Origin of the sequence: Pseudomonas sp. dw_358 (assembly GCF_018449655.1) — a bacterium.
GTDB lineage: Bacteria > Pseudomonadota > Gammaproteobacteria > Pseudomonadales > Pseudomonadaceae > Aquipseudomonas.
The window spans coordinates 230,687-287,515 of sequence record NZ_JAAVUX010000004.1 but is presented as its reverse complement, the minus strand read 5'-3'; the positions used below and the strand labels follow the sequence as shown (position 1 = coordinate 287,515).

53 protein-coding genes and 1 tRNA gene (2 of these 54 only partly in view) are annotated in these 56,829 nt (G+C 61.8%); 23 read left to right on the top strand and 31 right to left on the bottom strand.

The features are described 5' to 3' along the window. Window positions 1-143: the end of a transcriptional repressor LexA gene (lexA, locus tag HB675_RS08985; protein ID WP_213877820.1), read on the top strand. 469 nt of this gene lie to the left of the window's left edge; the window shows 143 of its 612 coding nt (coding positions 470-612); its start codon lies beyond the left edge, outside the window; the stop codon is at window positions 141-143. Between the two features lie 11 nt (window positions 144-154). After that, window positions 155-658, top strand: coding sequence for an SOS-induced cell division inhibitor SulA (gene sulA / locus HB675_RS08980; protein WP_213877818.1), 504 nt, complete (start codon window positions 155-157; stop codon window positions 656-658). Window positions 659-671: 13 nt separating this feature from the next. On the opposite strand, the gene HB675_RS08975 is transcribed toward sulA, so the two are convergent. The 7 genes from HB675_RS08975 to HB675_RS08945 form a co-directional block, all read right to left on the bottom strand. Next, window positions 672-914 (bottom strand): hypothetical protein, encoded by a 243-nt coding sequence (locus HB675_RS08975; RefSeq protein ID WP_213877816.1) that lies wholly within the window; start codon window positions 912-914, stop codon window positions 672-674. A gap of 66 nt (window positions 915-980) precedes the next feature. After that, complete coding sequence (locus HB675_RS08970; protein ID WP_213877815.1) at window positions 981-1,499, bottom strand: DUF6586 family protein; 519 nt, start codon at window positions 1,497-1,499, stop codon at window positions 981-983. 62 nt (window positions 1,500-1,561) lie between these two features. After that, entirely contained in the window at window positions 1,562-4,171 is a 2,610-nt protein-coding gene (topA, locus tag HB675_RS08965) for a type I DNA topoisomerase (protein ID WP_213877813.1), read from the bottom strand. Between the two features lie 97 nt (window positions 4,172-4,268). Beyond that, the gene (locus HB675_RS08960; protein WP_213877811.1) at window positions 4,269-4,520 is read right to left on the bottom strand and encodes a DUF1653 domain-containing protein; all 252 of its coding nucleotides are present in this window, start codon (window positions 4,518-4,520) and stop codon (window positions 4,269-4,271) included. A 78-nt stretch (window positions 4,521-4,598) separates the two neighbouring features. Then, window positions 4,599-5,774 (bottom strand): acetyl-CoA C-acyltransferase FadA, encoded by a 1,176-nt coding sequence (gene fadA, locus HB675_RS08955; RefSeq protein WP_213877809.1) that lies wholly within the window; start codon window positions 5,772-5,774, stop codon window positions 4,599-4,601. 30 nt (window positions 5,775-5,804) lie between these two features. Then, complete coding sequence (gene fadB, locus HB675_RS08950) at window positions 5,805-7,952, bottom strand: fatty acid oxidation complex subunit alpha FadB (RefSeq protein WP_213877808.1); 2,148 nt, start codon at window positions 7,950-7,952, stop codon at window positions 5,805-5,807. 448 nt (window positions 7,953-8,400) lie between these two features. Beyond that, window positions 8,401-8,838, bottom strand: coding sequence for a hypothetical protein (locus HB675_RS08945; protein WP_213877806.1), 438 nt, complete (start codon window positions 8,836-8,838; stop codon window positions 8,401-8,403). 122 nt (window positions 8,839-8,960) lie between these two features. Between HB675_RS08945 and HB675_RS08940 the strand changes: the two genes are divergently transcribed. After that, window positions 8,961-9,401, top strand: a complete 441-nt coding sequence (locus HB675_RS08940; protein WP_213877804.1) for a universal stress protein — start codon at window positions 8,961-8,963, stop codon at window positions 9,399-9,401. A 44-nt stretch (window positions 9,402-9,445) separates the two neighbouring features. Here HB675_RS08940 and HB675_RS08935 read toward each other — a convergent pair whose 3' ends face one another. Next, window positions 9,446-11,365: an ATP-binding cassette domain-containing protein gene (locus HB675_RS08935; protein WP_213877802.1), complete on the bottom strand. Its 1,920-nt coding sequence runs from the start codon at window positions 11,363-11,365 to the stop codon at window positions 9,446-9,448. Window positions 11,366-11,566: 201 nt separating this feature from the next. Here HB675_RS08935 and HB675_RS08930 point away from each other — a divergent pair, with 201 nt between their 5' ends. Then, window positions 11,567-13,495 (top strand): transglycosylase SLT domain-containing protein, encoded by a 1,929-nt coding sequence (locus HB675_RS08930; protein WP_213877800.1) that lies wholly within the window; start codon window positions 11,567-11,569, stop codon window positions 13,493-13,495. A gap of 15 nt (window positions 13,496-13,510) precedes the next feature. Here HB675_RS08930 and HB675_RS08925 read toward each other — a convergent pair whose 3' ends face one another. The 3 genes from HB675_RS08925 to yegS all read right to left on the bottom strand — a co-directional run bounded on the left by HB675_RS08925 (window position 13,511) and on the right by yegS (window position 16,452). After that, on the bottom strand, window positions 13,511-14,311 hold the full coding sequence (locus HB675_RS08925; RefSeq protein WP_213877798.1) for an MOSC domain-containing protein: 801 nt from the start codon (window positions 14,309-14,311) through the stop codon (window positions 13,511-13,513). A 197-nt stretch (window positions 14,312-14,508) separates the two neighbouring features. Continuing rightward, the gene (locus tag HB675_RS08920; RefSeq protein ID WP_213877796.1) at window positions 14,509-15,435 is read right to left on the bottom strand and encodes a chemotaxis protein CheV; all 927 of its coding nucleotides are present in this window, start codon (window positions 15,433-15,435) and stop codon (window positions 14,509-14,511) included. A 120-nt stretch (window positions 15,436-15,555) separates the two neighbouring features. Next, window positions 15,556-16,452 carry a lipid kinase YegS gene (gene yegS / locus HB675_RS08915; RefSeq protein WP_213877794.1) on the bottom strand — a complete coding sequence of 299 codons (897 nt, stop codon included), beginning with the start codon at window positions 16,450-16,452 and terminating at the stop codon, window positions 15,556-15,558. A 418-nt stretch (window positions 16,453-16,870) separates the two neighbouring features. Between yegS and HB675_RS08910 the strand changes: the two genes are divergently transcribed. After that, entirely contained in the window at window positions 16,871-18,367 is a 1,497-nt protein-coding gene (locus HB675_RS08910) for a mannose-1-phosphate guanylyltransferase/mannose-6-phosphate isomerase (RefSeq protein ID WP_213877792.1), read from the top strand. Window positions 18,368-18,421: 54 nt separating this feature from the next. On the opposite strand, the gene glp is transcribed toward HB675_RS08910, so the two are convergent. Next, complete coding sequence (gene glp / locus HB675_RS08905) at window positions 18,422-19,609, bottom strand: gephyrin-like molybdotransferase Glp (protein WP_213877920.1); 1,188 nt, start codon at window positions 19,607-19,609, stop codon at window positions 18,422-18,424. A 22-nt stretch (window positions 19,610-19,631) separates the two neighbouring features. Continuing rightward, window positions 19,632-20,171, bottom strand: coding sequence for a molybdenum cofactor biosynthesis protein B (moaB, locus tag HB675_RS08900; RefSeq protein WP_213877790.1), 540 nt, complete (start codon window positions 20,169-20,171; stop codon window positions 19,632-19,634). A 71-nt stretch (window positions 20,172-20,242) separates the two neighbouring features. Here moaB and mobA point away from each other — a divergent pair, with 71 nt between their 5' ends. The 8 genes from mobA (at window position 20,243) to HB675_RS08860 (ending at window position 26,870) form a co-directional block, all read left to right on the top strand. Next, window positions 20,243-20,845 (top strand): molybdenum cofactor guanylyltransferase MobA, encoded by a 603-nt coding sequence (mobA, locus tag HB675_RS08895; RefSeq protein WP_213877788.1) that lies wholly within the window; start codon window positions 20,243-20,245, stop codon window positions 20,843-20,845. Between the two features lie 81 nt (window positions 20,846-20,926). Next, window positions 20,927-21,166: a YgdI/YgdR family lipoprotein gene (locus HB675_RS08890; protein WP_213877787.1), complete on the top strand. Its 240-nt coding sequence runs from the start codon at window positions 20,927-20,929 to the stop codon at window positions 21,164-21,166. Between the two features lie 91 nt (window positions 21,167-21,257). Next, a tRNA-Pro gene (locus HB675_RS08885) sits at window positions 21,258-21,334 on the top strand. An 86-nt stretch (window positions 21,335-21,420) separates the two neighbouring features. After that, window positions 21,421-22,044, top strand: a complete 624-nt coding sequence (locus HB675_RS08880; RefSeq protein ID WP_213877785.1) for a chemotaxis protein CheB — start codon at window positions 21,421-21,423, stop codon at window positions 22,042-22,044. A 30-nt stretch (window positions 22,045-22,074) separates the two neighbouring features. Then, entirely contained in the window at window positions 22,075-22,893 is an 819-nt protein-coding gene (locus tag HB675_RS08875; RefSeq protein ID WP_213877783.1) for an alpha/beta hydrolase, read from the top strand. Further along, a complete protein-coding gene (locus HB675_RS08870; RefSeq protein WP_213877781.1) occupies window positions 22,883-24,070 on the top strand; it encodes a PAS domain-containing sensor histidine kinase in 1,188 nt (395 codons plus the stop codon). The genes HB675_RS08875 and HB675_RS08870 overlap by 11 nt, the downstream gene beginning before the upstream one ends. An 80-nt stretch (window positions 24,071-24,150) precedes the next feature. Beyond that, window positions 24,151-25,170, top strand: coding sequence for a transporter (locus tag HB675_RS08865; RefSeq protein WP_213877779.1), 1,020 nt, complete (start codon window positions 24,151-24,153; stop codon window positions 25,168-25,170). Between the two features lie 92 nt (window positions 25,171-25,262). Then, on the top strand, window positions 25,263-26,870 hold the full coding sequence (locus HB675_RS08860) for an inorganic phosphate transporter (protein WP_213877777.1): 1,608 nt from the start codon (window positions 25,263-25,265) through the stop codon (window positions 26,868-26,870). A 113-nt stretch (window positions 26,871-26,983) separates the two neighbouring features. Here HB675_RS08860 and HB675_RS08855 read toward each other — a convergent pair whose 3' ends face one another. The 4 genes from HB675_RS08855 to HB675_RS08840 form a co-directional block, all read right to left on the bottom strand. Further along, on the bottom strand, window positions 26,984-27,886 hold the full coding sequence (locus HB675_RS08855) for a pseudouridine synthase (RefSeq protein WP_213877775.1): 903 nt from the start codon (window positions 27,884-27,886) through the stop codon (window positions 26,984-26,986). 55 nt (window positions 27,887-27,941) lie between these two features. After that, window positions 27,942-28,256, bottom strand: coding sequence for a transcriptional regulator (locus tag HB675_RS08850; RefSeq protein WP_213877773.1), 315 nt, complete (start codon window positions 28,254-28,256; stop codon window positions 27,942-27,944). Window positions 28,257-28,324: 68 nt separating this feature from the next. After that, a complete protein-coding gene (locus tag HB675_RS08845) occupies window positions 28,325-28,576 on the bottom strand; it encodes a glutaredoxin family protein (protein ID WP_213877771.1) in 252 nt (83 codons plus the stop codon). Between the two features lie 64 nt (window positions 28,577-28,640). Further along, a complete protein-coding gene (locus HB675_RS08840) occupies window positions 28,641-29,849 on the bottom strand; it encodes an ammonium transporter (RefSeq protein WP_213877769.1) in 1,209 nt (402 codons plus the stop codon). Between the two features lie 380 nt (window positions 29,850-30,229). Between HB675_RS08840 and HB675_RS08835 the strand changes: the two genes are divergently transcribed. The 7 genes from HB675_RS08835 (at window position 30,230) to HB675_RS08805 (ending at window position 35,589) form a co-directional block, all read left to right on the top strand. Next, complete coding sequence (locus HB675_RS08835; RefSeq protein ID WP_213877767.1) at window positions 30,230-30,544, top strand: DUF883 family protein; 315 nt, start codon at window positions 30,230-30,232, stop codon at window positions 30,542-30,544. A 1-nt stretch (window position 30,545) separates the two neighbouring features. Then, window positions 30,546-30,935: a phage holin family protein gene (locus HB675_RS08830; RefSeq protein ID WP_213877765.1), complete on the top strand. Its 390-nt coding sequence runs from the start codon at window positions 30,546-30,548 to the stop codon at window positions 30,933-30,935. Next, window positions 30,932-31,318: a hypothetical protein gene (locus HB675_RS08825; protein ID WP_213877764.1), complete on the top strand. Its 387-nt coding sequence runs from the start codon at window positions 30,932-30,934 to the stop codon at window positions 31,316-31,318. The genes HB675_RS08830 and HB675_RS08825 overlap by 4 nt, the downstream gene beginning before the upstream one ends. A 117-nt stretch (window positions 31,319-31,435) precedes the next feature. After that, on the top strand, window positions 31,436-32,599 hold the full coding sequence (locus tag HB675_RS08820) for an EAL domain-containing protein (protein WP_213877763.1): 1,164 nt from the start codon (window positions 31,436-31,438) through the stop codon (window positions 32,597-32,599). Between the two features lie 57 nt (window positions 32,600-32,656). After that, the gene (locus HB675_RS08815; protein WP_213877761.1) at window positions 32,657-33,988 is read left to right on the top strand and encodes a deoxyguanosinetriphosphate triphosphohydrolase; all 1,332 of its coding nucleotides are present in this window, start codon (window positions 32,657-32,659) and stop codon (window positions 33,986-33,988) included. A 244-nt stretch (window positions 33,989-34,232) separates the two neighbouring features. Continuing rightward, a complete protein-coding gene (locus HB675_RS08810; protein ID WP_213877759.1) occupies window positions 34,233-34,859 on the top strand; it encodes a response regulator transcription factor in 627 nt (208 codons plus the stop codon). 7 nt (window positions 34,860-34,866) lie between these two features. Next, window positions 34,867-35,589 (top strand): response regulator, encoded by a 723-nt coding sequence (locus tag HB675_RS08805; protein ID WP_213877757.1) that lies wholly within the window; start codon window positions 34,867-34,869, stop codon window positions 35,587-35,589. 51 nt (window positions 35,590-35,640) lie between these two features. Here HB675_RS08805 and HB675_RS08800 read toward each other — a convergent pair whose 3' ends face one another. Next, entirely contained in the window at window positions 35,641-35,985 is a 345-nt protein-coding gene (locus tag HB675_RS08800) for a YggL family protein (protein WP_213877755.1), read from the bottom strand. 214 nt (window positions 35,986-36,199) lie between these two features. Between HB675_RS08800 and dacB the strand changes: the two genes are divergently transcribed. After that, window positions 36,200-37,660, top strand: a complete 1,461-nt coding sequence (dacB, locus tag HB675_RS08795; RefSeq protein WP_213877754.1) for a D-alanyl-D-alanine carboxypeptidase/D-alanyl-D-alanine-endopeptidase — start codon at window positions 36,200-36,202, stop codon at window positions 37,658-37,660. A 15-nt stretch (window positions 37,661-37,675) separates the two neighbouring features. Here the strand turns inward: dacB and HB675_RS08790 are convergent, their stop codons facing one another. Both HB675_RS08790 and rlmKL read right to left on the bottom strand, forming a co-directional pair. After that, window positions 37,676-40,063 (bottom strand): diguanylate cyclase, encoded by a 2,388-nt coding sequence (locus HB675_RS08790; protein ID WP_213877752.1) that lies wholly within the window; start codon window positions 40,061-40,063, stop codon window positions 37,676-37,678. A 133-nt stretch (window positions 40,064-40,196) separates the two neighbouring features. After that, window positions 40,197-42,428: a bifunctional 23S rRNA (guanine(2069)-N(7))-methyltransferase RlmK/23S rRNA (guanine(2445)-N(2))-methyltransferase RlmL gene (gene rlmKL / locus HB675_RS08785; protein WP_213877750.1), complete on the bottom strand. Its 2,232-nt coding sequence runs from the start codon at window positions 42,426-42,428 to the stop codon at window positions 40,197-40,199. Between the two features lie 525 nt (window positions 42,429-42,953). On the opposite strand from rlmKL, the gene HB675_RS08780 reads away from it, so the two are divergent. Next, the gene (locus tag HB675_RS08780; RefSeq protein WP_008368461.1) at window positions 42,954-43,169 is read left to right on the top strand and encodes a ribosome modulation factor; all 216 of its coding nucleotides are present in this window, start codon (window positions 42,954-42,956) and stop codon (window positions 43,167-43,169) included. 91 nt (window positions 43,170-43,260) lie between these two features. Here the strand turns inward: HB675_RS08780 and HB675_RS08775 are convergent, their stop codons facing one another. From HB675_RS08775 to ppsA, 9 genes are all read right to left on the bottom strand, one after another. Continuing rightward, on the bottom strand, window positions 43,261-44,286 hold the full coding sequence (locus HB675_RS08775) for a quinone-dependent dihydroorotate dehydrogenase (protein WP_213877748.1): 1,026 nt from the start codon (window positions 44,284-44,286) through the stop codon (window positions 43,261-43,263). A gap of 996 nt (window positions 44,287-45,282) precedes the next feature. After that, the gene (locus HB675_RS08770) at window positions 45,283-46,269 is read right to left on the bottom strand and encodes an OmpA family protein (protein WP_213877747.1); all 987 of its coding nucleotides are present in this window, start codon (window positions 46,267-46,269) and stop codon (window positions 45,283-45,285) included. Between the two features lie 106 nt (window positions 46,270-46,375). Then, window positions 46,376-46,966, bottom strand: coding sequence for an RNA polymerase sigma factor SigX (sigX, locus tag HB675_RS08765; RefSeq protein ID WP_213877745.1), 591 nt, complete (start codon window positions 46,964-46,966; stop codon window positions 46,376-46,378). A 93-nt stretch (window positions 46,967-47,059) separates the two neighbouring features. Beyond that, the gene (locus HB675_RS08760) at window positions 47,060-47,884 is read right to left on the bottom strand and encodes a mechanosensitive ion channel domain-containing protein (protein WP_213877743.1); all 825 of its coding nucleotides are present in this window, start codon (window positions 47,882-47,884) and stop codon (window positions 47,060-47,062) included. Window positions 47,885-47,887: 3 nt separating this feature from the next. Next, complete coding sequence (locus tag HB675_RS08755) at window positions 47,888-48,139, bottom strand: CrfX protein (protein WP_213877741.1); 252 nt, start codon at window positions 48,137-48,139, stop codon at window positions 47,888-47,890. A gap of 76 nt (window positions 48,140-48,215) precedes the next feature. Beyond that, a complete protein-coding gene (locus tag HB675_RS08750; RefSeq protein WP_213877739.1) occupies window positions 48,216-49,211 on the bottom strand; it encodes a zinc transporter ZntB in 996 nt (331 codons plus the stop codon). A 26-nt stretch (window positions 49,212-49,237) separates the two neighbouring features. Beyond that, window positions 49,238-49,729: a ribonuclease E activity regulator RraA gene (gene rraA / locus HB675_RS08745; protein ID WP_213877737.1), complete on the bottom strand. Its 492-nt coding sequence runs from the start codon at window positions 49,727-49,729 to the stop codon at window positions 49,238-49,240. Window positions 49,730-49,775: 46 nt separating this feature from the next. Continuing rightward, on the bottom strand, window positions 49,776-50,762 hold the full coding sequence (locus HB675_RS08740; protein WP_213877735.1) for an alpha/beta fold hydrolase: 987 nt from the start codon (window positions 50,760-50,762) through the stop codon (window positions 49,776-49,778). Between the two features lie 130 nt (window positions 50,763-50,892). Continuing rightward, window positions 50,893-53,268 (bottom strand): phosphoenolpyruvate synthase, encoded by a 2,376-nt coding sequence (gene ppsA / locus HB675_RS08735; protein WP_213877733.1) that lies wholly within the window; start codon window positions 53,266-53,268, stop codon window positions 50,893-50,895. A gap of 130 nt (window positions 53,269-53,398) precedes the next feature. Here ppsA and HB675_RS08730 point away from each other — a divergent pair, with 130 nt between their 5' ends. After that, complete coding sequence (locus tag HB675_RS08730) at window positions 53,399-54,217, top strand: pyruvate, water dikinase regulatory protein (protein ID WP_213877732.1); 819 nt, start codon at window positions 53,399-53,401, stop codon at window positions 54,215-54,217. 94 nt (window positions 54,218-54,311) lie between these two features. On the opposite strand, the gene prpF is transcribed toward HB675_RS08730, so the two are convergent. Further along, window positions 54,312-55,499, bottom strand: coding sequence for a 2-methylaconitate cis-trans isomerase PrpF (gene prpF, locus HB675_RS08725; protein WP_213877730.1), 1,188 nt, complete (start codon window positions 55,497-55,499; stop codon window positions 54,312-54,314). Between the two features lie 11 nt (window positions 55,500-55,510). Continuing rightward, a protein-coding gene (gene acnD, locus HB675_RS08720; protein WP_213877729.1) for a Fe/S-dependent 2-methylisocitrate dehydratase AcnD crosses the window boundary here: on the bottom strand, window positions 55,511-56,829 show its 3' portion. 1,273 nt of this gene lie beyond the right edge of the window; 1,319 of the gene's 2,592 nt are visible here — the last part of the coding sequence; its start codon lies off the right edge, out of view — the gene reads right to left on this strand; the stop codon is at window positions 55,511-55,513.

The following is a 56,829-nucleotide window of genomic DNA, read 5'->3' as shown; positions in this document are numbered from 1 at the left end:
AGGTCACCGTCAAGCGCTTCAAGCGCGAAGGCAGCAAGGTCTGGTTGCTGGCAGAGAACCCGGAATTCGCACCCATCGAAGTTGACCTCAAGGATCAGGAACTGGTCATCGAAGGCTTGAGTGTCGGCGTTATCCGTCGATAAGGAGAGGCAGCATGCATTTTCCCGCGCAACCACAGTCCCATCAGCAAGGTCAGCTGTCGCTTTTCGAAGCGTTCATGGTACAGCCCGCCATGCCCCTGTTTCAGGTGGCCGAGCCCGCAGGCAAATGGGCTCAGGCCGGCGCCAAGGGTGACGACCCGGAGTTTTTCAGCGAGATGTCGTTGCGCGGTTCTGCGGGAAGCTGCCTGAACCTGCTGGCACCCATGCTGCGCGAGTTGAGCGAAGAACAGGATGCCCGCTGGTTGACCCTGATCGCCCCGCCCTCCAGCCTGACTCAGGCGTGGCTACGGGATGCCGGGCTAAATCGAGAGCGTATCTTGCTGTTGCAGACTCGGGGTACACAAAACGCGTTGCAGCTGGCCTGCGAAGCATTGAAGTTGGGCCGCAGCCACACGGTGGTCAGTTGGGTGAACCCATTGAACGCCAGTGCTCGGCAGCAACTGACGAATGCCGCACGCCAAGGCGCGGCACAGAGTCTGAATATTCGCCTGGGCTGAGCAGCCCAAGGCGTCAGTGAAGAACCCGCGGCCCGTCTTCGTCGGGTTCGACAGACGTATCCCCTTCCGCCAGCTTGCCAGCCATCTGCACGCCGACGCTAAGCATGGCCTTGGCCACCTCCACGTGCTGACCGTGGAGGAACAGTTTGGCATCCTCGGAGAAATTGAGGGTTACCAGAGAGCCTTCGTCGTCGGCGCGGCGCAGTTCGATGCGACCGTCAGGCAACTCGACAATTTCAAGAAAGGACGTTGGCATAAGGTAATGAGTCTCCACGAAAGCCCAATATTGTAACAGCGACATCGGCGCTTTACGAAATAGTTGTCAGCACTCACTCAAGCCTTCGCGAAAACGAATGGCCAGACCTTTCAAATTCTGCCGCCAGGTTTCCAGCTCTGCCCGAGTGAGACCTTCTTCAGTCTCCGCCTCATCCAACTGAATCACTTGGATGACCGCGACGCGTACATCACCTTTGGCGACTCTCGGCGCTTGGGGTGGCAGAAACAGTGCGGCATATTCGCTAAGCAGACGCGCCAACCAGGTTTCGCGGTTATGCGCCAGTTCGATCAATTCGGCCAGCTCGGGAATAGCCAGGTCCTGCACCGCCCCCAGCAGTGACTCCGCGCTGGGATCTGCCGCGTGAGGCAAACGGTAGTAGCCAGCAATCTCGTGGCACAGACCGAGCAACGCCCCATAGAGATGAAAGAGTGCCGACTCGCGCTCGGCTTGAGCCAGGCCCGACGCGCTTACTGACTCACCACTTTCAGCCCTGCCGAGCGCCCCGAGGGCAAGACCGGCAAAATAGATCTTCTGATTGGTGCGGGTATAGCGTTCTTTTGCCATGGGAATCACCCTTGTCATGAGGCCGGCGCGGCCGCCGTAGAGACGGCGGCCCTATACTCAAGTCAACGCTTGTCTTCGACTTTCCAGGCACTGCCATCGAAGAATGCACGCCAGCCCGTCGGTTTGCCCTCGACCTCGGTCTGCACATATTGCTCTTTGGTCTTGCGGCTGTAACGAATCACTGCCGGACGGCCATCGGGGTCTTTCTTCGGCGCGTCGAAGAGGAAGTGATACTTGGGATCGATCTCATCCTTGTGCGGGACGATCTCCAGGACCAGCGGCGCACGGGTTTCACGGTTTTTCGGGAACTGGCTGGCGGCGAGAAACAGCCCGGAAGCGCCGTCACGCAGCACGTAGGTGTCGTTGACCTTCTCGCACTTGAGCTCCGGCATCTTCACTGCATCCATCTTCGGCGGTGCCGCTTCCCCGCTCTTGAGCAGCTTGCGAGTGTTCTTGCACTCGGCATTGGTGCAGCCGAAGAACTTGCCGAAACGACCGGTCTTGAGTTGCATTTCGCTGCCGCATTTGTCGCACTGCAGGCTCGGGCCTTCGTAGCCCTTGATGCGGTAAGCACCTTCTTCGATCTCGTAACCCACACAATCGGGGTTGTTGCCGCAAATGTGCAGCTTGCGCTTCTCATCAACCAGGTAGGCGTCCATGGCCGTGGTGCAGATCGGACAGCGATGCTTGCCCAGCAAGACACGGGACTCGGATTCACCTTCGTCATCCGCAGCGATTTCATCACCGGGGATCAGGTTGATGGTCTCCTTGCAGCGCTCCTTGGGCGGCAGGCTGTAACCCGAGCAGCCAAGGAAAACGCCGGTGGACGCCGTGCGGATCATCATGTGCCGGCCACATACCGGGCAGGCGATATCTGTGGGCGTTGGCTGATTGGCACGCATGCCGCTGTCGGCAGCGCCGGCCACGTCCAACTTGGTCTTGAAGTCACCGTAGAACTCGTCCAGCACGTTCTTCCAGTCACGCTCGCCCTGGGCCACGTCGTCGAGGTTCTCTTCCATGCCGGCGGTGAAGCCGTAGTCCATCAGGTTGGAGAAGCTCTCGGACAGGCGCTCGGTGACGATGTCGCCCATCTTCTCGGAATAGAAGCGGCGGTTGTGCAGGGCCACGTAGCCGCGATCCTGGATGGTCGAAATGATGGCGGCATAGGTGGACGGACGGCCAATACCGCGCTTTTCCATTTCCTTGACCAGGCTGGCTTCCGAGTAACGTGCCGGCGGTTTGGTGAAATGCTGGGTCGGGTCCAGCTGGATCAGCTTGAGCACTTCACCCTGATTCATTTCCGGCAGCACATCGTCGTCGCCTGGCTTGGCGACCTGGGGCAGAACCCGGGTGTAACCATCGAACTTGAGAATACGGCCCTTGGCGCGCAGCTCGAAGTCGCCGGCTGCCACGCTGACGGTGGTGGACAGATATTGCGCAGGCGGCATTTGGCAGGCCAGGAACTGGCGCCAGATCAGCTCGTACAGACGCTCGGCGTCGCGCTCCATGCCGGTCAATTTGCTCGGGTGGGTGTTGACATCGGAAGGACGGATGGCTTCGTGGGCCTCCTGAGCCCCTTCCTTGCTGCTGTAAACCATCGGCGCGGCTGGCAGGTACTGCTTGCCGAACTCGTTCTCGATGTACGTACGGGCCATTTCCACGGCATCGGCCGACAGGTTGGTCGAGTCGGTACGCATGTAGGTGATGTAGCCGGCTTCGTACAAGCGCTGGGCCATCATCATGGTCTTCTTCACGCCGAAGCCCAGGCGGTTGCTGCCGGCCTGCTGCAGCGTCGAGGTGATGAATGGGGCCGACGGCTTGCTGCTGGTGGGCTTGTCTTCGCGCTTGATGATGCTGTAGCTGGACGCCTTGAGCTTCTCCAGCGCCGCCATGGCGTGAGTTTCGTTCAGCGGCTTGAAGGCCTCGCCTTTTTCACGGGCCACTTCAAAGCGCACCTTGGCATTCTTGGCAGTACCCAGGTCGGCGTGAATTTCCCAGTATTCTTCGGGGTTGAAGGCACGAATCTCGCGTTCACGCTCCACCACCAGCTTCACCGCCACCGATTGCACACGGCCGGCCGACAGGCCACGGGCGATCTTCTGCCACAGCAGCGGCGAGACCATGTAACCCACCACGCGATCAAGGAAACGTCGGGCCTGCTGGGCATTGACCCGATCGATGTCCAGTTCGCCCGGCTGGGAAAAGGCTTCCTGAATGGCTTTCTTGGTGATTTCGTTGAACACCACGCGCTTGTAGCGGCTGTCGTCACCGCCGATGGCTTCGCGCAGGTGCCAGGCAATGGCTTCCCCCTCGCGATCCAAGTCGGTTGCGAGATAGATGGTGTCGGCATCCTTGGCCAGACGGCGCAATTCCTCGATGACCTTTTCCTTGCCGGGCAGGATCTCGTACTTGGCTTTCCAGCCATGTTCGGGGTCCACACCCATGCGTGCCACCAATTGCTTGGCGGCCTTTTCCTTGGGTGTCAGCACCGGACCTTCGGCGGCAGTCTTGCCGCGCTTGGCAGCCGGCTCCTTGCTCGCGCTGGCCGAACCGCTGGTGGGCAGGTCGCGGATATGGCCGATACTCGACTTCACCACGTATTGGTTGCCCAGATACTTGTTGATGGTCTTGGCCTTAGCCGGGGATTCCACAATGACCAGCGATTTGCCCATGGATCGGATAATTCCTGAATGCTTGAAAGAAAGGCGGTCGCCTCACTAGAGGGACCGCTATATATAGTGGCAAAGCTGGGAAGTCAAACGCCGAGCTTTACGAATCAACCCCTGGCCGACCGGAAAACAGGCTGGCCTCGGCCTGAACCAAAGCAAAGCGCGGGACCTGTTCGCCGTCAACCTCGACCGACTCCACGAACATGCTCAGCGGCCTCACCCACATTCCGTAATCCCCGTAGAGCGCCTGATAGAAGACCATGGCCTCCTCGGTCTCGGAATGCCGCGCAACACTGAACACGCGATACTCAGGTCCTTTGTAGTGACGATAGAGCCCTGACTGGATCTGCATGTTGCGCACCTCGAAAAAAAACATTCTGCAAAAATAAAAAACCGGGGCACCAGGCCCCGGTTTTCGTGAACGGCGCGTTTAAACGCGTTCGAACACCGTGGTAATGCCCTGACCCAGGCCGATACACATGGTCGCGACGCCCAAGGTACCGTTGTTCTGCTTCATGACATTGAGCAACGTACCGGAAATACGCGCACCGGAGCAACCAAATGGGTGACCCAGGGCGATGGCGCCGCCGTGCAGGTTAACCTTCTCGTTCATCTTGTCGAGCACTTTCAAATCCTTGAGCACCGGCAAGGCTTGCGCGGCGAAGGCTTCGTTGAGCTCGATGAAGTCGATATCGGCAATCGTCAGGCCGGCTCGCTTGAGGGCTTTCTGCGTTGCGGGCACCGGACCATAGCCCATGATCGCCGGGTCCACACCGGCCACCGCCATGGAGCGAATCACTGCCAGGGGCTGGATGCCAAGGTCCTGGGCGCGCTGCGCCGACATGACGATCATGCACGAGGCGCCATCGGTGATCTGCGAGGACGTACCCGCCGTCACAGTCCCGCCTTTGGGGTTGAAAGCAGGCTTGAGCGCAGCGAGGCTTTCCAGGGTGGTATCCGGACGAATGGTCTCGTCAAAATCGAACACCTTGAGGAATCCGTTCTCGTCATAGCCTTGGATCGGGATGATTTCATCCTTGAATTTGCCTTCCAGAGTGGCCTTGTGGGCCAATTGATGGGAACGCACGCCGAAGGCATCCTGGGCTTCACGGGTAATCCCGTGCATCTTGCCGAGCATTTCTGCCGTCAGGCCCATCATGCCCGAGGCCTTGGCGGCGTAGAGAGACAAGTGCGGGTTGGGATCGACACCGTGCATCATGCCGACGTGGCCCATGTGCTCGACGCCGCCGACCACGAACACATCACCGTTGCCGGTCATGATCGCCTGGGCGGCCGTGTGCAACGCGCTCATGGACGAGCCGCACAGGCGGCTGACGGTCTGACCGGCCGCCGTGTGGGGGATTTGCGTCATCAAAGAGGCCATGCGGGCGATGTTCCAGCCCTGCTCCAGGGTCTGGTTGACGCAGCCCCAGATCACGTCCTCGACTTCGTTGGGGTCGACCTTGACGTTGCGTTCCAGCAGCTTGCTGATCAGGTGCGCGGACATGTCTTCGGCGCGGGTGTTGCGGTGCATGCCGCCCTTGGAGCGGCCCATGGGGGTGCGACCGAAGTCGACAATCACCACGTCTCTAGGATTCAAGCTCATAAGTCGTTCACTCTCGTTCGATAGGGGCGCTTAACCAAAGAAGCTCTGACCGGTGGCGGCCATTTCACGCAGCTTCGCGGTGGGGTGGTACAGCGCACCGAGATCGGCATAGCGGTCGGCCAGGGCGACGAATTCAGCCACCCCGAGCGAGTCGATGTAACGCAAGGCGCCGCCACGGAACGGAGGGAAACCGATGCCGTAGACCAGGCCCATGTCGGCTTCGGCGGCGGTCTCGACGATTCCGTCCTCGAGGCAGCGCACGGTCTCCAGGCACAGCGGGATCATCATCCAGTTGATGATGTCCTCGTCGGTCACTTCACGTTGCTCGTAGATCACCGGCTTGAGCACTTCCAGGGCCGCAGGATCGGCGACCTTCTTCGGCTTGCCGCGCTTGTCGGTCTCGTAGGCATAGAAACCCTTGCCGTTCTTCTGCCCCAGGCGATCAGCCTCGTAGAGGGCGTCGATGGCCGAGCGGCGCTCATCCTTCATGCGGTCGGGGAAGCCTTCGGCCATCACGTCGCGACCGTGGTGCCCGGTGTCGATGCCGACCACGTCCATCAGGTAGGCCGGGCCCATGGGCCAGCCAAACTTTTCCATGACCTTGTCGATGCGCACGAAGTCCACACCGGCACTCACCAGGCGAGCAAAGCCGCCGAAGTACGGGAACAGCACACGGTTGACCAGAAAGCCCGGGCAGTCGTTGACCACAATCGGGTTCTTGCCCATCTTCTTGGCGTAAGCCACGGTGGTGGCCACGGCCACTTCACTGGATTTTTCGCCACGAATCACTTCCACCAGCGGCATCATGTGCACCGGGTTGAAGAAGTGCATCCCAACGAAGTTTTCCGGGCGCTTGAGCGCCTTGGCCAGCAGATTGATGGAAATGGTCGAGGTGTTCGACGCCAGTATCGCATCTTCACGCACCTGACCTTCTACCTCGGCGAGCACAGCCTGCTTGACCTTGGGGTTCTCGACCACCGCCTCGACGACGATGTCGACATGGCCGAAATCGCCATAGGACAGGGTCGGACGAATGGCGTTGAGTGCCTCGGCCATTTTCGCCGGGGTCAGGCGGCCCTTCTCGACGCGCTTGCCCAGCAGCTTGGAGGCTTCGGCCAGACCCTGCTCGATGCCCTTCTCGTTGATGTCCTTCATCAGGATCGGAGTGCCCTTGAGCGCCGACTGATAGGCAATGCCGCCGCCCATGATGCCGGCACCCAGCACAGCCGCCTGCTTGACCTCGCGAGCGACCTTGTCGTAAGCCTTGGCCTTGCGCTTGAGCTCCTGGTCATTGAGAAACAGACCGACAAGGCTCTCGGCGGCCGACGTCTTGGCCATCTTGACGAAACCGGCCGCCTCGACTTCGATCGCCTTGTCGCGACCAAAGTTGGCGGCCTTCTGGATGGTCTTGATTGCTTCGACCGGGGCCGGGTAATTCGGGCCCGCCTGGCCGGCGACGAAACCTTTGGCGGTCTCGAAGGCCATCATCTGCTCGATGGCATTGAGCTTGAGCTTGTCCAGTTTGGGCTGGCGCTTGGCCTTGTAATCGAACTCACCACTGATGGCGCGTTTGATCAGGTCCAGCGCGGCGGCCTGGAGTTTGTCCGGGCTGACGACAGCATCGACGGCGCCAACCTTGAGAGCGTCCTCGGCAGTATTGTCCTTGCCCGATGCAATCCACTCGATGGCATTGTCGGCACCGATGATTCGCGGCAGGCGCACGGTACCGCCGAAACCGGGGTAGATGCCCAGCTTGACCTCTGGCAGACCGATCTTGGCGGTCGTCGCCATGACCCGGTAATCCGCAGCCAGACACATCTCCAGACCGCCGCCCAGGGCGATGCCGTTGATGGCGACGACAGTGGGCACGCTCAGGTCTTCGAAATCGCTGAAGATGCGGTTGGCATGCAGGGCCCAGCCGACCAGTTCGGCGTCAGGCAGCTTGAAATTGTCGACGAACTCGGTGATGTCCGCGCCGACGATGAACACGTTCTTGCCACTGCTGACAATCACGCCCTTGATCGATGGGTCGGATTTGACAGTGTCCACAGCCTGACGCAACTCGCCTAGGGTCAGACGGTTGAACTTGTTGACGGACTCACCCTTGAGGTCGAATTTCAATTCGACGATACCGCTTTCAAGAGCCGTAACCGTGATGGCTTTACCTTCGTAAATCATCAACTGATCTCCACGATATGGAACCTGAATTCTTGTAGGAGCGTCCCGTGCTGCCAAACGCTCAATTCATACGCCCGTTTGATTTGGGTGCGGACACGATCACGGAAATTCATCCGCTTGTCAATTGCACAGGATTCAGCCAAAAAATGACTGGACAGTCACGCCTGGTGCCTGGTGCAGAAGGCCAACGTTACTCTCCGGCGAGCGCGGGGGATAGATTGCGTGACCATGATGACAAGCGCAGGGTCGGCGTGAATGCCGGCCGATAGACGCCTGCTGTTAAATTAAATTTGCGATAGCTAGCAAAGGCGCGGGATTTTAAAGAAAGTCAGGCGTATCATCTGACCCCGACTACACTGTGGTCGACAACGAATTTCCGGCCTGCCTGGCCACCCCCAGCCCGACGCTTGCTATCGGGCTTTTTAATGCCTGCTGTCTGGTACAGGGCTCAAGCCAGCGCCTTCAGGGCCCCGTCAATCGCCCGTAAATCGCTGATTTCCCCCTTCTCGCCCCAGTAGAGGGTGATCATCTGACCGTCGGCTTCAACCTTGAAGACATTGCCCGGCAAGGTGCCGAACACCGCGAGCAGGCGCTGATCCTCGCAGGGCTCGCGCCATTGATTGAGCCAGGCGCCCGGCAGGGTCTGCCAGTAACTCCAGCGGTCACTGGCGCCCAGGCGACGCGGCCGGTGGAATTGCGCACAAGGGCTTGGCGGCGCGCTGGGTAGCCAGTGCGGCCAGTCCTGGGGTGCCAATTGCATGGCCAGGCCCATTCGCCGGGCCTCCAGGCGCAGGTCCATCTTTGCGCTCTGATTGCGCGACGGCATCAGCCAGGCCAGCGGGCTTAAAACCAGCGCAAGGATTGACACCACTATCCAGACCGTCATATGAGTATGCCTACATCGCTTTGGCGAAAAAGAAAGGCTATGAAAAGAGCCGCTTACGTGAGTTGCGCACAGACGGCCTGAAATCCACCATACTGAATAATCGCAATCGTCAGGAGATTCACATGCCTTACCAACATATTCTGGTCGCCGTGGACCTCACCGAAGAATGCGACCCCGTGATCCAGCGTGCTCGCGACCTGTCGGTCAGCAATGGCGCCAAGCTGTCGCTGGTGCACATCGTCGAACCCATGGCCATGGCCTTTGGCGGCGATGTCCCGATGGATCTTTCGCAGTTGCAGCAACAGCAGTTCGACCAGGCCAAGGAGCGCCTCGAAAAGCTGATTGTGAAATACCCGGAACTGACCCGCGAGAACAGCCACCTGAGCTACGGCCAACCGCGCCAGGAAATCCATCACCTGGCCAAGGAGCAAGCCTGTGACCTGGTGGTGGTGGGCAGCCATGGTCGCCACGGCCTGGCCCTGCTACTGGGTTCGACCGCCAACGACCTGCTTCACGGTGCCCATTGCGACACCTTGGCAGTACGCCTCAAACGCGCCGAGTGACGCTCGGCGGCCACCGGCAAAATGCCCGGTGGCCGCTGAGGTGATCAGGCGTCGAGCTCAGCCCAACGCTCGACCAGAACGTCCAGCTCACGCTGCAGCACTTCAAGGCTGGCGATCACCGCAGCGGTCTCCGCCGCCGGGCGCTGGTAGAAGGCCGCATCGGCCATCTGCGCTTCAACCGCAGCGATCTTCTGCTCCTGAGCATCGATCAGCCCCGGCAAGGCTTCCAGCTCGCGTTGCAGCTTGTAGCTGAGTTTCTTCTTCGCCAGCGGCGCTTCGCCGGCAGCCGCCACCGGAGCAGGCTCGGCCTTGACCACAGCCGAGTTGAGGTCGGCCTTGCCGGACTTGCTCTCCGTCACGCCCAGCAGGCGCGGCGAACCGCCCTGACGGAGCCAGTCCTGATAGCCGCCCACGTATTCACGCACCTTGCCTTCACCTTCGAAGACCAGGGTGCTGGTGACTACGTTGTCGAGGAAGGCCCGGTCGTGGCTGACCATCAGCACGGTACCGTTGAAGGTCAGCAACACCTCCTCCAGCAACTCGAGAGTTTCCACATCGAGGTCGTTGGTCGGTTCGTCGAGCACCAGCAGGTTGGCCGGCTTGCTGAACAGCTTGGCCAGCAGTAACCGCGCACGCTCGCCCCCCGACAGTGCCTTGACCGGCGTGCGGGCACGTTGCGGGCTGAACAGGAAATCGCCCAGGTAGCTCAGCACATGACGGCTCTGGCCGTCGATGTCGATGAAGTCGCGACCTTCGGCGACATTGTCGATCACGGTCTTTTCCAGTTCAAGCTGGTGGCGCAACTGGTCGAAGTAGGCGACTTCGATCTTGGTGCCCTCTTCCACTTTGCCGCTGGTGGGCTGCAGGCCGTTGAGCATCAGCTTGAGCAGGGTGGTCTTGCCGGTGCCGTTGGCCCCCAGAAGGCCGATGCGGTCGCCGCGCTGCAGGACCATGGAGAAGTCCTTGATCAGGAACGGGCCACCCGGGTGAGCAAAACTCACATTCTCGAGCACCATCACCTGCTTGCCTGACTTGTCCGAGGTGTCCAGCTGGATGTTGGCCTTGCCGGTGCGCTCGCGACGCTCGCTTCGCTCGGTGCGCAGGGCCTTGAGGGCACGTACACGGCCTTCGTTGCGGGTGCGGCGCGCCTTGATGCCTTGGCGAATCCAGACCTCTTCCTGGGCCAGCTTCTTGTCGAACAGCGCGTTGGCAGTCTCTTCCGCCGACAGCGCCGCTTCCTTGTGCACCAGGAAGCTGGCGTAGTCGCCGTTCCAGTCGATCAGGCCGCCGCGATCCAGTTCCAGGATGCGGGTGGCGAGGTTCTGCAGGAAAGACCGGTCGTGGGTGATGAACAGCACCGCGCCCTGGAAATCTTTCAGCGCTTCTTCAAGCCAGGCGATGGCACCGATGTCCAGGTGGTTGGTCGGTTCGTCCAACAGCAACAGATCGGGCTCGGACACCAGGGCCTGGGCCAGCAGCACCCGGCGACGCCAGCCACCGGAGAGTTCGGCGAGGGTCTTGTCGGCGGGCAACTGCAGGCGGCTCAACGTACTGTCCACCAGGGTCTGCAGGCGCCAGCCATCGCGAGCTTCGAGATCGGTCTGGACGTGCATGAGCTTTTCCAGATCGGCGTCGGTGACGATGTTCTGGCTCAGGTGGTGATATTCGGCCAGCAGCGCGCCAACGCCATCCAGGCCTTCGGCCACGACGTCGAACACGGTGCGGTCGTCAGCCACCGGCAACTCTTGCGGCAACTCGCCGATCTTGAGCCCCGGGGCACGCCACACAGATCCGTCATCGGGCTTCTGCACGCCCTTGACGAGCTTGATCATGCTGGACTTGCCGGTGCCATTTCGGCCGATGATGCAGACCCGCTCACCACGGGCGATCTGCCAGGACACCTTGTCCAACAGCGGCATGGCGCCGAAAGCAAGGGACACATCGCTTAACTTGAGCAGGGTCATGAGCTTCTCCAAAAACTGGGCGCGCATTCTACCTGACTTGTCAGCCCTTCACAGCACATCCCGCTCAAGGGTGCGCGCAGGTGTCGGCTTGCTGAACGGTTGCACGCCCGGCGCTTTCATCCGGGCCGGGCAAAAGGCTAAGCTAGGGCCTTCGAGTGCTGGCGCCGCCGGACACTGTCGTTTCATCTGCCCGGAAGTACCATGCGCAGTCGCCTGCTGAGTTTCCTGTCCTGCCTGCTTTTCTCCACCAGCGCCGTCACTACCGTCCACGCAGGTGATCTGACCCTGCAGCGTCAATACTACGACCAGGCCAAGAGTGCCTTGGCACGGGGCGACAGCGGCCCCTACTTCCAATACGCACCGATGCTGGTGGATTACCCGCTGGAACCCTACCTGGCCTATGACGAGCTGACGGCCCGGCTGAAAACCGCCGATAACGCCGAGGTCGAGAAATTCCTCCAGGCCCATGGCGACCTGCCTCAGGCCGACTACATGAAGCTGCGCTGGCTGCGGGTACTGGCCGACCGCGACGACTGGGATACCTTCGTTAAGTATTACGACCCCAAGCTCAATTTTACCGAGCTGGATTGCCTGTATGCCCAGTACCTGTTGAGCCATAACCAGCAGGCGGACGGCTACGCCACCACCGAGAAGCTCTGGCTGAGCGGCAAGACCCAGCCTGGCACCTGCGACCCACTGTTCGCGCGCTGGGCCAGCGAGGGGCAGTTGACCGAGAAATTACGCTGGCAGCGCACCAAGCTGGCGGTGCAGGCGCGCAACTATGGCTTGGCCAGCAACCTGGTCAGCGGCCTTACCCGCCTGGCCCCCCAGGGCCAACTGCTGCTTGACGTCGCGCAGAAACCAGCGCTGCTCAACCAGCCTGGGCGCTTTCTGCCGGCCGATGAAGCCATGTCCGACGTGGTCAGCCTTGGCTTGCGTCGACTGGCCAGGCAAGACCCCGAACAGGCCATGCAGTTGCTGGATACCTATTCGGCCAACATGCACTTCTCCAGCGAGGAAAAAGTCGCCATCGCCCGGGAGATCGGACTGACACTGGCGCGCAACTTCGACCCTCGTGCCCTGGATCTGATGACCCGCTACGACCCGGACCTGCGCGACGATACGGTCAGCGAGTGGCGCCTGCGGCTGTTGCTGCGCCTGGGCCGCTGGGAAGATGCCTATCAGCTGACCAGGCGCCTGCCTGAAAGCCTGGCCAGCACCAACCGCTGGCGCTACTGGCAGGCCCGCAGCCTGGAACTGGCCGAGCCGCAGAACCCCGAGGTGATCGCGCTGTACCGCAATATCGCCAAGGAGCGGGACTTCTATGGGTTCCTGGCTGCCGATCGCAGCCAGAGCCCCTACTCGCTGAACAACAAGCCGCTGGTCATCAGCCAGCAATTGATGAACAAGGTCAGCAATACCGCCGGCATCCGCCGCGCTTTCGAGTTCTTCGATCGCGGCCAGGTGGTGGACGGGCGTCGCGAGTGGTACCACGCCAGTCGCCTGTTCAGCCGCGATGAAATGGTCACCCAGGCCAAGCTGGCCTATGACCGCGGCTGGTATTTCCCGGCTATCCGCACCATCAGCCAGGCGCAGTATTGGGACGACCTGGACATCCGCTTCCCCATGGCCCACCGCGACGCACTGGTGCGCGAATCGGCAACCCGGGGCATTCATCCTAGCTGGGCATTCGCCATCACCCGGCAGGAAAGCGCGTTCATGGACGACGCCCGCTCCGGCGTCGGCGCCATGGGCTTGATGCAGCTGATGCCGGCCACCGCCAAGGAGACCTCGCGCAAGTTCGACATCCCGTTGAGCTCACCGCAACAGGTGCTGGACCCGGACAAGAACATCCAGCTGGGCGCTGCTTACCTTAGCCAGGTGCAGAGTCAGTTCAATGGCAACCGAGTGCTTGCCTCCGCCGCCTATAACGCCGGGGCCGGGAGGGTGCGGCAATGGCTCAAGGGCGCCAACCACTTGAGCTTCGACGTCTGGGTGGAATCGATCCCGTTTGACGAAACTCGGCAGTATGTACAGAACGTGCTGTCTTATTCGGTGATCTACGGACAGAAACTCAATATTCCACAACCGGTAGTCGAGTGGAACGAGCGGTTCTTCGACGACCAGTAAGCGGTGTGCAGCCGATCAGTCCAAGAGGGTGACCGGCATGCCCACCTCCAGCATACCCGCGCCGTCGCTGATCAGGTTCTGACCAAAAATCACCTCTCCGTCCTGTTGACGATAGGTCTTGAGGGTAGTCAGCGGCTCGCGGTCGGCGCTACGTACACCGGTCTGCGGGTCGACGGTGGTAAGGATGCAGCGCCCACAGGGCTTGGCCACGCGAAACTCCACCTCACCAATGCGAATGCGCTTCCAACCGTCCTCGGCAAAGGCGGCACTGCCTTCGATGACCAGGTTGGGTCGAAAGCGCAGCATTTCCAAGGGCCGCCCCACCCGCTCGGACAAATCGTCCAGGGAAGCCGCACCGATCAACAGCAGTGGAAAACCGTCGGCGAAGGCGACCCGGTCGTCATCCAGGCCGTAGCCGGCCTCGATATGCCGAGCACGAGCTTCCGGCACGTAGACCAGCCGAGTCGGGCTGCCGATGAAGGCACTGACCCAGTCTGCCGCTGCATCGCCAGCATCCGGGACCTGCAGGGTGTCGCCCCAAACGGTGACGCCACGCAGGGCGGCGGATTCGCCGGGCAGGTCGATGTCGAGTACAGGATGGCCTTCTGCGCTCAGCTGCAAGCCGCCAAGGTCGTTGTAGAGGGCTGACAGCTGGCTCATGTGTGGCAGGGCACGCTGAGTGAGAAAGCGGCCGGTGTCGTTGACCAGCATCCAGCGTCGATCGCCGTTGAGGCCCAGCAGGTCAACCTCGGAGCGCTGAAGCGCCTCGGCCTTGGCGGATTTGAGGGGGTAGCGGTAGAGGGCGCTGAGATGCATGCTGGCCGGATCCTGAAAGAAGGAAGCCGGAAGTCTAACGCGAACCCCATACAACCGCACACAAGCGCCGATCTCTGTTGCTGTTGCTGTCAGCTTTTGATCAGCTTTTGATCGTGATGGCCCGCGCGCTCAGCAGGCCGGCCGAAGCCGCGCGGAAGTGGGGGGTGTCGGCGGTGGGCAGCCCGACTCACGCGACCTCACTCATCCAACGCCAATCGTTGGCGAACCACATCCACCAATTTATCCGGCTGAAACTTCGACAAAAAGTTATCACAGCCCACTTTCTTCACCATCGACTCGTTAAAGCTGCCCGACAGCGACGTATGCAACACCACATACAACCCCTTCAACCGCTGATCACTGCGTATCTCGGTCGTCAACCGGTACCCATCCATCTCCGGCATTTCCGCGTCGGTGAAAATCATCAACAGTTTGTCGGTCATCACCACCCCGGTATCCGCCCAGGCCTTGAGCATGTTCAAGGCCTTGAGGCCATCACTGGCGATGTGCAATTTGACTCCCAGTTGCGAGAGCGTCTCGCGCAACTGTGCGAGCGCCACCGTCGAATCATCCACCAACAACACCTCCCGACCAGTGGCCTTGGCCAGCAGCGGGTCTTCAAGCTTCTCCTTGGAGACTTTGGCGTTGTACGGCACGATCTCCGCGAGGACTTTCTCCACGTCGATGATCTCGACCAGCTGGTCGTCGACCTTGCTGATCGCGGTCAGGTAATGCTGACGACCCGCACTGGTGGGTGGCGGCAGGATCGATTCCCAGGTCATGTTGACGATTCGATCGACTCCACCCACCAGAAACGCCTGCACCGAACGGTTGTACTCAGTGACAATAATTGTGCTGTTGGGCCCCGGCTGCAGTGGGCGCATGCCAATGGCCTGAGACAAGTCGATCACGGGGAGCGTCTGACCGCGCAGGTTGACCACACCGCAGACATAAGCATGGCGCTGCGGCATGAGGGTCAGTTTGGGCAGTTGCAGGACCTCCTGCACTTTGAAGACGTTGATGGCAAACAACTGCCGGCCCGCCAGCCGGAACATCAGAATCTCGAGGCGGTTTTCCCCCACGAGCTGTGTCCGCTGATCCACTGTGTCGAGAATGCCAGCCATTGAAGACTCCGAAGCGCCTGAAGCGAAAGTGATTGTCTGCTCAGGCTTATCGGCCGGTGTCAGGCAAGCTTTACTGCCGACACTGTAAACCTGTGGATCAAGACGGGCGGTGTGAGCCGATCAACTGCGCTTCAATAAGGGCGAGTGCGCCGGCAAGTGCACTTCTATGGCGGCCGCCCGAACAGTGAAACGCCAACTATCGCCTTCCAGTGGTTCGCCATCGAGGTTGATGTCCAGGCCCACGGCGCTTTTGATTTCTACCCAGGGTAAACGCGCGCGGACGAAGAAGTTATCCAGGCCCATGCCACCGGAGAGAAAACCACCCAGCGTACTCACCACATCGGTGGGCGCCGGTAAAATAGCGATATCCAGCATCCCGTCATCCACCAGCGCCTCGGGGCTCAACACGTGCCCGCCACCGGCCTGGCGACCATTGCCAATCCCCAGGGCCAGCAAATCACCTTGCCAACGAAAGTCCGGGCCATGAATTTCTGCCTGAGCGGCACGCAGCTCACTAAACCGGCTGAGCCCGGTAAACAGATAAGCGGCGCCACCCAGAATTTTTTTCAGGTCTTCAGAGGTGTTGGCAGTCACTTGGCTGCCAAAGCCACCCGTGGCCATATTAAGGAACAGTTGACCTGCCACCTCCCCCAGATCCACCGGGCATGCCGGTGTATCAAGCAGTGCCAGCGCCTGTGCCGGAGCCAATGGCACCCCCGCGGCGCGGGCGAAATCATTGGCCGTGCCCAGCGGCATCAATACCAGAGTCGCCCTCTCGGTGGACAGCGCCAGGGCCTCGGCGATCTCGCGCAATGTGCCGTCGCCGCCGCCTGCCACGATGACCGGGTAACCGGCCGCCAAGGCTTCACCGACCAAGCGCTGGGCATCACCGCCTTCCCACGTCAGCCGAACGGCAATGTCCCAGCCATTGGCGCGTTTTTCTTCCACAGCGCTGCGCACTTCTTCATTGAGCGCCTGCTTGCCATGGAGGATCAGAAAAGCCCTGCGATCCGTCATTTTTATTGCTCCAGAAATCACCCTCAACGGCGTGTGACAACAAAATGGCGGAAAGGTCCCCGGCATCCGACGCAGTCGTCAATTTATTCGCATACGGTCGATTTTCCACTCGCAAATTGTTCTCGCATGCGCTTTACTCTTGAACAACTGGTCATCGCCGTATGACAGTTCGACAACAATTCAAGCATTATCAATCAGTGCCCGCGCCCTCGGGGTGGCGGTAGCATTGTCTCGGTAAACTTAGAGGCGTCGACTGCGCCCTGCCAACACACTGGCGATTAGCCTCCAAACTAAACTGAATTTTGCTAGTCCAATAGGCGTGCGTGCACGTCGATCTGTACTGCCTTTGTGTTTTCGACTGTCCCTTTATACCTCGCGCTCACCTATATGTGGCTGCGACACTTCTGAGGTTTACAGAATGAGCAAACTCATTCCCTGCATCATCGCCGGCGGCGCCGGTACCCGTTTGTGGCCTGTTTCGCGTGAAGCAATGCCCAAGCCTTTCATGCGCCTGCCAGACGGTGAAAGCCTGCTGCAGAAAACCTTTACTCGCGCGGCGGCCCTGCCTGGCGTCGAACGCGTTGTGACTGTCACCAACCGTGAAGTGTTCTTCCGTACCGTCGATGAATATCGTCGCCTGAACCACACCAACGCCGAGCTGGACTTCATCCTCGAGCCGTTCGGCCGCAACACCGCCCCGGCCATCGCCATTGCCGCTCTGCACGTCGGCGCGCTGTATGGCAACGATGCGCAGCTGCTGGTACTGCCGGCCGATCACCTGATCAAGGACATCGAAGCGTTCGAAAATGCCGTCGCTGCGGCCAGCAAGAAAGCCGACGAAGGCTGGCTGGTCACCTTCGGCCTGGTGCCGACCTCGCCTGAAACCGGCTTTGGCTACATCGAAAAAGGCGAACACCTGGGTGGCGAAAGCTACAAGGTTGCGCGTTTCGTCGAGAAACCCAACGCTGCCACCGCCGAGCAATACGTTGCCGGCGGCTTGCACCTGTGGAACGCCGGCATGTTCTGCATGCGCGTCGATGCCGTGCTGCGCGAACTGCGTGAACACGCCCCAGACGTGCTGGCCGCTGCCGAAGCCACTTTGGCCAAGAGTCACAGCAAGGACGGCGGTCGCGAAGTTCAGGTCGAACTGGATGGCGAAACCTTCAAGACCGCACCGGACATCTCCGTCGACTACGCCCTCATGGAGCGTTCGGCCAAGGTTGCCGTGGTGCCTTGCTCGCTGGACTGGAGCGATATCGGTTCGTGGCAGGCGGTGCGTACCTTGTTCCCGTACGATGCCAACGGCAACCAGACCAATGGCGAAACCGTTCTGCATGACGTCAGCAACTGCTATATCGACTCGCCACGTCGCATCGTCGGCGGTGTGGGCCTGAAGAACCTGATCGTCATCGACACCCCGGATGCCTTGCTGATCGCCGACGGCTCGCGCACTCAGGACGTCGGCCTGCTGGCCAAGCAGCTCAAGCGCCAGGGCCATGACTCTTATCGCCTGCACCGCACCGTGACGCGTCCTTGGGGCACGTACACGATTCTGGAAGAAGGCAAGCGCTTCAAGATCAAGCGCATCATGGTCAAGCCTAACGGCACCCTGTCACTGCAGATGCACCACCATCGCAGCGAACACTGGATCATCGTCAGCGGCATGGCCAAAGTGACCAACGGCGACAGCGAGTTTCTGCTCGACACCAACGAGTCAACCTTCATCAAGCCGGGCCGGGTCCACCGCCTGGTCAACCCAGGGGTGGTCGACCTGGTGATGATCGAAGTGCAGAGCGGCGAATACCTGGGCGAAGATGACATCGTGCGCTTCACCGACATCTATGGCCGTGCGCCGGAGGCCGCCAAGGCCCTGCCGGACAGCGTGACCAAGATTGTCGAGAAAGCGACGGTCTGATTCTCCAGCTGTAAAAAAGCCCGGACCTCGAGAGAGGTCCGGGCTTTTTTTTGTTTACTGCAAGATCTCGCTGAACGGTATGAAGTTCACCGCATCGCCTTGGGTCACCGTCCGGCCCTCCAGTACTTCCACCAGCCCATCGGCCCAGGTCGCGCTGAGCAAAACCCCTGAACTCTGGTTGGGGTAGATGACCGCCCGCCCCTCTTGCACACGGCCCCGCAGGTACTCGCGGCGATTGCCGGGCCTGGGCCAGTCGAAGCCGGCCGGCACGCTGACCTGCAGCGGCTGCACGGTTTGTACACCCAGGCGGCGCAGCAGGTAAGGCCGCGCCAGCAGACCGAAGGTCACCAGGGTCGAGGCCGGGTTGCCCGGCAAACCGATCACCGGCACCCGACGGAAGTGGCCGAACGTCAGCGGCTTGCCCGGTTTGATCGCCAGCTTCCACAAGGCCAGCTCGCCCTCCTCGCGCAAGGCAATCCCCAGAAAATCCGCTTCCCCCACCGACACCCCGCCCGAGGACAGAATCAGGTCGACCTCCCCCATCTCGGCCAGACGCTCGCGCGTGCGCTCCAGATCGTCCGGCAGAATGCCGGCGTCCACCACGGCGCAGCCCATTCTTTCCAGCCAGCTGCACAGCACTCGGCGGTTGCTGTTGTAGATCTGTCCTGGCCCCAGCGGCTGGCCGGGCTCCACCAGTTCGTCGCCGGTGGACAACACCGCGACCCGAGGCCGACGCACCACGCGGACCCGGTCAAGGCCCAGGGACGCGATCAAGCCCAGTTCGATCGGGCCCAGGCGGACCCCGGCGGCCAGCACGGGATCGCCCACGCGCATTTCCTGGCCCTGGGGGCGGACGTTGTCGCCCCGCTGCAGCACCTCGCGAAAGATCACCCGCTGATCGTCCAGTACGTCGACATTTTCTTGCATCTCGACGCAGTCGGCCCCAGCGGGCAGCGGCGCGCCGGTGAAAATCCGCGCACAGGTGCCCGGTTGCAACGGTTCAGGGGCCTGGCCAGCTTGGATCCGCTGGCTGACCACCAGGGGCGTGCCTTGCCAGTCGGCCAGGCGCAAGGCGTAACCGTCCATGGCGCTGTTCGACCACGGCGGCAGATCCAGGGTCGCCGCCAGACTGACCGCCAACACCCGGCCCATGGCCTGATCCAGGCTCAGGGTTTCCTGTTCGGTGATGGGCGCGGCATCGGCCATTTCCAGTAGCCGCTCCAGCGCCCGCTCCACCGGCATCAGCGGCTGCGCCACCTGCGGCTCAGCCACGGCTTTCGCAGGGTTCGGCCTGCTTCAGGTGCACGACGAAATTGCACGGGCGATGGCGCGAGTCCAGTTGCTCGGCCAGAATGCCGTCCCAGCCGGTGCGGCAGGCATTGGTGGAGCCGGGCAGGCAGCAGACCAGGGTGCCATTGGCCAGACCGGCCAAGGCGCGAGACTGCACGGTGGAGGTGCCGATGTCGGCCACCGAAATTTGCCGGAACAGCTCGCCGAAGCCATCCACCTGCTTGTCCAACAAGCACGCCACTGCTTCGGGAGTGCTGTCACGACCGGTAAAACCAGTGCCGCCGGTGATCAGCACCACCTGCACCTCATCCGAGGCTATCCAGGTGGCCACCTGGGCACGAATGCGGTACAGATCATCCTTGAGCAAGACCCGCGCGGCCAAGGCGTGGCCGGCCTCGGTGAGGCGATCGACGAATAGCTGACCCGAAGTGTCGGTTTCAAGTGAACGGGTATCGCTGACAGTGAGCACCGCAATATTGAGCGGCACGAAGGGTACATCAGCCTTGGGCTTCATCAGGCTCATCCGGTTGTTTGAATAGATAGCGAATGTTATATCACAGCGACCCTCTGCGACCGAGACCCGCCATGCCCAGTACCGCCATGCTTCCAGACTGCTCGATTCTGCTCTTGGCCGGTGGCCGCGGCCAGCGCATGGGTGGCCAGGACAAAGGCCTGCTGCCCTGGCAGGGTCGGCCGCTGATCGCCCATCTGCACGAGACGGTGCGCAGCCTGACCGATGACCTGCTCATCTCCTGCAACCGCAACCTGGCCCAGTACGCCGCTTATGCCGACCGTCTGGTGGAGGACGATCAGGCCGGCTTTCCCGGGCCCCTGGCCGGTATCCTGGCGGGCCTCGATGCTGCACGCCATGGGTATCTGCTGGTGCTGCCCTGCGACGTGCCGCGGGTGGATCTGGCGCTGGTGCAGGCCATGCGCAGCCAAGCCGCCCTGACGCCCGACCGGCCGCTGATGCTGCGCGAAGGCGAACACTGGCAACCCTTGCTCTGCGTGATCCCGACCGCACGACGGGCGACGTTCGAGACGGCCTGGGCCGCCGGCGAGCGCAGCCCTGGGCGTGTCCTGCGCCAGTTACAGGCGGTAGAACTGCAGTGCCCCGCCGATGACCCGCGCCTGGCCAACCTCAATACCCCGCAATTGCTGGAGCAGGCGATGAATTTGCACAGCTGAATGCCCGGCAGGGAACTTGCCGGTGAAACCTTGCGTCCTACTTTTGTCGCCAAAAACAGAACAAACCATGGAGCTGCACTCATGATCCGCAGGCACGTCACCCCTCATCGAACGCTTTCTGCCTTTTTCCTGACCCTCGCACTGGCCGGCCTCGCGGGCTGCTCGACGCCGACGGTGATTACCCTCAACGACGGGCGGGAAATCCAGGCAGTCGACACACCCAAGTTCGACGAAAACACCGGGTTCTATGAGTTCGAGCAGTTGGACGGCAAACGCACCCGCGTCAACAAGGATCAGGTCCGGACCGTCAAGGAGCTGTAACCTGAGGCTTCCCCGCCACGGCACCACCCGTGGCGGGTGGATGGCAAGGGGGCTTGTTCCATCTGCATTTGGGGGCTAGATTTCTACTCATCGGAGTGTAGCGCAGCCAGGTAGCGCGTCTCGTTCGGGACGAGAAGGCCGCAGGTTCGAATCCTGTCTCTCCGACCATTTTCCAGCGCCCCCTCTGGCCCTTGATCGCCCGCCGCAAGCGACGCGGCAGTGTCGTCGGACGCACCTGATCAAGGATGAAGTCAGTGCTCGCAACTCCGCCCCATTCACCGCCCTTGATGCATCTACCCAAGGTCATCGTCATTGGCGCCTGTGCCGGCGGCCATGAAGCCGTGACGCACATCCTCCACGCCTTGCCGGCTGATTTTCCAGCCGCGGTGCTGGTGGCGCTGCATCCCCCGGCGGGTACCACCCACCGTGCTGCCACCCTCTGGAGCAAGCCGGGCCAGTTGCTCGTGCGCCAGGCCGAGCACGGTGTCGCCATCACTGCCGGCCAGGCGTACATCTCGCCGCCCTTGCGCCACCTCGAAGTCGATGGCGGGTCTCGCCTCATTCTCAGCGATCCGATCGCGGGCCTGCGGCCGGTGCCTTGGGTCGACCGGCTATTTCTCAGCGCCGTGGCCGCCTTTGGCGACCGCGTCATTGCCGTGGTTCTGACCGGTGGTGACAGCGACGGCTCCCAAGGCATGCGCGCGGTGCATGACGTCGGAGGCATCGGCATCGTCCAGGAGCCCAGCGACGCGGCGGACCCCAGCATGCCCCTGAGCAGCCTGCGCATCGACCACCCGGCGTACTGCCTGCCCCTGCGCGAAATCGCCGGGGTGCTGCGCAAACTGGCCGCTCAAAACGCCGATTCGATGGTAATCTGAGGCAACGAATAAGCGGTCGGAGCCCCCCGGATGTCCGTGCACAAGCGCAACAATGTCAACGTCATGGGTGACGGCCCCGGCACACTGGTGTTCGCCCATGGATTTGGTTGCGATCAGAACATGTGGCGCTTCATCATGCCGGCCTTTGCCCAGGACTACCGCATCGTCACCTTCGACCTGACCGGTAGCGGCCTGTCTGATCTGAGCGCCTATGACCGGGACCGGCACGCCACGCTACTGGGGCACGCCGAGGACCTGCTGGAAGTGCTCGATGCACATGTGCAGGGCCCGGCGGTGCTGGTGGGCCATTCGGTCAGTGCGATGATCGGCGTGCTGGCCGATCTGCGGGCGCCGGGCCGCATCGCCGCCCATGTCATGATCGGTCCTTCCCCGTGCTACCTGAATGATGGCGACTACCAGGGTGGCTTCGAGCCGGCCGACATCCAGGCGCTGCTCGACGCCCTGGACAGCAACTACCTGGGCTGGGCGAGCACCACGGCCCCTGCCATCATGGGTGCCCCGGGCCAGCCCGAGCTGACGGCCGAACTGATCAGCAGCTTTCACCGCGCCGACACCGACATTACCCGGCATTTTGCCCGCGTGACGTTCAACGCCGATCATCGCGCCGACGTCGCCCGGGTCGACACACCCACGCTGGTGCTCCAGTGCACCGACGACATGATCGTCCCCCAGGCCGTGGGTGAATACCTCGAACGTGTCATGCCCCAGGCGACATTGCGGCTGATCGACAATATTGGCCACTTGCCTCACGTCAGCTCGCCCGATGCTTGCATCAGCGCGATCAGGGAGTACCTGCCCACTCTCGTCAGGCCCGCCCATGCTGATTGAACCTTTTCCGCCGCTAGACCCGGTCTTGTTATGGGAACAAGCGGCGTGCGGTCTGCTTGTGGCCACCGAACAAGGCACCATCACCCGTGCCAACCAGACCTTCTGCCATTGGCTGGGCTACGCCCCGCAAGAGCTGGTGGGACGCCGCCTGCACACGCTGTTGCCCATGGGCGGCCGGGCCTTCCACCAGACCCACTGGGGGCCACTGCTGCAGATCCAGGGCTCGATTGCGGAAGTCAAGATCGAACTGCTGCACCGCGAGGGCCACACCCTGCCGATGATGCTCAACGGCATTCGCCGGGCGCACCACGGGGTCACGGTTCAGGAACTGTCGCTGTTCGTGGCCAAAGACCGCAACCGCTACGAGCATGAGCTGATCAACGCCCGCAACCTGGCCGAGGAACGGCTGGTTCGACAGCTGGAAATCCAGCAAGCCTTGAACGAGGCGCAGCAGGAGCTGCGCGAAGCCTATGAACAGGCCGAACAACGGGCCGAGCTTGCCGAACGCATGGTCGGTGTGGTCAGCCATGATCTGCGCAACCCGCTGTCGGCGATCAAGATGGCCAGCGACCTGCTCAATCGCAACGAAGACGCGGCGCGTCAGGGCCGGGTGCTCAACCTTATCGGTCATTCGGTGGACCGTGCGCAGCGCCTGATCACCGACCTCCTGGATTTCACCCTGGCCCAGGTGGGGCGGGGCATCCCCGTCACGCTGCTGCCCCTGGACCTGCACGCGCTGGTGGAAACCGGAGTCGAGGAACTGCGGCTGGTGTTCCCCGGCCACGAACTGGTGCATGAATATATCGGGGCCGGCTCATTTGTCGGTGACAGTGACCGCCTGCATCAGTTGCTGGGCAACCTGGTCGCCAATGCTGCGGCCTATGGCGACCCTGACAGCGTGATCACCATCAGCACCCGCTACGACGAACACAGCGTCAGTCTCTCGGTGCACAACAGCGGCGAACCACTGAGCGACCTGTCCCAGGAACACTTGTTCGAACCGATGACTCGCGGTCGCAACACCGAAAACCAGCGCGGCAGCCTCGGCCTGGGCTTGTTCATCGTGCGCGAAATCGTCAAGGCCCACCATGGCGAGGTCGCGGTGATCTCTACGCAGCAACTGGGGACCACGTTCATTGCCCGTTTTCGCCGCAGCGCCGATATATCAACTCCATGACATATTCATGAACGCTGTCACAGCCCGGTCAAAATCGCTCGTCATAATTTGTGACAACTTCACTGACGCAGCGAACGATCATGAGCAACGCCATCATCAAAGGGCAGCAGGATGCCGACTTGTTCGGGCTGGTCTGCGGCTATCACTTCAGTGAAGGCCAGGCCGCGCGGGAGGTCGATTCATTCACGCTGCTGCAAGTCTTGAGCGAAGGCCAGCTCAGCCGCGGCAAGGAATTTCTGTGGATTCACCTGAATCTGGCTCACGCCGGCTGCGAGCGGTGGATGCACACCCACCTGGGGCTACCTGACGATTTCTATGAAGCGCTGCACGAGGGGTCCCGCTCGACCCGCATCGAGCAGGTGGACGACGCCCTGCTTGCGGTGGTCAACGACGTGGTGTTCAGTTTCGGCATGGCTTCTTCGGACGTCTCCACCCTGTGGCTGTGCGCCACCGAGCGCGTGTTGGTGAGCGCACGCCTGCAACCCCTGCACTCAGTGGACAAGCTGCGCCTGTCGGTGCGCCGCGGCGAAGCCTTCGAGACGCCCATGGCGCTGTTGGTGCACCTGTTTCGTGATCAGGCCGAAGTGCTGGAACAGATCGTGCGCAAGACCACCATCAGCGTGGACGGCATCGAGGACCAACTCCTGTCGCAACGCCTGAACAACCGTGCGGACCTGGGCAACATGCGCCGGGTGCTGGTACGCCTGCAGCGGCTGTTGGCGCTGGAGCCCGGCTCGCTGCTGCGCCTGCTCAACCGCCCACCGCGCTGGCTGCGCGACGACGACGTGCAGGCCTTGCGCCAGGCCACGGAAGAGTTTGCCCTGGTCATCAACGACATCAACGCCCTGGGCGAGCGCATCAAGCTGTTGCAGGAAGAAATTGCCGCCACCCTGAACGAACAGAGCAACCGCACCCTGTTCACCCTGACGGTGGTGACCGTGCTGGCGTTGCCGATCAATATCATCGCCGGCTTCTTCGGCATGAACGTGGGCGGCGTGCCCCTGTCTGCCGACCCCCACGGTTTCTGGATTCTGGTGGCCCTGGTGGTCACCTTCACCTTGATCGCCGGGCGTTGGGCGTTCAAAAAACGTGATACCTGACAATGAGTTGAAAACTGTATCGGGAGGCGACGCAATCTTGTCACATTTTGTATTGAATATGCTCGAACCTTCACTGCAGTGGACCGCGCCCCATGGCTACTCCCTCACTCACGCAAACCGCCTCACCGGTCAGCAGCCCGAAATTTGGCGCCAAGACCAGCCGCACCAGTCTCATCCTGTTCTTCGTCCTGTTGCTGGCCGGCATCGGCTACAGCGCCTGGAGCCTGTTCAACGACGTCGACGACATGGGCACCATCGTCACCACCTGGACGCCCTTCGTGCTGTTGGGCGTGGCCTTGGTGATTGCCCTGGGATTCGAGTTCGTCAACGGTTTCCATGACACCGCCAACGCCGTGGCCACCGTGATCTATACCAACTCGTTGCCGGCTTCATTTGCCGTGGTCTGGTCGGGCTTTTTCAACTTCCTCGGCGTGTTGCTTTCCAGCGGTGCGGTGGCGTTCGGAATCATCGCCCTGCTGCCGGTGGAGCTGATGCTGCAGGTGGGTTCCTCGGCCGGTTTCGCCATGATCTTCGCCCTGCTGATCTCGGCCATTATCTGGAACCTCGGCACTTGGTGGCTGGGCCTCCCGGCGTCCTCGTCCCATACGCTGATCGGCTCGATCATCGGCGTCGGCGTCGCCAACGCGCTGATGCATGGCCGCGACGGGACCAGCGGAGTGGACTGGGGCCAGGCACTGAAGATCGGTTATTCGCTGCTGCTATCGCCCGCCGTGGGCTTCATCTGCGCCGCCGTGCTGCTGGTGCTGATGCGCATGCTGATCAAGAACCGCACGCTGTACAAGGCACCGGAAGGCAACGCACCGCCACCGATGTGGATTCGCGGCCTGCTGATTCTCACTTGCACCGGCGTATCCTTCGCCCACGGTTCCAACGACGGCCAGAAGGGCATGGGTTTGATCATGCTGATTCTGGTGGGGACCTTGCCGATGGCGTATGCGCTGAACCGCACCATGCCCGCCGAACAGTCGCTGCAGTTTGCCGCCGTCGCCCAGGTGACCCAACAGGCACTGGTCAAGGCCGCGCCGCAACCCGCCCCGGCCGATCCGCGCCACACCTTGGCCGACTACGTCCGCACCCAGCAAGCCACCCCTGATCTGGTGCCGGCGCTGGCAGCCATTGCTGGCGAGATCGGCGGCGAAGTGCAGGACTACGGCTCGCTGGCCAAGATCCCGGCGGCGGCGGTGGGTAACGTACGTAACGACATGTACTTGACCAGCGAATCCATTCGCCTGATGGACAAGGGCAAAGTCGGCGGCTTCGATGCCGATACCCAGGGCAAGGTGCAGCTGTTCAAGCAACAGATCGACAGCGCTACCCGCTTCATTCCACTCTGGGTCAAGATCGCCGTGGCCATCGCCCTGGGCCTGGGGACCATGGTCGGCTGGAAGCGCATCGTGGTCACTGTCGGCGAGAAGATCGGCAAGACCCACCTGACCTACGCCCAAGGCGCCAGCGCCGAGTTGGTGGCCATGGTGACCATCGGTGCAGCCGACATGTATGGCTTGCCGGTGTCGACCACTCACGTGCTGTCTTCCGGCGTCGCCGGGGCCATGGTCGCCAACGGCTCGGGCCTGCAGATGCGCACCTTGCGCAACCTGGCCATGGCCTGGGTGCTGACCTTGCCGGTGGCGATGTTGCTGGCCGGCTGCTTGTATTGGGTGTTCAGCAAGCTGTTTTGATGATCGCGTGAAACTGATCGTGCCTGCATCGCGACCAAGGTCGACGCCTTACGCCGGTTGGGTCAACCCCCAATGGCGCCGGAGCCGCCCTTGCGCGCGATGCCGTGGCACGATCAACCGGCCTGCACCGGCCACTGCAACTTCAACTGCGACGCAAACTCCCGCCTCTCCCCGCTCAACGGATCCTCGAAGCCCACACTCTGGGCCAGCAATTGCAACGGCCGGGTGTGATCATCCGGGTCACCCTTGATCTCGGGATAGAACGGATCGTGGCGAATGCTCGCCCCCAGGGCGGTCATGTGTACCCGCAACTGATGAGTCTTGCCGGTGATCGGGTGCAGCACATAGCGCCAGTACTCGTCGCCTTTTTCGCCCACTTCCACCAGGGTCTCGCTGTTGGCCGCCCCCGACGCCTCGCGCATGCGAAAGAACGGCTCGCCGTGCTCCAGGCGGCTGCGATGGGTCAACGGCAAGGCCAGGCGGGGCAAGGCACGGGCAATGGCTTCGTAGCGCTTGTCGATCCGCCGGGTCGGAAACAGTTGCTGATAGGCGGACCGGCTGGCGGGGTTGGCCGAGAACAGCACCAAGCCAGCGGTGTGTCGGTCGATGCGGTGCAAGGGCACCAGGTCGGGGTTGTCCAGACGCTTGATCAGCCGGCGCAGCAAGGTGTGCTCGACATACGCTCCGGTGGGCGTGACTGGCAGGAAGTGCGGTTTGTCCGCCACCACCAGGTGCTCATCGGCGTACAGGATGTGCTCCTGAAACGGAATGACCCGCTCGTTGGGCACCTCCCTGAAATAGTGAATGCGCAACCCGCGACGATAGGCCAACGACACCGGAATCGGCTGCCCGTCGGCATCCAGCACGCGGCCCCGAGCGATGCGGTCCAGCCATTGTTCGCGGCTGATGGCCTTGAAGTGATCGCACAGGCAATCGAGCACCGTTGGCCATGGCCCCGGCGGCAGGCTCAACGTGCTGGCCTGATGGCGAGAGGGGTCGAACGGCGGCAAGGTCATGGGGCGTGTCCACAAGGCGAAGGCCGGCGATTATCCCGCACACCCGGTCACCCTGTCACCGCGCGTTGACCTCACGGGCGGCGTCGGTGAATGCCTTGAGCCAACGCAATACGTCCACCGCCTCCCAGCGGCTCGGGTCGTACAAGGCGTACAGCAAGCCCTGATAGCCCACCACGTCGAGGGGACGGTGGTAGCCGGCGCGCTGGAACAGGGCTTCGATCTCGGCAAAACAGGTGTTGAAATGCAGTTTGTTGAACGGTGTCTTGCCTTCGGTGACGAGCCCGTCCAGACGCAACTCGAGCACAGCCTCCATGACCACGGTCGGTGACATGCGGTTGACGCTGTACTTCAATTGCTCGACGTTGACCATGAGCCTCGGGGGCCTCTTGTGACAAATACTGTATTTATATACAGGATAGTGCAACAAGGTTTGTCAGGTCAACGCCCCTCAGTCGAACCGAGAAAGGCCACCACCTGGTCGGCCTCGAACGGCCAAGCCAACTCGGCGCCGGTGTCGACCCGGCGCAACAAAGGGGTGGCGCTGGCGTAGCGATCACGCAGGTATTGATCGACACTGATGTCGATCAACTCCACCAGCAGCCCCTGTTCGATCAGAGGCATCAGCTCGTATTCGGCCAGCTCGCATTGCGGGCAGGCGGGGATGATGAACAGCTGACATTCGGCGCGCATGACAGGATGACCGAGCAGGCAGGTAGACCCTGATTTTAGCAGCGGCCGACTGCACGTCGAGGGTTCAGTCCGCGCTCACTGCACCAATCCGATGCAAGGCCAGGTCTGCGCCGTGGTACTCCTGCTCCTGGCTCAGCCGCACGCCTACCGTATTCTTCAGCAGTCCGTAGACCGCCAGGCCACTGACCAAGGCCACCAGTACGCCGGCCGCAGTCCCGAGCAGCTGGCTGAGCAAACTGACACCGCCCAATCCCCCCAAGGCCGTCTGCCCGAAAATGCCGCAGGCCACCCCACCCCAGACACCGCACAGACCGTGCAAGGGCCAGACACCGAGCACGTCGTCCAGCTTCCAGCGATTCTGCATCACCGTGAAGCTCCAGACGAACAGCACACCGGCGATGGCGCCAGTGGCCAGCGCCCCCACGGGGTGCATCAGGTCGGAGCCGGCGCACACCGCCACCAACCCAGCCAACGGACCATTGTGCAGAAAGCCGGGGTCGTTGCGCCCGATGATCAACGCGGCGACGGTCCCGCCTACCATGGCCATCAATGAATTGACCGCCACCAGGCCACTGACCCCGGGCAAGGTCTGGGCGCTCATGACGTTGAAGCCGAACCAACCGACGATCAAGATCCATGAGCCCAGGGCGAGAAACGGAATGTTCGATGGCGCGAAAGCGACCACCCGGCCGTCGCGAATGCGCCCTTGCCGTGGGCCCAGCAGCCAGACCGCTACCAACGCCAGCCAGCCGCCCATGGCGTGCACGACCACGGAGCCAGCGAAGTCATGGAACCCAGCGCCCAAGCAGCTCTTCAGCCAGGCCTGCACGCCGAAGTTGCCATTCCATACCAGCCCTTCGAAAAATGGATAGACAAAGGCGACGATCAAGGCCGTGGCGCACAGTTGCGGTGCGAAGCGCGCACGCTCGGCGATGCCCCCGGAAATGATCGCCGGGATCGCCGCCGCGAAGGTCAGCAGAAAGAAGAACTTCACCAGCCCGTAGCCACTGTCGGCGCTTAGCTGGGCGGCCGGGTGCATGAAGGTCACGCCATAGGCGACCCAGTAGCCGATGAAGAAATACGCGAGGGTCGAGACGGCGAAATCACCGAGGATTTTGCACAGCGCGTTGACCTGATTCTTCTGGCGCACGGTGCCCACCTCTAGAAAGGCGAAGCCAGCATGCATGGCCAGCACCATGACGGCGCCGGCCAGCAGAAAGAGGGTATTGGCGCTATGCACCAGGGAGTCGATTGCGATTTGCAGATTTTCCATGAAGCAGCAGGCCTGATGCGAGGGCGCACCACCAAGGCGCACACATGACGATGACGCACCAGTGCAGGGCACTCCTTTGATCAATGGAGAGCCTCGTCGATCCGGCAGAAGCGGCCTCGGCAGTATGACACCTCAGGTGAGGTCCCTGAAGGTTGAACGAGCGGTCTATAATTCGGGCGGGCTTGTTCCAATGCCCTGTTTCAGCGCGGCTGCCTTGCCTGGCGCACCATCGGAAAGCAAAAGCCATACCAGCAAATTCCAGTGAACCTTCAGCCCCGCCACAGACTCGAACTATCAAGACGCATACTGCCGGGCAACCCGAATGCGGACACATCCGCCAAACTGCCAAGCCAAGCCGATTTTCACGTAGGGAGAAATACATGGTCAGCAACACTGCCAAGCAAGCTCAGGAAGTGCTATCAGCCGATTTTCAGACGCTGGTCAAAGACACCGAAAAGTTGCTCGCCCACACGGCTTCCCTGGCCGGCGAGCAGGCCGACGAGTTGCGCGCGCAGATCAACGAGAGCCTGCTGCGAGCTCGCGAGACTTTGAAGGTAACAGGTGAAGCCGCCAAGGTGCGCAGCCAGGAAGCGGTGGCCACGGCCGAAGACTACGTGCAGACCAAGCCATGGCAGGCCATTGGCATTGCCGCGGGCGTGGGCTTCCTCGTGGGCCTGCTGGCGACAAGGCACTGACATGTCCGCACCTGACTCCGAAATTCCGGACAACACAGCGGGTTCGGCCAGCCGCCGCCTCGGCGCGGCTGTACTGGGGCTGCTGCATGGTCATGTCGAGCTGTTCGGCATCGAGCTGCAAGAGCAGAAAGCGCGCACCGTGAGCCTGCTGCTGTTTGCCGGGCTGGCACTGGTGTTCGCGCTGCTGGCTCTGGTGGCGCTGTCGGGGCTGGTGCTGATCCTGCTCTGGGACAGTTATCGCATGACCGGCATGCTTGGCTTGTGCATCTTTTATGTACTGGCAGGCATTTTTTGTGGCCTGCGCCTGAAGGCTGCCATCTTCGACGAATCCTCGCCATTCAGCGGCACGCTGCATGAACTGGCCAATGACCGTGAGCGATTGCTGCCATGAGCCAAGCCCAAGCGCCGACCAAAACGTCCCGACGGGAAATGCGCAAGACGCTGGTGTGTTTGCGCATGGAGATGCACCGCCAGGAAATCCGCCGCGACGCCCGGCAGATCGTCAGCCCCATGGCGCGTATCAAAGGCATGGGCAAGGGGGTAACCTCGGGCCTGGGTATCAAGCACGCACCGCTGTGGGGCATTGCCGGCGTGGCCTTGTTGGGGTTCATCACAGGTCGGCGTGCCCGTGCCCCGGCGGCACCGGCCGTGGCCGCTGCGGCGGCGGCAGCCGCGGTGCACAAACCGGGCGGATTGACCCGAGCGATTCGCTTGACCACCACCCTTATGCCGTTGATTCGAATGGCCCTGCGCCTCAATTCCCGAGAGCCTTAGGCTTTCATCTGGCTGCATTCTTGCAAGCTGCGGTGCACTCTCACAGAGCCACTGCCCAGATGGGCGATGGCTCTGTGCTTATTAGGTTGCGCAGTCACCATCCAATAAGGAATCACCGTGATCGAGGGGCAACCGCTCGCTTGCTTTCAGCCGTTCATTGATACCGCTACCGGCCTGATCGCCGGCGTTGAAGCCCTGGGTCGCTTGCGCGATGCCAATGGCAATCTGTCCACGGTGGGCCCGCTGTTCAGCGACCCCCGCTCGCCCATGGGCGCACTGCGCAAACTCGACCGGCAGATCCGCGACGACGCCCTCAGCCGCTTGCACGAAGCGCCCGGGGACTGGTTCTTGAGCATTAACATATCCCCCCGCTGGATCAACCGCCTGCGGCCCGGCCAACCACTGCCTAGCCTCAAGCAACTGAGCCAGCACCAAGTCGCCCCCGAACGCGTGGTCTTCGAGATTACCGAGCTGGGGGGTGATATCCAGCGTCTGGCTGCCGTGGTCAGCCGCTACCGTGAAGCCGGGGCAAGGATCGCCATTGACGACTTCGGTGCCGGCTATTCGCAGCTGGATCGGGTCCTGGCACTGCAGCCGGACATTCTCAAACTCGACATGCGCCTGTTCCAGGCCGCCGCCCGCGGTGGCCCCAGCAGCGAGGTGGTCAAGGCGCTGGCGCAAATGGCCGAAAAGACCGGCTGCTGGATCATCGCCGAGGGCGTGGAGACCGAGGCCGAGCTGAACTTTGCCCTGGAGTGCGGCGCCCGTTACGTTCAAGGCTACCTGTTCGCTCGCGCCGAGCTGAACTTCTTTGCCGCCGATGCCTTCGTCGAACGTTTCGCCCGGCTGCGCGAGCGCTACGTACAGAAAAAACTCGATGAGCGCGCGCGCCTGATGGCGTTGCGTCAGCAACTGATTCAATTGATGAGCGTGCTGCAACCCTGGGCCCTGGCCCAGGCGCCCATCGAGCACCTGCCGCAGCTGGGCGAATGGCCGTGGATCCTGCGCTTTTATCAGTGCGACCGCCACGGCACCCAGCTGACCCCCAACCTGGAATGGCGCGACCAGGCTTGGCAGGCCGATGCCAGCTACCTGGGGCATAACTGGTCATGGCGTCCCTATTTCTATCATCTGCTGGCCGAAGGCTGGGACGAGCGACGCCTGACCTTGTCCAACACGTATCGGGATGCCACCAGCAACCAGTACTGTCTCACGGCGGGTCAGTTCTTCGACAATGGGCAGCGGCTGTTACTGATCGATATCGATGCCGCAGTCCTTTAGCGCATCTGCCACAATAGGTGAAACGGGCCCGCCCCCTTCCCCACATGGAGATTCGCCTTGGATTGGCACACCCTGCTCAACCGCGAGCGACTTGGCAAACCTTTGCACAGCCCCGAAGAATTGGGGCGCAGCCCGTTCCACAAGGATCATGACCGGATCATCTTCTCCGGCGCATTTCGCCGCCTGGGGCGCAAGACCCAGGTGCATCCGGTGTACAGCAATGATCATATCCATACGCGCTTGACCCACTCACTGGAGGTCAGCTGCGTGGGCCGATCCCTCGGCATGCGCGTGGGCGAAACCCTGCGCGACCAGCTTCCCGACTGGTGCGAGCCCGGCGACCTGGGCATGGTCGTACAGTCGGCATGTCTGGCCCACGACATCGGCAACCCGCCCTTCGGCCACTCCGGTGAAGACGCCATTCGCCACTGGTTCGTACAGGCCGCCGACCGCGGCTGGCTGGCTGGCATGAGTGCGACCGAACAACTGGACTTTCTCAACTTCGAAGGCAATGCCCAAGGCTTTCGCGTGCTCACCCAGCTCGAATATCACCAGTTCGACGGTGGTACACGATTGACCTATGCCACTCTGGGCACTTACCTCAAATACCCCTGGACAGCGAAGCACGCCGACTCGCTCGGGTACAAGAAGCACAAGTTCGGCTGCTACCAGAGCGAACTGCCGCTGCTCGAACAGATCGCCCACAAGCTGGGTCTGCCGCAGATCGAGGATGAGCGCTGGGCACGCCACCCGCTGGTGTACCTGATGGAGGCCGCCGATGACATCTGCTACGCCTTGATCGACCTTGAAGACGGCCTGGAAATGGGCCTGCTGCAATACGCCGAAGTCGAGGCCCTGCTGCTGAGCCTGGTGGGCGATGACCTACCGGAAACCTATCGACAACTGGGCCCCGCCGACTCTCAGCGCCGCAAGCTGGCGATTCTTCGCGGCAAGGCCATCGAACACCTGACCAACGCCGCCGCGCGGGCCTTCGTCGAACAGCAAACGACGCTGCTGGCCGGCAACCTCGAGGGAGACCTGGTGGAACACATGCACGGTCCGGCCAAACGCTGCGTGCTGGATGCCAAGGACATGGCGCGCAAGAAGATTTTCCAGGACAAGCGCAAGACCCTGCACGAAATCGGCGCCTACACCACCCTCGAAGTGTTGCTCAATGCCTTCTGCAGTGCGGCGCTTGAACAGCACGGCGGCCGTATCCCGTCCTTCAAGCATCGGCGCATTCTCGACCTGCTGGGCAACCACGCGCCCAAGCCGCACGCGCCGTTGCATGAGTCGTTCATGCGCATGATCGATTTCATTGCCGGCATGACCGACGGCTATGCCAGTGAAATGGCCGGTGAAATGACCGGGCGCGGCAAGCCTTCCTGACTACGCCAAAGGGTGTCGAAGGCTCGCCCCCCCGTGAGCGGCTCACTAGCGAGAAAGATATTGAAACAACTTTCTGGCCCTGAACCCGTTGACAGTTTTATAAGATTCTAAACCTTGTGCGGCGCAAGGATTTTATCTGTAGGAATTATCCTATATAGCGCTTCTGCCCAAGTGCCATATAGGCTAAGTGCAGCAACTGGGCTAAGGTGCTGCTGCTTCTGCCGCCCCTAAGGAAACACCCGACATGCACTCCATCCTCATCGTCGATGACCATCCCGTTATTCGCCTGGGGGTGCGCATGATTCTGGAAAACGAAGGCTACAACGTCATCGGCGAATCGGACAATGGCGCCGACGCCATGCAAATCATCCGGGAACAAGTGCCTGACTTGATCATCCTGGACATCAGCATTCCCAAGCTCGACGGCCTGGAATGCATGACACGCTTCCACTCCATGCGCACCCCCATCAAGGTGTTGGTCTTGACGGCCCAGGCGCCTCGGCTGTTCGCCATCCGTTGCATGCAATCCGGCGCAGCGGGGTATGTGTGCAAACGCGAACACCTGAGCGAGTTGCTCAGTGCTATCCGTGCGGTGCTCTCCGGCTATAACTATTTTCCCAGCGAGGCACTTTCGCCGCCCCGTGGCACGCCCGATGAAGTCGCCGAAATAGAACGCTTCCGCCTGGTCAACGACCGCGAACTCATGGTGTTGCAACTCTATGCCCAAGGCCGTACCAACAAGGAAATTGCCAACGGCATGTTTCTCAGCAACAAGACCGTCAGCACTTACAAGAAACGTTTGATGCACAAACTCAAAGTGAACTCACTGGTGGAGTTGATCGAGATGGCCAAGCGTCATGAGTTGGTATGACAGCCCCATGAACGCGGTTTTGCCGCTGACAATCTGGGTGGTGGATGACCACCCCACCAATCGGTTGGTGCTGGCGGAACAACTTCGACTGCTGGGCCATATCGCCACAGTTGCCGCCAGCGGCGCCAGCGCATTGCAAGGCTGGTCGGCGCAGCCGGGGGACGTGATGATTGTCGACCTCAACATGCCGGGCATGGACGGTTATCAGTTGTGCCGCCTCATTCGCCAGCAAGAGGCACGGGGCGGACGCGAGCCCTGCCTGATGCTTGGCTACACGGCCAAGGCCGGCGCCGAGGAGCACGAGCGTTGTCAACAGGCCGGGATGAACGACTGCCTGCTCAAACCCATTGACCTGCCGGCTCTGGCCGAGCGCCTGGGACGAGTATGCAACGCCGGCCCCTTCACCCTCGACCGCTCGGCGCTGCTCAGCTTGACCGGGGGCAACCCGCAGCTTATGGAGCAGCTGGTGCGCGAGGTCTTGCACAGCTGCCGCAACGACCGCACGGCGTTGCAGGCGCTGGAAGGCGAGCCGCGAGCGCCGCTGCTCACCCTGGCCCATCACATTCTCGGGGCGGCCCGGGTGGTGGGCGCGCAGGAAGTCACATGGGCCTGCGAAGCGCTGGAAGCCGAGGCGCGCCGTGCTCGTCCACAAGAGTTGGAGCCGTATCGTCAGGCCCTGCTGATGCGGATGCAGATGCTGGAACAGGTACTGGAAAGCCTGCTGCGCTGACGCCAAAGCAAAAAAAAACCGCCCAATCAGGCGGTTTTTTCATCACGACACTCAGGCCGCCGGGTTGACCGGCTTTTCCGGGTACCAGGCATCGAGCAGGGGGCTGACTTCAACCTTGGTCAGCTCCGGGCGCGCCTTGAGCCAGGCTTCTACGGTGGCGCGCTGGGCTTCGCTGACCGAGCCACGCTTCTCGAGGCAAACCAGACCGAAGTCGTCGCCGCCTACGTAGTCCAGGCCGTTGGCTTCCATGGCTTCGGTCAGGAAGTCATCGAGGAATGCATCGATCGCATCGTCAGCCAGATCTTCCTTGAAATCCAGGTTCAGTTCGAAACCCAATTCCTGGAATTCGTCGACGCACAGCTTTTTGCGCAGACGACGGGAGCGGTTAGTGGCCATGAAACAATCCTCTTGAGTAATAACGCGCGGCACTTTACCAGTTATGGCCAATAAATGCCCGCGATGGATGCTCTGTGAAAAGTCTCGAATTCGTTCGCCCATTGGTCCCACCCTCCAGCGCCTTGGGGCATAATGCCGTCACTTCGAATTCACCAGGGGCTTCACCTTTCTGCGCCCCGGTCTTTTTACCCTTTTTCATTGGGCCTTACCGTAGATGATCAAATCGTTACGCTCCCTCGTCCTGGCCGCCGTTTTCCTGCCATTGGCACTGCCTCTGGCCGCCGCTCCGATCAATACCTCGCTGCCCCCTAAAGTCCAGGAGGCCCTCAGGGCCAGCAAACTGGAGGACAACGCCCTGTCCCTGGTCATGCTGCCGCTGACCGGTCCCGGCACGCCCACGGTCTTCAACGCCGATGTGTCGGTCAACCCGGCCTCGACCATGAAGCTGGTGACCACCTTTTCGTCGCTGGAGCTGCTCGGCCCCAACTACCAGTGGAAAACCGAGTTCTACACCGATGGCACCCTGAGCGACGGCATCCTGCACGGCAACCTGTACCTCAAGGGCGGCGGCGATCCCAAGCTGAACATGGAAAAACTCTGGCTGCTGTTGCGTGACCTGCGGGCCAACGGCGTGACTCAGGTCACCGGCGATCTGGTGCTGGACCGCAGCTACTTCGTCTTGCCCGTGCTGCCGGAATTCAACGATGACGGTGGCGACGACAACGCTCCCTTCCTGGTTCGCCCCGACTCGCTGATGATCAACCTCAAGGCCCTGCGCTTCGTCGCTCGCAACGACTCGGGCAAGGTCCTGGTGGCGGTCGAGCCGCCGATCGCGACCATTCACGTCGACAACCAGGTCAAGCCCTTGGCGAGCAAGGACTGCTCGGGGGACGTTCACTACAACCCGGTGACCCAGCCTGACGGCAGCGTCAGTGTCGTGGTCAGCGGCGAGCTGGGCGAAGGCTGCAGCTCGCAGACCTACCTCTCCCTGCTCGATCATCCGGCCTACGCCGCAGGCGCCGTGCGCGCCATCTGGAGCGAACTGGGCGGTAGCATCGAAGGCGCCGATCGGCTGGCCACCGTGCCCGCTGACGCACGCCTGCTGGCCCGCGCGTTCTCGCCGGACCTTGCGGAAATCATCCGCGACATCAACAAATACAGTAACAACACCATGGCCCAGCAGCTGTTCCTCAGCCTCGGCGAAAAATTCCGCACCGACGTCGATACCGACGACGCCAAGGCTGCGCAACGGGTGATTCGCCAGTGGATGGCGCAAAAAGGTATCAGCTCGTCCCACCTGGTGCTGGAAAACGGCTCCGGACTGTCTCGCGGCGAGCGAGTCAGCGCGCGGGAAATGGCCGGTTTGCTGCAAGCCGCCTGGAAGAGCCCGTACCAGGCCGAGTTCATGAGCTCCCTGCCGATTGTCGGCACCGACGGCACCATGCGCAAACGCCTGAAAAACACCGCCATGGCCGGCGAGGGTCACGTCAAGACCGGCACCCTCAACACCGTGCGCGCCATTGCCGGGTTCAGCCGCGACAGCAACGGCAATACCTGGGCCGTGGTGGCGATTCTCAACGACCCCAAACCCTGGGGCGCTTCTTCGGTGCTCGATCAGGTGTTGATGAGCTTGTATCCGCAACCGCGGGTGGTCGATTCTTCGCCACGGTTGTAAGACCGGCAAGCCGACTCAAGGCAGTTCGGGCTCGACCCGATCACGCCCGGCCTGCTTGGCCGCATAGACGCCTGAGTCAGCCCGCAACAACAGCGCATCGGCGCCCTCTCCCGGACGCCAACTGGCCACCCCGAAACTGGCGGTGACCCGCCCGACACCGTCGATAGGGGCACTGCGCAGGGCTTGCCACAGCTCGCACGCCAAGGCATAAGCCTGCTGCCCATTGGCGTTGGGGCACAGCACCACAAACTCCTCGCCCCCCAGGCGACAGAACACATCGGTGCGCCTGACCCGCTGGCCGATGCGTTCGCTCAGGGCCTGCAGCGCTTTGTCGCCGATGGCGTGGCCGAACTGATCATTGATACGCTTGAAGTGATCTATATCCAACATGATCAGCGACATCTGCAGGTGATCGCGCTGAGATCGATCCATTTCGCTTTGCAGGCGCTGTTGAAAATAGCGTCGGTTGAAGATCCCGGTCAGCACGTCGGTCACCGACAGCGCGCGCAGCTCTTCCTCGATCTGCTTGAGGTCGGTGATGTCGCTCAGATAGCCATGCCAGAGGGTTCCACCCTCCGTTTCGGGCTCAGGGGTCGATTCACCGCGAATCCAGCGTACGCCGCGCTTGGGCAGGACCACGCGGTATTCTTCACGCCACGGCGTGAGTGCCTCGGCCGACTCCCGTATGGAAGCTTCGATACGCGCCTGATCATCAGGATGAATGCGCTCCATGGCGGCCCAGCCGTCGGCCATCAGTCGCTCGCAATCCAGCTCATAGAGCTCGCCAAGCCCTTGGCTGACGTAGGCAAAGCTGGGTATGCCGCCCGGGTCGCGACGAAACTGGAAAATGCCCCCTGGGACTTCGGCACTGAGCTTCTCCAGCAAACGGTCGCGGGCCGCCAATTTGCGCAGCACTTCGCGACTTTCGGTGATATCGATGCAAATCGCCAGGTTGCCGACCGAATGCCCCTGTTCATCCACCACGGTGGTGGCCAGCATGTTGACCATGACATGGCTGCCGTTGCGCCGTATCAGGGTCCACTCCTGAGCATGGGGATCATCAAAGCCATCGGGCTCGATCAGCATCGCCTGACCCAGCGGCACTTCCCGACCGATCTGCTGGCTGATGGACGCCGCGCGGGCAAGCAGCTCCTCGGGCAGGTGCAGCTCGATCAGGGCCAGGCGGCCGACGGCGTCCTCGGCCCGATAACCCAGCATCTTTTGCGCCCCGACATTGAACAGGGTGATGACTCCGCGCAGGTCGGTGGCAATGATCGCCACCTGCGTCGCAGCGTCGAGGATGTTGCGCAATTGGTTGTGGGTCGCCCGCAGCTCCTGCTCGCTGACCCGCAACTGCCAGGTGCGCTGTTCGACCCGGCGCTGCGCGCGCTGACGCTGGCTGACCAGCATGTAGAACATGGCACTGAGCAGCAGGCTCAACAGCGCGCCCAGGCCGCACAGCAGCACCAGCCCTTCTGCGGGGTTGCTCTGGACAAAGAACTGGCTGGGGCTGATGTCCAGTTGATAGGTCCGATCCGCCAGATGCAGCATCTGGGTAGCCTTCAGATCACTGGCCACCGGGCTGTCGTCGGAGCGAAACAGCACCTCATGGTCACTGTCGGTGGACAGATCGGAAATTTCGACGTGCAGGCTGTCTTCGCTGGACGCCGGCAAGCCATCGGCCAGCAACTGCCGAATACTGATGATGGCCGACACGAATCCGCTCAACTCCCCGGAAGCGACAGTGACCACCGGCGCCACCAACAACACGCCACGGCTGTACTGGGGCTCCACGCCGATCAGCGTCAGGGGTGACGACACGGCCATGCGGCCCGATTTGCGTGCCTGCTCCAGGGTGGCCTTGCGAACGCCTTCAGCACCTATATCGAGCCCGAAGGGTGCCGGCAAATGGATCAGCGACTGGGTGTAGAACACCGGGTAGTACACCTCCCGCCGGCTGGCAGGTTCCAAGGCTCGGTTTGCGCCGATCTGCCGGATGCGAAAGTCGGCCAGCCCTTGCGCCCGCGCAGCTGCCTCGAACTGCTCGCGCTGCTCATCGATGACGCGGGGCATCCAGGAATACGCCTGGGTTCGAGCCAGCAATGGCCGGGCGAAACCGTCGAAGCCTGCGCGGGGCGCCGGGTTGGCGTAGACCACAAAGCGCCGCAGGCTGTCCAGCCGCTGAACCTGATCAGTCAGGCGTTCTTCGATACGGGTGGTGCGCTCGCTGGCCAGCAAATCGAAGCGTTGGCGCAGCTGCTGCACATAGAGGGAATGGGTGGTCACGGCGAGGATCACCGTCAACAGCCCGCCGGCCAGTAGCGCCAGCAGTGCCACCAGCCACGCAGAAGCGTCCTCACTGATAAAGCCGAGAATCTTCGGGCGTGCGGCATGTAGTGACATAGGCGCAACTCGCAATGCCAATGTGGATCAAATCACAACGGCGGTGTTGTCTTTATAGCTATTTGCCATGAAGTTGCCTAGGGCATCTGTGCATCCCGGCCCATCACAAGGGGGCAACAGGCCGGTGTCGTCATCACTTCGCCTGGATTTTCCACGCACGATGAATGCGGGTGTTGCGCACGAAGTCGGGGTCCAGCGTCTGCCCGCTGATTTCCTCGACCTGATAGCGACTGTCCAAGTGCCCATCGAGCTGAAACTTGCGGAAGTTGTTGGAGAAATACAACACGCCGCCTGGCGCCAGCCGTGCAATCGCCAGGTCCAGCAACTGTACGTGATCGCGCTGCACGTCGAACACGCCTTCCATGCGCTTGGAGTTGGAGAAGGTCGGTGGATCGATGAAAATCAGGTCGAACTCCTCGCGATTGCCCTGCAGCCAGGCCATCACGTCGCCCTGCTCGAGGCGATTCTTGTCGGAAAAGCCGTTCAACGACAGGTTGCGTCGTGCCCAGTCCAGATAGGTTTTCGACAGGTCGACGCTGGTGGTGCTGCGCGCGCCGCCCTTGGCCGCATGCACGCTGGCGGTTGCGGTGTAGCAGAACAAATTGAGAAAGCGCTTGCCGGCGGCCTCGCGCTGGATGCGCATGCGCATCGGCCGGTGGTCCAGGAACAGCCCGGTGTCCAGGTAGTCCGTGAGGTTGACCAGCAGCTTGACGCCGCCTTCGCTGACTTCGGTGAACTTGCCTTCGGTGCTCTGACGCTCGTATTGGCGCGTGCCGCTCTGGCGCTCGCGCCGCTTGACGATGACGCGGCTCTTGTCCACGCCCAAGGCCTGCGGAATCGCGGCCAGCGCATCGAACAGCCGCGCCTGGGCCTTGTCCGGGTCGATGGACTTGGGCGCGGCGTATTCTTGCACGTGTACCCAGTCATGGTAGAGATCGATGGCCAGAGCGTATTCCGGCATGTCGGCATCGTACACGCGGTAGCAATCAACCCCTTCACGTCGCGCCCACTTGCCCAACTGCTTGAGATTCTTTTGCAGACGATTGGCGAACATCTGCCCGCCTTCGCTCAGCCGGGCTTGTTCGATCACAGGCTCCGGCGCGGGCTTGTTGCGGGTCGGCGTTTCGGCGTCGATGGCCGCCTGGGCCGCATCGGCCTGGCGTTGTTCCGGGGTGCGGCGTTCGCCGGTGACGAACTGGTCGGGCAAGACCTTGATCAACAGCAGCTTGCACGGCAGTGCGCCGTTCCAGAACGCGTACTGCTTGTGGCTGCGGATACCCATGCGCTTGCCCAGGTCCGGCGCGCCGGTGAACACCGCCGCCTCCCAGTTCAAGCAGGCCTGACGCAGGCGCTCGCCCAGATTCTGGTAAAGGTAGAGCAGGCTGGCCTCATCCCCCAGGCGCTCGCCGTACGGTGGGTTGCAGATGACCAGGCCTTTCTGGTTCTGGTCGGGTCGCGGTTCGAAGGTGGCCACTTCGCCCTGGTAGATTTTGATCCAGTCGCTCAAGCCTGCCCGCTCGACGTTATTGCGCCCTGGCTGGATCAGCCTCGGGTCGGCCTCGTAGCCACGAATCCACAACGGCGGCTTGGCCAGACCGGCTTCGGCACGGGCCAGCGCCTCGTCATGCAACTTGCGCCACAGCGCTGGCACGTGACCTAGCCAGGCGCTGAAGCCCCAACGGGTGCGGCGCAGGTTGGGAGCGATGTCGGCGGCAATCATGGCGGCCTCCACCAGGAAGGTACCCACCCCGCACATCGGGTCGGCCAGGGCGCCGCCCTGGGCGGCAATCCGCGGCCAGCCGGCACGGATCAACACGGCGGCTGCAAGGTTTTCCTTGAGCGGCGCAGCGCCCTGTTGCAGGCGATAGCCACGCTGGTGCAGGCTGTGACCGGACAGGTCCAAAGACAGAATGGCTTCGCCACGGTCCAGGCGCAGGTGCACGCGCAAATCGGGGTTGAGCTTGTCGACACTGGGCCGTTCGCCTTCGGCAGTACGCAACTTGTCGACGATGGCGTCCTTGACCTTCAAGGCGCCGAAATGGGTGTTGTCGATGCCCGAACCGTGGCCACTGAACTCGACTGCCAGGGTGCCGTCGGGCAACAGGTGGTCTTGCCAGTCCACCTCGTTGACCCCGTCGTAGAGGTCGTCGGCGTTGCCCATGGCAAAACGCTTGAGCACCATCAGGACCCGGTTACCCAGGCGCGACCACAGGCACAGCCGGTAGGCGGTCTCCATGTCGGCGCTGCCGCGAATCGCTGAAGTATGTTCGCGGATATCCTCAAGACCCAGCCCGGCGGCCTCTTCGGCAAGCAGGCCTTCGAGGCCTTTAGGGCAGGTGAGGAAGAGTTCGTAACGATCCGACATGGGGTTTCACCAGACATGCTTGGGCCGGCAACGCATTGCCGACCCGGAGTTTGACCAGGTGCGTTTCTTGAAGCGCACCCGAGTGGTGCCAGAGTGGCACCTTAGCCATCCCGAGAAAGGTCGGGACAGAAGTATTCGAAGCTCTCAGACAGACACTCTATCCGTCCAAGTCACATTATCCCGACCCTTCGTCGCCTTTGTAGCCGATGAGTGGGCCGGCAAATGGGCAAGGCCAACGCCTTGACGGGGCAAGGCGAGCCCAGATGATAGCGGGCTTTGCTGCAGTTTCATCGCAAAAACATTTTCTTACTTATCGTCATGACACTAGAAACGTTACGCCCTTATGACAAAACGATCATTCACACTGCTTCCTGCATTGTTTAGAACTCACCACAGGTTGTCGCCGCTACAGGAGGCAACGTCACCGCTCGCCACGCCGGCAGCGAGCACTCACCGGCAGAACGAATCTGCCCGGCCTCTCGCGAGGCCGACGGGACATCAGTCAACAAACGAGGGCAACACCCTATGAGAAGACTCAAGCGTGATCCGTTGGAACGAGCATTTTTACGCGGATACCAGTACGGCATCCATGGCAAATCCCGCGAGCTTTGCCCTTTTACTCTACCGTCGGTTCGTCAGGCCTGGATCAATGGCTGGCGCGAAGGACGCGGCGACAACTGGGACGGTATGACCGGCACTGCGGGCATCCATAGGCTCAACGAACTTCACGCGGTCGGCTAGGGCTGGCTAAAATTCCTGAATGCAATGCGCCCGGATCCGGGCAGTGGGGCTAATGCCCTGGGGCCTCCTTGAGGCCCCTTCCCCGCCTGAATCAGGCCTTGGGTAGTGCAGCGATCGCGTCCACCGCTTCGCGGATCAGCGCTGGTCCCTTGTAGATGAAGCCTGAATAGATCTGCACCAGGCTCGCGCCCGCGGCAATTTTGTCTGCCGCATGGCGGCCTTCGGTGATCCCCCCCGCAGCAATGATCGGCAATTTGCCACCCAGCTCACCGGACAGCACCCTGACGATCCGCGTGCTTTGCTCCAGCACCGGCGCGCCGGACAGGCCACCAGCCTCCTCAGCATGCAGCAGGCCTTCGACGCCCACCCGACTCATGGCGGTGTTGGTGGCGATCACCGCGTCCATGCCCGTATCGAGCAAGGTAGCGGCCACCAGAGCGGTCTCCTCGTCCGTCATGTCCGGAGCGATCTTGATGGCCAGCGGCACGCGCTTGCCTTCGCGACCGGCCAACACCTCACGGCGCTCTGCCAGGGTCGCGAGCAACTGCTTGAGCGAGTCGCCGAATTGCAGGCTGCGCAGGCCCGGGGTATTGGGCGAGCTGATGTTGACGGTGATGTAGCTGGCGTGGCGGTAGACCTTGTCGAGGCATATCAGGTAGTCGTCAACGGCTCGCTCTACTGCGGTGTCGACGTTCTTGCCGATATTGATGCCCAACACGCCTTGGTACCGCGCCGCCTGAACGCGCGCCACCAGGTGGTCGACCCCCAGGTTGTTGAATCCCATGCGGTTGATGATGGCCGTGGCTTCGGGCAGACGGAAAATCCGTGGCTTGGGGTTGCCAGGTTGTGGCCGTGGCGTGACGGTGCCGATTTCGACGAAACCGAAGCCCAGCTGGGCGAAACCGTCGATGGCAGCGCCGTTCTTGTCCAGGCCGGCGGCCAGGCCAACCGGGTTGGGAAACTCCAGGCCCAGAACCTTGACCGGCAATCTGGCCGGGGCTTTGCTCAGTAAGCCGTTGAGCCCCAGACGGCCACCCGCGCCGATCAGGTCCAGCGACAGGTCGTGGGACGTTTCAGGGGAAAGTTTGAACAACAGCTGGCGGGCCAGGTTATACATGGGCGGTGGGGGCTCGTCGAGGCGGGTAAGTGAGGGCAGGATTATACGGGGTGGGGGCGTGCGCAGCCAGTGGGACCGGGCAGTTGATCTGCAGTCGCTCTGGCTGCGCTGTTGGTCTAGCTGTTGCTCTGGCTCTGGCTCTGGCTCTGGCTCTGGCTCTGGCTCTGGCTTTTGATCTGCTTGTGATCTTGACTGTCCGCGCCCTCAGCAGGCCGACTGGAGCAGCGCGGGAGTGGGGGGAGCGAGGCAGGAAGCCGAGCTAGCGCTGTAGGCCATGGATGGCCGTACAGCGCGACCCCCACGGAGCGATGCGTAAGGAGGGAACCCGTAGCGCAGCGTAGGGCCAATGCGGGTGCGGAGGCCTTTTGCTTCCTTTTGGGTCTTTCCAAAAGGGAGTCGCTGTAAAAGCGAAAGGGGCCTTCGGCCACCCTGGAGATGCCGGATAAGCTAGCCGCATTTCGTAGCAACACGAAGATCGTCAGACCGACCCAAGTTTCGATGGGCATATCCGTTTTACGTGTGGGTGCAGACTCACCTTTTCGCCCTTACGGCGACTCCCTTTTGGAAAGGCCGGAGTGCCGGCCCAGCCAAAAGGAAGCAAAAGGCCTCCGCGCCCGCATTGGCCCTTCGCTGCGCTACGGGTTCCCTCACTCCACAGCGCTCCGTGGGGTCGCGCCGTACGGCCATCCATGGCCTACGGCGCTAGCTCGGCTTCCTGCCTCGCTCCCCCACTCCCGCGCTGTTCCGTTCGGCCTGCTGAGGGCGCGGACAATCAAGATCAACAGCCAGATCAACAGCCAGATCAACCGCCAGGTCAACAGCCAGGTCAACAGCCGATCACGTCAGGGCGGGGTTGCGTCCGGCTTTCGGCTTGTAGCCCCCGCCGAAGGGGGGGGGGGACTGCCGATGTGGGGAACGCAGCGGCACGAATTCCAGGCAAAGAAAAACCCGGCACATGGCCGGGTTTTTCATTGAAGCGAAGGTCCTGCCACCAAATTACTTGGCTTGGGCTTCTACTTCGGCTTCTACACGACGGTTGATCGCACGACCAGCCTCGGTTTTGTTGTCAGCCACTGGGCGGGATTCGCCGTAGCCAACCGACTTGATGCGCTCAGCACCAACGCCGTACTGCTTGACCAGAACGTCTTTGACAGCGTTAGCACGCTTCTCGGACAGCTTCTGGTTGTAAGCGTCAGGACCGACGTTGTCGGTGTGACCTTCAACAGTGGTGCTGGTTTGTGGGTATTGCTTCATGAAGTCAGCCAGGTTCTTGATATCGCCGTAGCTGTTTGGCTTCACAACCGACTTGTTGAAGTCGAATTTCACGTCCAGTTGAACGCGAACGGTTTCAGCCACTGGAGCTGGGGCTGGAGCTTCTTCAGCAACGGGTGCTGGAGCAGGAGCTGGAGCTGGCTCTTCGTGCTTGCCGCCGCTGCCGCCGAAGTTCACACCCAGACCGATAGTAGGCGCGTAGTCCCACTTGCCGTTGTCCAGTTTGTAGTCAGCTTCAACGCCGGCACGTGCGTACAGGTTGTTGGTGATGTACCACTTGGCGCCAGCGCCGATGGTGGCGAAGGTCGAACCATCGCGACCGCTGTGGCCGTCAGCTGCAACGTTGGTCAGGCTCTGGTGCGAGAAACCACCGGAAACGTAAGGACGGATAGCGTCGCCAACGTCACGGAAGTGGTACATGGCGGACAGCGAAGCGTCATCACCGTGGATCTTCTGGCTACCGGTACCGTCGTTCGAACGGGTGTAGTTGGTTTTGCCGTAGCCCAGGATCAGCTCAACGTCGTCGGTCAGGAAGTAGCCGATCGAAGCGCCGGCGGTACGGCCGTCTTCGACATGCTTGACGCTGTCGTTGTAGTTTTTCTGGTAGAAGGCTTCACCCTCGACCGCGCCTTGGCCTTGCGCCAATACGCCGAAAGAAGTCGCGGCAACAAGAGAACCAATGGCAATGCCCAAGGTGTTTTTCAGTTTCATCCGTTAAATCCCCATCTGTGATTGTTAAGTCGTCCCACGGTGAAGGGGGACAACTCGGCTGCAAGTCTAGCAGAACTTGCCCAACGTTAGAGAACTTTGCGCCTCACTAAGTTTCGGCGACACCCGCAAATTTCTCACGAAGTTTGTCCAACGCACGCTTGTACCGCATTTTGGTGGCGCTCAACCCCATGTGCATGATGTCGGCGATCTCCTGAAATTCCAGCTCTGCGACAAATCGAAGCACCAGAATTTCCCGATCGATCGGGTTTACATACACAAGCCAGCGGTCGAGCCCGCCTCGCTCCTCCGGTTTCGGCGCCTTCTCTTCGGATGCCTCCTCGAGCGGATCGAGACTCAGGGCATCCATCAGTCGACGCTTGCGCCGTTCTTTGCGGTACTGCGTGATGCATTCGTTATAGGTAATGCTGTAGAGCCAGGTCTTGAACTTCGATTTGCCCTCGAAGTTCTTCAGGCCGTAAAGCACCTTCAGCATCACCTCCTGACAGACATCATCAGCGTCCCGATCGTTCCCCAGATACCGTGCACAGACGTTGAACAGCGTGCGCTGGTAACGGCGCATGAGCTCCTCATAGGCCCGTGTCACATGGAACAGCTCCTCGTGCGAACGCGCCACCAGCTCCTCATCGGTCAGCTCGCGGGGGTTGTAACGCACGGGGGGCGAATAAACTTTATTCAAAACAGGTCCGGCCGGAATCGGGTCAGTGTCCGCTGCAACCCGAAGCGACTCCGGGTACTTTTGCGGCGGCGTACAGTAGCAGAAATTACCCGGTCAGCGACTACTGACTCGCTGCTCGAGAAGGATCCGATTGGACAGTGAAACCAGCTCACCATCATCGGTCAGCAACGTCGTCTTGACCGTGCCGATCTCCTCTATCTGCCCCTCGACCTCTCCAACTCGGACCTGCTGGCCCACCTGAAACAGCTCACGTACATAAATCCCGGCGATGATCTGCCCGGCAATTTCACGACTTCCCAACCCCATGGCCAAGGCAATCGCCAGACCAACGGTAATCAATGCAATGACAATCACGTGGTTGAGCAGGTCAGTCTTGACCTCCAACTGACTGATTGCCACCGACAGGCTGATGACGATGACCAGCCACTGGGCCACACGCCCCAGGCCCGCCGAGTAATCCAGCCCGACCCCTTCGGCCGCGCCGCGCACCAGCCCGTTGGCCAGTTGCGCCAGCAATACCCCGACCAGCAACACCAAGGCTGCGCCGAACACCTTCGGCAGGTACAGGGCCAGCATGTCGAGGGTCGCCGAAACCCGCTGCAGACCCAGCGACTCTGCCGCCGACACCAGAAAAATCAACAACACGAACCAGTAGACGATCTTGCCGATCACCGTGGAGATCGGCACCTGCATCCCCCCACGCCCCAGCAGCTTGGTCAGACCAGTACCCGCCATCAGGCGATCTAGGCCAACTTTTGCCAGCAGTTTGGACAACAGGGTGTCAAGCAGCTTGGCCACGACAAAACCCAGCAGTACCACCACCAGCGCGCCGAACAGGTTCGGGATGAAATTCGCCACCTTCGTCCACAAGGCCGTCATGGCCGCGACCAGACTCTGGGTCCAGAGATCGAGTTGCATAGATCAGTCAGCCTTGTCGGTACGAGTGGATTGCACGACGTCGCTGCGACGCGACACCGGCGCGAGATGACGACTGCCTTGATTGACCGCAATCATCACAGCCTGACCCCAACGGCCCAACAGGCCGAACAGAACACCCGCTCCGACCTGGCGATTGGCGGTCTTGAGCACTCGGCCCAGACACGCATCGTCGTCGCGGCTCGAGGACGAGGCCTGGAGCATGTCACGCAGGGATTCTTCGAAAGGGTCGTGCATCATCACCTCGCAGATTTAAAACAAAGACGTGGCCTCTTGGCAACAGGTCACATCACCCTATGAAACATGTTTAATGTCACACCCAGCGCAATCGCCGGAACATCCACCACTGCCCTGCCGCCACGGCGACCATGATCACGCAGGCGATCCAGAACCCATGGGGATTGGTCGCCCCGGGCAGACCGCCGACGTTGATGCCCAGCAGGCCCGTGAGAAAGCTCATCGGCAGGAAGATACCGGTAATCACTCCGAAACGGTACATGGTGCGGCTCATGCGCTCGTTCAGGCGCCGGTCCTCGGCTTCCAGGACGAGGCCGACCCGCTCGCGGGTCAGCTCCAGTTCTTCCAGGTAACGGGTCAGGCTATTATTCAGCTCGTTCCAGTAATCCGGGTCGTCGTCGCAGAACCACGGTTGGCGATTGCGCGCCAACTGGGCATAGATTTCCCGCTGAGGCGCGAGAAACCGGCGCAGGCCGGCGGCCCGTCGGCGAATCTGCAGGATGCTGCCGTGTTCCGGGGTGTAGTGCTCGTCGGCATCGACCTTTTCTTCTTCGTCGTCGACGATTTCACTCAGGTCGCTGACGAGGGTCTGGACCTTGTCGGTCAGCGCCTGAGCCAGGTACAGGATCAACTCGGACGCCGATTTCGGCCCACGCCCTTCGCGAAACAGTACCAACAGGTCATCGGTGGCGCGCAACGAACGCATGCGCAGCGAGATCACCCGCTGGGCCTCAGCGAAAATGCGCACCGAAACCATGTCTTCCGGTTCGGCGCCAGGATTGAGGTTGACGCCGCGCAGGAACAGCAGCAGTTGCGCGTCGGCCATGGCCAGCAAGCGCGGCCGGGTATTTTCCTCCAGTAGCAGGTCGCAGGTGAACTCGTTCAGGCCGCTGGACTGGCGCAGCCAGCTTTGCGTCTTCGGATGACTGCGATCCCAGTGGAGCCACAGGCTCTCGCCCGGCTGCACCTGCAGCGTGTTCAATTCATCACGCGCCAGGGCGCGTGCACTACCGTCGCCATCGAGCAGCAGGGCGATAATCAGGCCCCACTGCGCGTTTTCTTCGTCAAACATTCAAGCCCCGCAGGTTGATGGACAGCTCACTCAGGCATCACTAATACGCTAGGCGAGACAATGATCCCGTTATTGTCTGCATAGACATACTCCCCAGGATTAAAGGTCACCCCGGCGAAGGTAACTTTTACGTTAAGGGTGCCGACACCGAGCTTGTCGGTCTTGAGCGGATGGCTGGCCAGGGCCTGCACACCGACATCGGTCTGGGCCAGGGCATCGACATCGCGCACGCAACCGTAGATGATCAGACCCTCCCAACCATGATGTGCGGCCTTCTCGGCCAGCATGTCGCCCAACAAGGCTCGGCGCAGCGAGCCGCCGCCGTCGACCACCAGCACCTTGCCCTTGCCGGGCTGGTCGACCTGTTCGCGGACCAGCGAGTTGTCTTCGTGGCACTTGATGGTGACGATCTGCCCACCAAAGGAATCGCGACCGCCGAAATTGCTGAACATGGGGTCCAGGACCTGAAGCTGTTCGGGGTAGGCGTCACACAGGTCCGGCGTGCTGTAGTGCTGCATGGGGTAGCTCCTTGTTGTTCGTCTTGTTTTTGGAACGGCCCACCTGTCAGGTCCCAGTCAGCGCTGGCTCCGTCTCGGCGGACACGGCTGATTCAAAAGCACCCAGCCACTGCATCACCAGTGGCCATACCTCGGCTTGCGCCGCCTTGCTGACGAGCATCTCGACATGCCCGAAGTCTTCAGTGAAGCCGTGCTTTCGTCCCAGCACCAGCCATTGGCGGTGTGGCGAGCCGAAATATTCAAACAGCTTGTGGCAGGCCCAGGCCGGGTCCTGCCGATCACCCTCGGCGCTGACGGCCAATACAGGAACGTGAACCTGACGCAGGCCTTCGAGCCAGTCGTTGTCCTTTTCGCCAAACCGGCCAAACAGGCCTTGCCAGCGCAGGGCCTCCAGGGCAATGCCCACTGGCTCGTCCTCGGGCCCGCGCTTTAGCCGAGTGCCGGAAATGTGTTCGAAACGCTTGAGCAGCAAACGCCCACACCACTCCACCGGCGGAATGCGCAACGGCCAGTAGCGGCGGCTGACCTGGCTGCCAAACAACGCCGCCGACTTCACCAGCCCCTCTTTCAGATACCCGCCGCCCAAACCGGCGGCCAGGCTGGTACCACCGAGTGAATGGCCCAGCCAATGAGCTGGCTGGCCACATTGCTCGCGCACAAAGGCGCCGATCACCGGCAGGTCGTAACGGGCGTAATCCACCACGCGATTACGCCGGTAGTCGGTATTGCGAGGAGACAGGCCGTGGCCGCGCATCTCGGGGATCCAGACGTCGAATCCGGCCCGCACCAGCGCCGCTCCCAGCCCTACACCCCGGGGCGAGTACCAGAAGCGTCGGTTGGAAAAGCTGCCATGCAGCAGGACCACCGGCACGCCGCGAGCGGGATGATCGGCCAGGCCTAGCCGCGTCACGGCCAGCTCGACACTGGGGTCCGGGCTGTTGGCCGCCTTGATGCGGTAGACGTCTTCGCTGAGATCGCCACGGCGCTCGGCACTGAGCAGCGCGACGGGAAATAGGGAGCTACTGCTTTGCATAGGGTTCTTGAGCGGATAAGGGTCTGAAACGGTGGTGCACTTATCACCGCCAGGGCCTGCTCCCACCGATACAGGTGACTGTGGGGGCATGCGCTGGCCGCGATGAAGGGCGCCACCTATATGGGCACTATCATACCCCAGCTTGTCCCTCAGCCAGGAAGAACCAGGTTTCCAGCACCGAATCCGGGTTCAGGGACACGCTCTCGATGCCCTGCTCCATCAGCCATCGGGCCAGATCCGGATGGTCGGAAGGCCCCTGCCCACAGATGCCGATGTATTTGCCGGCCTTGTTGCAGGCTTGAATGGCATTGGACAGCAGTTTTTTCACCGCAGGATTTCGTTCATCGAACAGGTGCGCAATGATCCCCGAATCCCGGTCCAGGCCCAAGGTCAGCTGGGTCAGGTCGTTGGAGCCGATGGAGAAGCCGTCGAAAAACTCGAGAAACTCCTCGGCCAGGATGGCATTGGACGGCAATTCGCACATCATGATGACCCGCAAGCCGTTCTCGCCCCGCGCCAGACCGTTGGCGGCCAGCAGGTCGACCACCTGCGAGGCTTCGCCCAGGGTGCGCACGAAGGGCACCATGATTTCGACATTGGTCAGGCCCATCTCGTTGCGCACGCGCTTGAGGGCGCGGCATTCGAGCTCGAAGCAGTCACGGAACGACTCGCTGATATAGCGCGAGGCGCCGCGAAAACCCAGCATCGGGTTTTCCTCTTCCGGCTCGTACAGCTTGCCGCCAATCAGGTTGGCGTACTCGTTGGACTTGAAGTCCGACAGCCGCACGATGACTTTCTTCGGCGTAAAGGCGGCGGCCAAGGTGCTGATGCCCTCCACCAGTTTGTCCACGTAGAACCCCACCGGGTCGTCATAACCGGCGATACGCTTGTCGACACTGTCCTTGATCTCGGGAGGCAGGCTGGCGTAGTTGAGCAGCGCTTTGGGGTGTACGCCAATCATGCGGTTGATGATGAACTCCAGTCGCGCCAGGCCGACGCCTTCGTTGGGCAACTGAGCAAAATCGAAGGCACGGTCCGGGTTGCCGACATTCATCATGATCTTGAACGGCAGGTCGGGCATGCCATCCACCGAGTTCTGCTTGATGTCGAAGCCCAGCTCGCCTTCAAAGATGTAACCGGTGTCACCCTCGGCGCAGGACACCGTCACCCCTTGGCCGTCCACCAGCAGTTGCGTAGCGTTGCCGCAACCAACCACGGCCGGGATGCCCAGTTCGCGAGCGATGATTGCCGCGTGGCAGGTGCGCCCGCCGCGGTTGGTGACAATGGCGCTGGCGCGCTTCATCACCGGTTCCCAGTCCGGGTCGGTCATGTCCGAGACCAGCACGTCGCCAGGCCGCACCTTGTCCATCTCCGACACGTCGTGAATGATCCGCACCTTGCCGGCACCGATGCGCTGGCCAATGGCTCGACCTTCCACCAGCACCCTGCCCTTCTCCTTGAGCAGATAGCGCTCCATGACGTTGGCGTTGCTGCGGCTCTTGACGGTTTCCGGGCGGGCCTGGACGATGTAAAGCTTGCCGTCATCGCCGTCCTTGGCCCACTCGATGTCCATGGGCGCCTTGTAATGCTTTTCGATGATCAGCGCTTGTCTGGCCAGCTCGCTGACCTCGGCGTCGCTCAGGCAGAAACGCGCGCGCTCGGCGGCATCGACCTCGACAGTTTTGACCGAGCGACCGGCCCTGGCCTCGTCGCCGTAGATCATCTTGATCGCCTTGCTGCCCAGGTTGCGACGCAGGATGGCTGGCCGCCCGGCCTCCAGGGTGCCCTTGTGCACGTAGAATTCGTCCGGGTTGACTGCGCCCTGTACCACGGTTTCCCCCAGGCCGTAGGCACCGGTGATGAACACCACGTCACGAAAGCCGGACTCGGTATCGAGGGTGAACATCACCCCGGCGGTACCGGTTTCAGAGCGCACCATACGCTGCACGCCGGCCGACAGCGCCACCAGCTTGTGATCGAAACCCTGGTGGACCCGGTAGGAAATGGCCCGATCGTTGAACAGCGAAGCAAACACTTCCTTCGCCGCACGGATGACGTTCTCGACGCCCCGAATGTTGAGGAAGGTTTCCTGCTGACCCGCGAAGGAGGCATCCGGCAAGTCTTCGGCGGTCGCCGAGGAGCGCACCGCCACGGCGATGTCCGGGTTGCCCTGGGACAAGGCGGCAAAGTGGGTGCGAATTTCGCTGTTGAGGCGTTCAGGGAACTCGGCCTCCATGACCCATTGGCGAATCTGCGCGCCGGTCCGGGCCAGGGCGTTGACGTCATCGACGTCCAGCGCATCCAGCGCGGCATGGATCTGCTCGTTGAGACCGCTCTGCTCGAGAAAGTCGCGGTAGGCCTGGGCCGTGGTGGCAAAACCACCCGGCACCGAAACACCGGCCCCGGCCAGATTACTGATCATCTCGCCCAAGGAGGCGTTCTTGCCCCCCACATGTTCCACATCATGGACGCCGAGCGTGTCGAGGGAAACTACGTACTCTGCCAAGGTGATCTCTCCGCTGACTGTTATTGGAATAGCTGAAGACGCTGAATCGGGTGAGAATACGGGCATCCAGACCCGTGGAGCGGGCCTATCATATCCAACATTCGTGGCTCGCTTAAGGCCAGGGGCGCAAATGAAACGATCCGCCTTCTTCATTTCCGACGGCACGGGTATCACCGCCGAAACCCTTGGACAAAGCCTGCTGGCACAGTTCGAAAACATTACTTTCAACAAGTTCACGAGGCCCTACATCGACACCGTCGACAAGGCCCGCACCATGGTTCAGCAGATCAACCTGGCGGCCGAACGCGACAGCGTCAGACCGATCATCTTCGACACTATCGTCAACCAGGACATCCGCGAGATCCTGGCCACGTCCAATGGCTTCATGATCGATATTTTCTCGACCTTTCTGTCGCCGCTGGAAATGGAGCTTAGCGCGCACTCGTCGTACTCGGTGGGCAAATCTCACTCGATTGCCCATAACGCCAATTACATGGAGCGCATCGAGGCAGTGAACTTTGCCCTCGACAACGACGACGGCGCTCGTACTCACTATTACGACAAGGCCGACCTGATCCTGGTGGGCGTTTCGCGCTGCGGCAAGACACCGACCTGCCTGTACATGGCCATGCAATTCGGCATCCGTGCAGCCAACTACCCTTTGACCGAAGACGACATGGAGCGCTTGCAACTGCCGGCGGCACTGCGCGCGCATCAGCAGAAACTGTTCGGCCTGACCATCGACCCGGACCGTTTGACCGCGATCCGTCATGAGCGCAAGCCCAACAGCCGGTACTCGAGCTACAGCCAGTGCGAATTCGAGGTCCGTGAGGTGGAAGGACTGTTTCGCCGCGAGAACATCCCCCATATCAATTCCACACATTTTTCGGTGGAAGAGATTTCCGCCAAGATTTTGGTGGAGAAAGGCGTGGAACGGCGGTTCAAGTAGGACCGAGCCTGCTCGGGAAACAGGCACCGCGAGGCGCCTGCAACACCGCAGCATTTGATTCCCGAGCAAGCTCGGGCCTGCAGGTAGCGGGTGATTACACCGAACCGGGCACCCTGACCCACCCCTCCATCAACACCCGCGCACTACGGCTCATCACCGCCTTGACCACCTTCCACTCACCGCCCTGCTCCACCGCCTCGGCGCCAACCCGCAAGGTCCCGGACGGGTGGCCGAAGCGCACCGAACCGCGCTTGCCGCCACCGGCCGCGAGGTTGACCAGGGTGCCGGGAATGGCCGCCGCCGTGCCAATGGCCACCGCAGCAGTACCCATCATCGCGTGGTGCAACTTGCCCATGGACATGGCCCGCACCAGCACATCGATGTCCTCGGCGACCACGGGTTTGCCGCTGGATGACAGATAAGCGGCCGGCGGTGCAACGATGGCCACTTTGGGCGTGTGCTGGCGGGTGGCAGCCTGTTCCAGCTGTTCGATCAGGCCCATGCGCAGCGCGCCGTGGGCACGGATCAGCTCGAAACGGCGCAGGGCTTCGGGGTCGCTGTTGATCGCGCCCTGCAGTTCCGTGCCGCTGTAGCCCAGGTCAGCGGCCTTGAGAAAGATGGTCGGGATCCCGGCGTTGATCATCGTGACGTCGAAAATCCCCACCCCTGGCACGTCCAGCGCATCCACCAGGTGCCCGGTGGGAAACATCGAGCCACCCGCGCCGTCTTCGTCCGCCGCGGGATCGAGAAACTCCAACTGCACCTCGGCGGCCGGGAACGTCACGCCGTCCAGCTCGAACTCACCCGTCTCCTGCACCTCACCGTCAGTCATGGGCACATGGGCAATGATGGTCTTGCCGATGTTGGCCTGCCAGATGCGCACCACGGCCACTCCGTTTCGCGGCACCCGTGCCGGGTCCAGCAACCCGCTACTGATAGCGAATGGACCCACCGCCGCCGAGAGATTGCCGCAGTTGCCGCTCCAATCGACGAAGGGCTTGTCGATGGACACCTGGCCGAACAGGTAGTCGACGTCATACCCGGGACGGCTGCTTTTGGACAGGATCACCGTCTTGCTGGTGCTGGAGGTGGCGCCCCCCATGCCATCGATCTGTTTTTCATAGGGATCGGGGCTGCCGATGACGCGCAACAGCAAGCCGTCGCGGGCCGGGCCGGGCTGGCGCGCCGCCTCGGGCAGGTCATCGAGGCGAAAGAACACCCCCTTGCTGGTGCCGCCGCGCAGGTAGGTGGCCGGGATACGGATCTGTGGTGCATGACTCATGGTGTTTCACCTCAGGCGCTGGCCGATTCGAGAAAGTCCTGGGCAAAGCGTTGGAGCACCCCGCCTGCCTCGTAGATCGACAGTTCTTCGCCGGTGTCCAGCCGGCAGGTCACCGGGACCTCCAGGCGTTCGCCGTTGCGGCGGTGGATCACCAGGGTCAATGTCGCCCGTGCCACGCGCTCGCCGATCACGTCGAAAATCTCGCTGCCGTCGATGGCCAGGGTCTTGCGATTGGTGCCCGGCAGGAACTCCAGCGGCAACACCCCCATGCCCACCAGATTGGTCCGGTGGATCCGCTCGAAGCCTTCGGCGACGATGGCTTCGACACCGGCCAGGCGCACGCCCTTGGCCGCCCAATCGCGGGAGGAACCTTGGCCGTAGTCGGCACCGGCGATGATGATCAGCGGCTGCTTGCGCTCCATGTAAGTCTCGATGGCTTCCCACATGCGCATGACCTGCCCTTCCGGTTCGACCCGGGCCAGAGAACCCTGGATGACCTTGCCCTCCTGCACCACCATCTCGTTGAACAACTTGGGGTTGGCGAAGGTGGCCCGCTGTGCGGTCAGGTGGTCGCCCCGGTGGGTGGCATAGGAGTTGAAGTCCTCCTCAGGCAGGCCCATCTTCGCCAGGTACTCGCCGGCGGCGCTGTCGCGCATGATTGCATTGGAGGGCGACAGGTGGTCTGTGGTGATGTTGTCCGGCAGCACAGCCAGCGGGCGCATGCCCTTGAGCGGCCGCGCGCCGGCCAAGGCACCCTCCCAATAGGGTGGACGGCGGATGTAAGTGCTGCGCAGGCGCCATTCATAGAGGGGTTCGACTTTCGGCCCGGTGTCTTCGTGCACCGCGAACATCGGGATGTACACCTGGCGAAACTGCTCGGGCTTGACCGAGGACTTGACCACTGCATCGACCTCTTCGTCGCTGGGCCAGAGGTCCTTGAGGCGGATCTCGTTGCCCTGGCTGTCCAGCCCCAGCACGTCCTTCTCGATGTCGAAGCGAATGGTCCCGGCGATAGCATAGGCCACCACCAGCGGCGGCGAGGCAAGAAAAGCTTGCTTGGCGTAAGGATGGATGCGTCCGTCGAAGTTGCGATTACCCGACAGCACGGCAGTGGCATAGAGGTCGCGGTCGATGATTTCCTGCTGAATTGCCGGGTCCAGCGCACCGGACATGCCGTTGCAGGTGGTGCAGGCAAAGGCGACGATGCCGAAACCCAACTGCTCCAACTCACCGGTCAGGCCGGCCTCGTCCAGGTACAGGGCGACCGTCTTCGAGCCGGGCGCCAAGGACGATTTTACCCAGGGCTTGCGCGTCAGCCCCAGGCGATTGG

What these genes read in the sequence shown, in the direction of transcription:
- HB675_RS08860 (WP_213877777.1), top strand. Translation starts at nt 25,263, where the DNA reads ATGGCTACTCCCTCACTCACGCAAACCGCCTCACCGGTCAGCAGCCCG.
- HB675_RS08740 (WP_213877735.1), bottom strand. Translation starts at nt 50,762, where the DNA reads ATGCAAAGCAGTAGCTCCCTATTTCCCGTCGCGCTGCTCAGTGCCGAG.
- HB675_RS08790 (WP_213877752.1), bottom strand. Translation starts at nt 40,063, where the DNA reads ATGTCACTACATGCCGCACGCCCGAAGATTCTCGGCTTTATCAGTGAG.
- HB675_RS08780 (WP_008368461.1), top strand. Translation starts at nt 42,954, where the DNA reads ATGAGAAGACTCAAGCGTGATCCGTTGGAACGAGCATTTTTACGCGGA.
- HB675_RS08870 (WP_213877781.1), top strand. Translation starts at nt 22,883, where the DNA reads ATGCTGATTGAACCTTTTCCGCCGCTAGACCCGGTCTTGTTATGGGAA.
- HB675_RS08945 (WP_213877806.1), bottom strand. Translation starts at nt 8,838, where the DNA reads ATGACGGTCTGGATAGTGGTGTCAATCCTTGCGCTGGTTTTAAGCCCG.
- HB675_RS08775 (WP_213877748.1), bottom strand. Translation starts at nt 44,286, where the DNA reads ATGTATAACCTGGCCCGCCAGCTGTTGTTCAAACTTTCCCCTGAAACG.
- glp (WP_213877920.1), bottom strand. Translation starts at nt 19,609, where the DNA reads ATGCCGGTGGAGCGGGCGCTGGAGCGGCTACTGGAAATGGCCGATGCC.
- HB675_RS08770 (WP_213877747.1), bottom strand. Translation starts at nt 46,269, where the DNA reads ATGAAACTGAAAAACACCTTGGGCATTGCCATTGGTTCTCTTGTTGCC.
- mobA (WP_213877788.1), top strand. Translation starts at nt 20,243, where the DNA reads ATGCCCAGTACCGCCATGCTTCCAGACTGCTCGATTCTGCTCTTGGCC.
- topA (WP_213877813.1), bottom strand. Translation starts at nt 4,171, where the DNA reads ATGGGCAAATCGCTGGTCATTGTGGAATCCCCGGCTAAGGCCAAGACC.
- HB675_RS08835 (WP_213877767.1), top strand. Translation starts at nt 30,230, where the DNA reads ATGGTCAGCAACACTGCCAAGCAAGCTCAGGAAGTGCTATCAGCCGAT.
- HB675_RS08970 (WP_213877815.1), bottom strand. Translation starts at nt 1,499, where the DNA reads ATGGCAAAAGAACGCTATACCCGCACCAATCAGAAGATCTATTTTGCC.
- fadB (WP_213877808.1), bottom strand. Translation starts at nt 7,952, where the DNA reads ATGATTTACGAAGGTAAAGCCATCACGGTTACGGCTCTTGAAAGCGGT.
- HB675_RS08925 (WP_213877798.1), bottom strand. Translation starts at nt 14,311, where the DNA reads ATGCATCTCAGCGCCCTCTACCGCTACCCCCTCAAATCCGCCAAGGCC.
- yegS (WP_213877794.1), bottom strand. Translation starts at nt 16,452, where the DNA reads ATGACGGATCGCAGGGCTTTTCTGATCCTCCATGGCAAGCAGGCGCTC.
- rlmKL (WP_213877750.1), bottom strand. Translation starts at nt 42,428, where the DNA reads ATGTCGGATCGTTACGAACTCTTCCTCACCTGCCCTAAAGGCCTCGAA.
- HB675_RS08730 (WP_213877732.1), top strand. Translation starts at nt 53,399, where the DNA reads ATGAAACGATCCGCCTTCTTCATTTCCGACGGCACGGGTATCACCGCC.
- HB675_RS08805 (WP_213877757.1), top strand. Translation starts at nt 34,867, where the DNA reads ATGAACGCGGTTTTGCCGCTGACAATCTGGGTGGTGGATGACCACCCC.
- HB675_RS08810 (WP_213877759.1), top strand. Translation starts at nt 34,233, where the DNA reads ATGCACTCCATCCTCATCGTCGATGACCATCCCGTTATTCGCCTGGGG.
- prpF (WP_213877730.1), bottom strand. Translation starts at nt 55,499, where the DNA reads ATGAGTCATGCACCACAGATCCGTATCCCGGCCACCTACCTGCGCGGC.
- HB675_RS08830 (WP_213877765.1), top strand. Translation starts at nt 30,546, where the DNA reads ATGTCCGCACCTGACTCCGAAATTCCGGACAACACAGCGGGTTCGGCC.
- HB675_RS08935 (WP_213877802.1), bottom strand. Translation starts at nt 11,365, where the DNA reads ATGACCCTGCTCAAGTTAAGCGATGTGTCCCTTGCTTTCGGCGCCATG.
- moaB (WP_213877790.1), bottom strand. Translation starts at nt 20,171, where the DNA reads ATGAAGCCCAAGGCTGATGTACCCTTCGTGCCGCTCAATATTGCGGTG.
- HB675_RS08940 (WP_213877804.1), top strand. Translation starts at nt 8,961, where the DNA reads ATGCCTTACCAACATATTCTGGTCGCCGTGGACCTCACCGAAGAATGC.
- HB675_RS08750 (WP_213877739.1), bottom strand. Translation starts at nt 49,211, where the DNA reads ATGTTTGACGAAGAAAACGCGCAGTGGGGCCTGATTATCGCCCTGCTG.
- HB675_RS08755 (WP_213877741.1), bottom strand. Translation starts at nt 48,139, where the DNA reads ATGCACGACCCTTTCGAAGAATCCCTGCGTGACATGCTCCAGGCCTCG.
- fadA (WP_213877809.1), bottom strand. Translation starts at nt 5,774, where the DNA reads ATGAGCTTGAATCCTAGAGACGTGGTGATTGTCGACTTCGGTCGCACC.
- HB675_RS08930 (WP_213877800.1), top strand. Translation starts at nt 11,567, where the DNA reads ATGCGCAGTCGCCTGCTGAGTTTCCTGTCCTGCCTGCTTTTCTCCACC.
- HB675_RS08855 (WP_213877775.1), bottom strand. Translation starts at nt 27,886, where the DNA reads ATGACCTTGCCGCCGTTCGACCCCTCTCGCCATCAGGCCAGCACGTTG.
- HB675_RS08865 (WP_213877779.1), top strand. Translation starts at nt 24,151, where the DNA reads ATGAGCAACGCCATCATCAAAGGGCAGCAGGATGCCGACTTGTTCGGG.
- HB675_RS08920 (WP_213877796.1), bottom strand. Translation starts at nt 15,435, where the DNA reads ATGGCTGGCATTCTCGACACAGTGGATCAGCGGACACAGCTCGTGGGG.
- HB675_RS08960 (WP_213877811.1), bottom strand. Translation starts at nt 4,520, where the DNA reads ATGCAGATCCAGTCAGGGCTCTATCGTCACTACAAAGGACCTGAGTAT.
- HB675_RS08760 (WP_213877743.1), bottom strand. Translation starts at nt 47,884, where the DNA reads ATGCAACTCGATCTCTGGACCCAGAGTCTGGTCGCGGCCATGACGGCC.
- HB675_RS08890 (WP_213877787.1), top strand. Translation starts at nt 20,927, where the DNA reads ATGATCCGCAGGCACGTCACCCCTCATCGAACGCTTTCTGCCTTTTTC.
- HB675_RS08800 (WP_213877755.1), bottom strand. Translation starts at nt 35,985, where the DNA reads ATGGCCACTAACCGCTCCCGTCGTCTGCGCAAAAAGCTGTGCGTCGAC.
- HB675_RS08840 (WP_213877769.1), bottom strand. Translation starts at nt 29,849, where the DNA reads ATGGAAAATCTGCAAATCGCAATCGACTCCCTGGTGCATAGCGCCAAT.
- sulA (WP_213877818.1), top strand. Translation starts at nt 155, where the DNA reads ATGCATTTTCCCGCGCAACCACAGTCCCATCAGCAAGGTCAGCTGTCG.
- HB675_RS08875 (WP_213877783.1), top strand. Translation starts at nt 22,075, where the DNA reads ATGTCCGTGCACAAGCGCAACAATGTCAACGTCATGGGTGACGGCCCC.
- rraA (WP_213877737.1), bottom strand. Translation starts at nt 49,729, where the DNA reads ATGCAGCACTACAGCACGCCGGACCTGTGTGACGCCTACCCCGAACAG.
- HB675_RS08910 (WP_213877792.1), top strand. Translation starts at nt 16,871, where the DNA reads ATGAGCAAACTCATTCCCTGCATCATCGCCGGCGGCGCCGGTACCCGT.
- HB675_RS08845 (WP_213877771.1), bottom strand. Translation starts at nt 28,576, where the DNA reads ATGCGCGCCGAATGTCAGCTGTTCATCATCCCCGCCTGCCCGCAATGC.
- dacB (WP_213877754.1), top strand. Translation starts at nt 36,200, where the DNA reads ATGATCAAATCGTTACGCTCCCTCGTCCTGGCCGCCGTTTTCCTGCCA.
- HB675_RS08825 (WP_213877764.1), top strand. Translation starts at nt 30,932, where the DNA reads ATGAGCCAAGCCCAAGCGCCGACCAAAACGTCCCGACGGGAAATGCGC.
- HB675_RS08975 (WP_213877816.1), bottom strand. Translation starts at nt 914, where the DNA reads ATGCCAACGTCCTTTCTTGAAATTGTCGAGTTGCCTGACGGTCGCATC.
- HB675_RS08850 (WP_213877773.1), bottom strand. Translation starts at nt 28,256, where the DNA reads ATGGTCAACGTCGAGCAATTGAAGTACAGCGTCAACCGCATGTCACCG.